Annotated in this window: 54 protein-coding genes (2 of these 54 only partly in view); 27 read left to right on the top strand and 27 right to left on the bottom strand. The window is 32.1% G+C overall.

Annotation, left to right across the window (positions count from 1 at the left end; translation table 11 throughout):
* Window positions 1-317, top strand: the final stretch of a protein-coding gene (locus VRU49_RS05420; protein ID WP_330145768.1) for a hydroxypyruvate isomerase family protein. The gene continues 568 nt to the left of window position 1, outside the view; 317 of the gene's 885 nt are visible here — the last part of the coding sequence; the start codon falls outside the window, past its left edge; it ends in the stop codon at window positions 315-317.
* 4 nt (window positions 318-321) lie between these two features.
* Window positions 322-1188, top strand: coding sequence for a sugar phosphate isomerase/epimerase family protein (locus VRU49_RS05415; protein WP_330145767.1), 867 nt, complete (start codon window positions 322-324; stop codon window positions 1186-1188).
* On the opposite strand, the gene VRU49_RS05410 is transcribed toward VRU49_RS05415, so the two are convergent.
* The 3 genes from VRU49_RS05410 to VRU49_RS05400 all read right to left on the bottom strand — a co-directional run bounded on the left by VRU49_RS05410 (window position 1185) and on the right by VRU49_RS05400 (window position 4640).
* Window positions 1185-2435: a DUF2130 domain-containing protein gene (locus VRU49_RS05410; protein ID WP_330145766.1), complete on the bottom strand. Its 1251-nt coding sequence runs from the start codon at window positions 2433-2435 to the stop codon at window positions 1185-1187. The two genes, VRU49_RS05415 and VRU49_RS05410, sit on opposite strands and share 4 nt — an antisense overlap.
* Before the next feature lie 74 nt (window positions 2436-2509).
* The gene (locus VRU49_RS05405) at window positions 2510-3163 is read right to left on the bottom strand and encodes a PepSY-associated TM helix domain-containing protein (protein WP_330145765.1); all 654 of its coding nucleotides are present in this window, start codon (window positions 3161-3163) and stop codon (window positions 2510-2512) included.
* The gene (locus VRU49_RS05400) at window positions 3138-4640 is read right to left on the bottom strand and encodes a DUF2271 domain-containing protein (RefSeq protein WP_330145764.1); all 1503 of its coding nucleotides are present in this window, start codon (window positions 4638-4640) and stop codon (window positions 3138-3140) included. Before VRU49_RS05400 ends, VRU49_RS05405 begins: the two co-directional genes overlap by 26 nt.
* A 215-nt stretch (window positions 4641-4855) precedes the next feature.
* Between VRU49_RS05400 and VRU49_RS05395 the strand changes: the two genes are divergently transcribed.
* Both VRU49_RS05395 and VRU49_RS05390 read left to right on the top strand, forming a co-directional pair.
* Window positions 4856-5563 carry an SIMPL domain-containing protein gene (locus VRU49_RS05395; protein WP_330145763.1) on the top strand — a complete coding sequence of 236 codons (708 nt, stop codon included), beginning with the start codon at window positions 4856-4858 and terminating at the stop codon, window positions 5561-5563.
* An 80-nt stretch (window positions 5564-5643) separates the two neighbouring features.
* Window positions 5644-5958 (top strand): hypothetical protein, encoded by a 315-nt coding sequence (locus VRU49_RS05390; protein ID WP_330145762.1) that lies wholly within the window; start codon window positions 5644-5646, stop codon window positions 5956-5958.
* A gap of 70 nt (window positions 5959-6028) precedes the next feature.
* Here VRU49_RS05390 and serS read toward each other — a convergent pair whose 3' ends face one another.
* A complete protein-coding gene (gene serS / locus VRU49_RS05385; RefSeq protein WP_330145761.1) occupies window positions 6029-7300 on the bottom strand; it encodes a serine--tRNA ligase in 1272 nt (423 codons plus the stop codon).
* 135 nt (window positions 7301-7435) lie between these two features.
* Between serS and rsmI the strand changes: the two genes are divergently transcribed.
* From rsmI to lnt, 3 genes are read left to right on the top strand one after another with little or no spacing between them, the layout of a single operon-like run.
* Window positions 7436-8152, top strand: coding sequence for a 16S rRNA (cytidine(1402)-2'-O)-methyltransferase (gene rsmI / locus VRU49_RS05380; protein ID WP_330145760.1), 717 nt, complete (start codon window positions 7436-7438; stop codon window positions 8150-8152).
* On the top strand, window positions 8139-8738 hold the full coding sequence (locus tag VRU49_RS05375) for a PH domain-containing protein (protein ID WP_330145759.1): 600 nt from the start codon (window positions 8139-8141) through the stop codon (window positions 8736-8738). Before rsmI ends, VRU49_RS05375 begins: the two co-directional genes overlap by 14 nt.
* Window positions 8738-10375 carry an apolipoprotein N-acyltransferase gene (gene lnt, locus VRU49_RS05370; RefSeq protein WP_330145758.1) on the top strand — a complete coding sequence of 546 codons (1638 nt, stop codon included), beginning with the start codon at window positions 8738-8740 and terminating at the stop codon, window positions 10373-10375. Before VRU49_RS05375 ends, lnt begins: the two co-directional genes overlap by 1 nt.
* A 2-nt stretch (window positions 10376-10377) precedes the next feature.
* On the opposite strand, the gene VRU49_RS05365 is transcribed toward lnt, so the two are convergent.
* Entirely contained in the window at window positions 10378-12015 is a 1638-nt protein-coding gene (locus VRU49_RS05365; RefSeq protein ID WP_330145757.1) for an NAD+ synthase, read from the bottom strand.
* A gap of 155 nt (window positions 12016-12170) precedes the next feature.
* Here VRU49_RS05365 and VRU49_RS05360 point away from each other — a divergent pair, with 155 nt between their 5' ends.
* A complete protein-coding gene (locus VRU49_RS05360) occupies window positions 12171-12977 on the top strand; it encodes a patatin-like phospholipase family protein (RefSeq protein WP_330145756.1) in 807 nt (268 codons plus the stop codon).
* Window positions 12978-12985: 8 nt separating this feature from the next.
* On the opposite strand, the gene VRU49_RS05355 is transcribed toward VRU49_RS05360, so the two are convergent.
* From VRU49_RS05355 to VRU49_RS05335, 5 genes are read right to left on the bottom strand one after another with little or no spacing between them, the layout of a single operon-like run.
* Complete coding sequence (locus VRU49_RS05355; protein WP_330145755.1) at window positions 12986-13699, bottom strand: 2-phosphosulfolactate phosphatase; 714 nt, start codon at window positions 13697-13699, stop codon at window positions 12986-12988.
* A gap of 17 nt (window positions 13700-13716) precedes the next feature.
* Window positions 13717-14793, bottom strand: a complete 1077-nt coding sequence (gene gcvT / locus VRU49_RS05350) for a glycine cleavage system aminomethyltransferase GcvT (RefSeq protein ID WP_330145754.1) — start codon at window positions 14791-14793, stop codon at window positions 13717-13719.
* A gap of 53 nt (window positions 14794-14846) precedes the next feature.
* Entirely contained in the window at window positions 14847-15449 is a 603-nt protein-coding gene (gene rnhB, locus VRU49_RS05345) for a ribonuclease HII (RefSeq protein WP_330145753.1), read from the bottom strand.
* A gap of 24 nt (window positions 15450-15473) precedes the next feature.
* Window positions 15474-16604, bottom strand: a complete 1131-nt coding sequence (locus VRU49_RS05340) for a glycosyltransferase family 2 protein (RefSeq protein WP_330145752.1) — start codon at window positions 16602-16604, stop codon at window positions 15474-15476.
* The gene (locus VRU49_RS05335) at window positions 16585-17562 is read right to left on the bottom strand and encodes a hypothetical protein (RefSeq protein WP_330145751.1); all 978 of its coding nucleotides are present in this window, start codon (window positions 17560-17562) and stop codon (window positions 16585-16587) included. Before VRU49_RS05335 ends, VRU49_RS05340 begins: the two co-directional genes overlap by 20 nt.
* Window positions 17563-17602: 40 nt before the next feature.
* Here VRU49_RS05335 and ruvC point away from each other — a divergent pair, with 40 nt between their 5' ends.
* Window positions 17603-18163 (top strand): crossover junction endodeoxyribonuclease RuvC, encoded by a 561-nt coding sequence (gene ruvC / locus VRU49_RS05330; RefSeq protein WP_330145750.1) that lies wholly within the window; start codon window positions 17603-17605, stop codon window positions 18161-18163.
* A gap of 60 nt (window positions 18164-18223) precedes the next feature.
* Here the strand turns inward: ruvC and VRU49_RS05325 are convergent, their stop codons facing one another.
* Window positions 18224-18445, bottom strand: a complete 222-nt coding sequence (locus VRU49_RS05325) for a hypothetical protein (protein ID WP_330145749.1) — start codon at window positions 18443-18445, stop codon at window positions 18224-18226.
* A 145-nt stretch (window positions 18446-18590) separates the two neighbouring features.
* On the opposite strand from VRU49_RS05325, the gene VRU49_RS05320 reads away from it, so the two are divergent.
* Window positions 18591-19001: an OsmC family protein gene (locus tag VRU49_RS05320; protein ID WP_330145748.1), complete on the top strand. Its 411-nt coding sequence runs from the start codon at window positions 18591-18593 to the stop codon at window positions 18999-19001.
* Window positions 19002-19142: 141 nt separating this feature from the next.
* Here VRU49_RS05320 and atpG read toward each other — a convergent pair whose 3' ends face one another.
* The 7 genes from atpG to VRU49_RS05285 form a co-directional block, all read right to left on the bottom strand.
* Window positions 19143-20024: an ATP synthase F1 subunit gamma gene (gene atpG, locus VRU49_RS05315; RefSeq protein WP_330145747.1), complete on the bottom strand. Its 882-nt coding sequence runs from the start codon at window positions 20022-20024 to the stop codon at window positions 19143-19145.
* Between the two features lie 74 nt (window positions 20025-20098).
* The gene (atpA, locus tag VRU49_RS05310) at window positions 20099-21673 is read right to left on the bottom strand and encodes a F0F1 ATP synthase subunit alpha (protein ID WP_330145746.1); all 1575 of its coding nucleotides are present in this window, start codon (window positions 21671-21673) and stop codon (window positions 20099-20101) included.
* 66 nt (window positions 21674-21739) lie between these two features.
* Window positions 21740-22288 (bottom strand): ATP synthase F1 subunit delta, encoded by a 549-nt coding sequence (atpH, locus tag VRU49_RS05305; RefSeq protein ID WP_330145745.1) that lies wholly within the window; start codon window positions 22286-22288, stop codon window positions 21740-21742.
* Window positions 22289-22317: 29 nt separating this feature from the next.
* Window positions 22318-22812 carry a F0F1 ATP synthase subunit B gene (locus VRU49_RS05300; RefSeq protein ID WP_330145744.1) on the bottom strand — a complete coding sequence of 165 codons (495 nt, stop codon included), beginning with the start codon at window positions 22810-22812 and terminating at the stop codon, window positions 22318-22320.
* 92 nt (window positions 22813-22904) lie between these two features.
* Window positions 22905-23105 (bottom strand): ATP synthase F0 subunit C, encoded by a 201-nt coding sequence (gene atpE, locus VRU49_RS05295; protein WP_055132568.1) that lies wholly within the window; start codon window positions 23103-23105, stop codon window positions 22905-22907.
* A 37-nt stretch (window positions 23106-23142) separates the two neighbouring features.
* Window positions 23143-24252 (bottom strand): F0F1 ATP synthase subunit A, encoded by a 1110-nt coding sequence (gene atpB, locus VRU49_RS05290; protein WP_330145743.1) that lies wholly within the window; start codon window positions 24250-24252, stop codon window positions 23143-23145.
* Between the two features lie 510 nt (window positions 24253-24762).
* Window positions 24763-24990 carry an AtpZ/AtpI family protein gene (locus VRU49_RS05285; RefSeq protein WP_330145742.1) on the bottom strand — a complete coding sequence of 76 codons (228 nt, stop codon included), beginning with the start codon at window positions 24988-24990 and terminating at the stop codon, window positions 24763-24765.
* Window positions 24991-25081: 91 nt separating this feature from the next.
* On the opposite strand from VRU49_RS05285, the gene porW reads away from it, so the two are divergent.
* The 3 genes from porW to uvrC all read left to right on the top strand — a co-directional run bounded on the left by porW (window position 25082) and on the right by uvrC (window position 32553).
* Window positions 25082-27907 (top strand): type IX secretion system periplasmic lipoprotein PorW/SprE, encoded by a 2826-nt coding sequence (gene porW / locus VRU49_RS05280; protein WP_330145741.1) that lies wholly within the window; start codon window positions 25082-25084, stop codon window positions 27905-27907.
* Window positions 27900-30128, top strand: coding sequence for a penicillin-binding protein 1A (locus tag VRU49_RS05275; protein ID WP_330145740.1), 2229 nt, complete (start codon window positions 27900-27902; stop codon window positions 30126-30128). Before porW ends, VRU49_RS05275 begins: the two co-directional genes overlap by 8 nt.
* 616 nt (window positions 30129-30744) lie before the next feature.
* Complete coding sequence (uvrC, locus tag VRU49_RS05270; protein ID WP_330145739.1) at window positions 30745-32553, top strand: excinuclease ABC subunit UvrC; 1809 nt, start codon at window positions 30745-30747, stop codon at window positions 32551-32553.
* A gap of 35 nt (window positions 32554-32588) precedes the next feature.
* Here uvrC and porN read toward each other — a convergent pair whose 3' ends face one another.
* The 6 genes from porN to VRU49_RS05240 form a co-directional block, all read right to left on the bottom strand.
* Window positions 32589-33467, bottom strand: a complete 879-nt coding sequence (gene porN, locus VRU49_RS05265) for a type IX secretion system ring subunit PorN/GldN (RefSeq protein WP_330145738.1) — start codon at window positions 33465-33467, stop codon at window positions 32589-32591.
* A gap of 87 nt (window positions 33468-33554) precedes the next feature.
* Window positions 33555-35093 (bottom strand): type IX secretion system motor protein PorM/GldM, encoded by a 1539-nt coding sequence (gene porM / locus VRU49_RS05260; protein ID WP_330145737.1) that lies wholly within the window; start codon window positions 35091-35093, stop codon window positions 33555-33557.
* A 5-nt stretch (window positions 35094-35098) separates the two neighbouring features.
* Window positions 35099-35626, bottom strand: coding sequence for a GldL-related protein (locus VRU49_RS05255; protein WP_330145736.1), 528 nt, complete (start codon window positions 35624-35626; stop codon window positions 35099-35101).
* A 1-nt stretch (window position 35627) separates the two neighbouring features.
* Entirely contained in the window at window positions 35628-36911 is a 1284-nt protein-coding gene (porK, locus tag VRU49_RS05250) for a T9SS ring complex lipoprotein PorK/GldK (RefSeq protein ID WP_330145735.1), read from the bottom strand.
* A gap of 63 nt (window positions 36912-36974) precedes the next feature.
* Window positions 36975-37745 carry a uroporphyrinogen-III synthase gene (locus VRU49_RS05245; protein ID WP_330145734.1) on the bottom strand — a complete coding sequence of 257 codons (771 nt, stop codon included), beginning with the start codon at window positions 37743-37745 and terminating at the stop codon, window positions 36975-36977.
* 17 nt (window positions 37746-37762) lie between these two features.
* Window positions 37763-38719, bottom strand: a complete 957-nt coding sequence (locus VRU49_RS05240) for a DUF4271 domain-containing protein (protein WP_330145733.1) — start codon at window positions 38717-38719, stop codon at window positions 37763-37765.
* 298 nt (window positions 38720-39017) lie between these two features.
* Between VRU49_RS05240 and VRU49_RS05235 the strand changes: the two genes are divergently transcribed.
* Window positions 39018-40724: a M28 family peptidase gene (locus tag VRU49_RS05235; protein ID WP_330145732.1), complete on the top strand. Its 1707-nt coding sequence runs from the start codon at window positions 39018-39020 to the stop codon at window positions 40722-40724.
* Between the two features lie 70 nt (window positions 40725-40794).
* Here the strand turns inward: VRU49_RS05235 and VRU49_RS05230 are convergent, their stop codons facing one another.
* Window positions 40795-42576 carry a M61 family metallopeptidase gene (locus tag VRU49_RS05230; RefSeq protein ID WP_330145731.1) on the bottom strand — a complete coding sequence of 594 codons (1782 nt, stop codon included), beginning with the start codon at window positions 42574-42576 and terminating at the stop codon, window positions 40795-40797.
* A gap of 286 nt (window positions 42577-42862) precedes the next feature.
* On the opposite strand from VRU49_RS05230, the gene VRU49_RS05225 reads away from it, so the two are divergent.
* The 5 genes from VRU49_RS05225 to VRU49_RS05205 are packed head-to-tail and all read left to right on the top strand — an operon-like array spanning window position 42863 to window position 49456.
* Complete coding sequence (locus tag VRU49_RS05225; RefSeq protein ID WP_330145730.1) at window positions 42863-43948, top strand: efflux RND transporter periplasmic adaptor subunit; 1086 nt, start codon at window positions 42863-42865, stop codon at window positions 43946-43948.
* A gap of 3 nt (window positions 43949-43951) precedes the next feature.
* Complete coding sequence (locus VRU49_RS05220) at window positions 43952-47053, top strand: efflux RND transporter permease subunit (protein WP_330145729.1); 3102 nt, start codon at window positions 43952-43954, stop codon at window positions 47051-47053.
* Window positions 47054-47061: 8 nt separating this feature from the next.
* Entirely contained in the window at window positions 47062-48372 is a 1311-nt protein-coding gene (locus VRU49_RS05215) for a TolC family protein (protein ID WP_330145728.1), read from the top strand.
* Between the two features lies 1 nt (window position 48373).
* Window positions 48374-49243: an N-acetylglucosamine kinase gene (locus tag VRU49_RS05210; protein WP_330145727.1), complete on the top strand. Its 870-nt coding sequence runs from the start codon at window positions 48374-48376 to the stop codon at window positions 49241-49243.
* 6 nt (window positions 49244-49249) lie between these two features.
* On the top strand, window positions 49250-49456 hold the full coding sequence (locus tag VRU49_RS05205) for a hypothetical protein (RefSeq protein WP_330145726.1): 207 nt from the start codon (window positions 49250-49252) through the stop codon (window positions 49454-49456).
* On the opposite strand, the gene VRU49_RS05200 is transcribed toward VRU49_RS05205, so the two are convergent.
* Window positions 49446-49718, bottom strand: coding sequence for a helix-turn-helix domain-containing protein (locus VRU49_RS05200; RefSeq protein ID WP_330145725.1), 273 nt, complete (start codon window positions 49716-49718; stop codon window positions 49446-49448). The two genes, VRU49_RS05205 and VRU49_RS05200, sit on opposite strands and share 11 nt — an antisense overlap.
* Before the next feature lie 247 nt (window positions 49719-49965).
* Here VRU49_RS05200 and VRU49_RS05195 point away from each other — a divergent pair, with 247 nt between their 5' ends.
* The 6 genes from VRU49_RS05195 to VRU49_RS05170 all read left to right on the top strand — a co-directional run bounded on the left by VRU49_RS05195 (window position 49966) and on the right by VRU49_RS05170 (window position 56286).
* The gene (locus VRU49_RS05195; protein ID WP_330145724.1) at window positions 49966-51630 is read left to right on the top strand and encodes a M1 family metallopeptidase; all 1665 of its coding nucleotides are present in this window, start codon (window positions 49966-49968) and stop codon (window positions 51628-51630) included.
* 117 nt (window positions 51631-51747) lie between these two features.
* A complete protein-coding gene (locus VRU49_RS05190; RefSeq protein WP_330145723.1) occupies window positions 51748-52977 on the top strand; it encodes a PDZ domain-containing protein in 1230 nt (409 codons plus the stop codon).
* 103 nt (window positions 52978-53080) lie between these two features.
* Window positions 53081-53965: a hypothetical protein gene (locus VRU49_RS05185; protein ID WP_330145722.1), complete on the top strand. Its 885-nt coding sequence runs from the start codon at window positions 53081-53083 to the stop codon at window positions 53963-53965.
* Between the two features lies 1 nt (window position 53966).
* Entirely contained in the window at window positions 53967-54404 is a 438-nt protein-coding gene (locus tag VRU49_RS05180) for a hypothetical protein (protein WP_330145721.1), read from the top strand.
* 5 nt (window positions 54405-54409) lie between these two features.
* A complete protein-coding gene (locus tag VRU49_RS05175) occupies window positions 54410-55261 on the top strand; it encodes a hypothetical protein (protein WP_330145720.1) in 852 nt (283 codons plus the stop codon).
* 338 nt (window positions 55262-55599) lie between these two features.
* Window positions 55600-56286 carry an MCP four helix bundle domain-containing protein gene (locus tag VRU49_RS05170; protein ID WP_330145719.1) on the top strand — a complete coding sequence of 229 codons (687 nt, stop codon included), beginning with the start codon at window positions 55600-55602 and terminating at the stop codon, window positions 56284-56286.
* A gap of 36 nt (window positions 56287-56322) precedes the next feature.
* Here VRU49_RS05170 and VRU49_RS05165 read toward each other — a convergent pair whose 3' ends face one another.
* Entirely contained in the window at window positions 56323-56697 is a 375-nt protein-coding gene (locus VRU49_RS05165; protein WP_330145718.1) for a LytR/AlgR family response regulator transcription factor, read from the bottom strand.
* Window positions 56698-56943: 246 nt separating this feature from the next.
* Between VRU49_RS05165 and VRU49_RS05160 the strand changes: the two genes are divergently transcribed.
* Both VRU49_RS05160 and VRU49_RS05155 read left to right on the top strand, forming a co-directional pair.
* Window positions 56944-57570, top strand: coding sequence for an HAD family hydrolase (locus tag VRU49_RS05160; RefSeq protein WP_330145717.1), 627 nt, complete (start codon window positions 56944-56946; stop codon window positions 57568-57570).
* A 53-nt stretch (window positions 57571-57623) separates the two neighbouring features.
* Window positions 57624-57671, top strand: partial view of a dienelactone hydrolase family protein gene (locus VRU49_RS05155; RefSeq protein ID WP_330145716.1) — the beginning only. It continues 804 nt past the right edge of the window; 48 of the gene's 852 nt are visible here — the first part of the coding sequence; it begins with the start codon at window positions 57624-57626; its stop codon lies off the right edge, out of view.

Below are 57671 nucleotides of genomic sequence, written 5' to 3'. Positions count from 1 at the left end.
CTGCTTGGGGAGTAGAATTGTGCAAACGTGTGGGTTCGGAAAACTTTAAGCTATTATATGACATTTATCATATGCAAATAGATGAAGGAAATGTAATCGCTAATATTAGAAAACACCATATGTATTTTGCCCATTACCATACAGCTGGAGTTCCTGGAAGAAATGAAATTGGAGACCAACAAGAACTTTATTATCCAGCCATTATGCGTGCCATTTTTGCAACAGGATTTAAAGGATATGTTGCCCAAGAATTTATTCCAAAAGAGGCAAACAAAATTGCTTCTTTAAAGAAGGCAATAGAAATATGTGACATCTAAGATTATGCACAGAAGAAGTTTCATAAAAAATGTATCGCTTTTAAGTGCCGGAATGGTATCATTACCCTTTTGGGCTAAAGCTGCTCCAAAAAACATGGTTGGCTTACAATTATACACCGTAAGGGATGTAATTGGAAAGGATATTAAAAATATTATTGCCAAAGCAAGCCAAATTGGATATAGAGTTGTTGAAACTTTTGATTATAGTCCAAACAATAAGTTTTTCGGACTAACTGCAAAAGAATTTTCTACACTTTTAAAGGATTATGGCATGATTGCCCCAAGTAATCATTTAGGTGTAGATACACTTTTTAAAAATGGTTCATTAACAGAAATAGAACGCTTTATTGAAGCTAGTGCTGATCTAAAAAGCACCTATATCACTATCCCTTATTTAGATTATAGGTATAGAAAGACAGCTGATGATTATAAACGACATGCCAATACTTTTAACAAAGCTGGCGAACTTTGTAATAAAGCTGGAATGAAGTTGGCCTACCATAACCATGAATTTGAATTCAAAAAGTTTGGCGACTTATCTGGTTTAGAAATTTTACTTTCAGAAACAGACCCCAACTTAATGCATTTTGAACTAGATATTTATTGGGCAGCAAGATCTAATGTAAATCCAATTGGTTTTATCAGAAAACATAAAGGAAGATTTCCACTTTGGCATGTTAAAGATATGTCTAAAACCAACATAGACCACAACACCGAAATTGGTAATGGAACTATAGATTTTGTTTCACTTTTTAAAGAAGCGAAAAATTCTGGATTAAAACATGCCTTTGTAGAACAAGAAACCAATTATGTTCCTGACCCAATGGGTTCTATAAAAACTAGCTTAGATTATTTAAAAAAGATAGTTTAGTCCAGAAACATAGTATCATCCTCGTCAGTTAGGCTTAACTGAATACTATCTGAGCCAGCAATTCCTTCTACTGAACCTCTAATATGAGCGGCATTTAACAATACCTTTTCAAGTTGCTTTTCTCTCGATTTCCATAACCTTTCCATAGCATCTCGCTCTTTTTGGATGGACAATTTCATACTCATAAATCCTTCACGAATTGCTTTCCATTGTTCAGAAAACTCATTACTTGTAAGGTAATCATAAAGCATGTGCATTTTATCGCCTTTATTTTCTTGAGATTTTGTAGCATTATAAAGTTTAATAATCCCTTCTCTAAGCATATAAGAAACTGCTTTTACCTCTTCAAATGAACAAATCCAAACACCATCCTTTTCCCCAAAACAATCCATCCCTTTCGGATAACATTTAGAAACTATAACGGCAACATCAGCTCCACGAGCGCGCATATCTTTTTTTAACTTTTCTATCCACTCATTAGAAAATTCCTTGGTACGCTTACTCTCATATATAATTACCCCGCAATCTACCCCAAATTGGTTTCTAACATGGTGTGTACAATCTGCCCCCCTAACGCCCTTTTCAACCTCCGAAATCTGATCGTACGGAAATGTATTTCTCAATAAATCTTCCAAAATTAACTCCTGAACTTCACCCTGCAATTGCATAGAACCCTGTTCAGCCTTGCGTCTCATTTCATCAGCTAACTTCTTTTGATCTTCTAATTGCTTTTTTAATTCAGCTAATTGTAATTGGTGAACCGTCTCCTTTTGATTATTTTTCTCGGCTTCTTGCTTTAAAATTTGCTCCTTTATTTGCTCCGATTGCTCTAATAATTTTCGTTGCAACTGAAGTTCTAATTCAGACTCTTTATTTTTAAGTTCTTGTTCTTTCTTTAAAAACTCAATTTCCTTCTCTCGAGCCAATTTTAACTTTTCCTGATTATCCGAATTGTTTTGTTCAAGCAGTTTTAATTTTTGCTCATAATCTAAAGCAATATTCTTTCTAATATTCTCTTCAATGGTTTTCTGTAATGCCTCCTTTTCGGCAGCCAATTTCACATTAAACTCTGTTTCCTGCTGCTTTCTAATTAAATCAAACTGCGCTTCTTTTTGTTTAAACTCTTCTTCCTTTTTTTTGGTAAACTCTACCATTTTATCGCGAAGTTCTCGTTTATAATCTTCGGCCATAACTTCCTCAATAGGAAATACATGATTGCAATTTGGGCACTTAATTTCTGTAGACATCAATTTTATTTTAAACCTTCGTTAGAGGGTATTAAAGTTAATGATTATAAAGGAGACCTAAAAATGGTTAGTATTTAAGGAACAAATAGCTTATAAATGATATAGCACAAAATTGCGCCAACAACAGCTATTAATAATCCGTTGGTTCTTTTTTTCTTGATAAATAATATTAAGATTAATCCTGAAAGCGACACCAAAGTCATCATGATAGCCGAAATATCTATTAAAACTGCCCAGTTCTTCCCACTGTCTCTACCTTTGTGGAGATCGTTCAAAACTGCAACAAATCCACTTTTAATTTCTGTTATAGAATAAACCCCATCTTCCCTACTGATATAAGCATCAGCAGAATAGCCTGGTCCCTTAAATGAAACTGAACATTCATATTCAGTTATTCTAAATTCACTTAAAGCGCCTTTTATTTTCTCCTTGTTTCTTAAATGTTCTACTATTTCAAGTTTAGAAATTTTGCTGGTATCAATATTATTTACCCAGTTTACATTTAAGTTGCCTTTAATTTCGTTAGTTGATTGCTGATCAGCAAACCAATCTGGATGATTTAAGGTTAATCCAGTAACTGCAAAAAATAGTAGCACTGCGAAACTTATCATCGACAAATAAATGTGTAACCATCTAGATGATGTTGCAGTAATTCGCCTTAGCTTAGATTTCTCCTTACTCTTATTTTGAAGGTTTCCTCTATTATTTGGTTTTCTTTCTGTATTCAATTGATGCTGAAGCTACCTCCTCATTTGGTGAGAAAGTATAGGTTTGAGGTTTATTATTTAATGTGATTTTTTTTGAAATTATTTGATAAGTACCATGCTCTCTAACAACTTCAATATTTATGGTATAGGTACCGTTTTTAACTGGCTTTTTCTGATCGTCAGTTCCATCCCATTTTAAGGTATATTTCCCAGGTGCTCTAGTTGCACTTGTTGTACTTTGAACCGGACCTCCAGGTAGTTTATACTCTGCTCCATAAGCTCTATACCAATTTTTTAAATCTGCCAACCATTTATCTTTATTGTACCAAACGGCGATATTTTTTACAGGATGCTTATCTTCATCCTCAACCCAGACCGCAACAAATGGTCGATAAACACGTTGCGCTTTTATTAATGCCAACTCAAAATTAATAATTGTCTCAAAATTTGAGTTATTTAATTCCCTTTCCATCCCACTTTTAGAAATTTCCAATTTATTCATTTCTAAATCCTTCCAACCATTACTAAAGCTATATTTTCCGAATTTATCTACAATTAAATACTCCACATTTGGAAAATTCTTTGCTAACGCCATAGATTCATTTACATCCAACACATTAAAAGCAGTGGCTAATGCCCCAGCTGTTGTTGCATCATCTGCAATTACGGTAGCACTTGCAACAGAACTTGCAGGTTGTGCTGTTCTTGGGTCAATTATATGTGAATACCAATTATTTTGAATCTTAAATCCCCTTCTATAATTTCCACTTGTTGCAATGGCTTTATCCTTAATTCTCAATACAGTTAATGCATCATCATTTTCAGCATCTGCAAAAGGATTGCTAATACCTATTAACTCGTTCATATTCCCCCTTACAACTATATCCCCTCCAATATTAATAATTACTCCATCAACCCCTTCAACTTTTAATGCAGCTTGTGCAGCTTTGTTAATTATATAACTTTTCACAAATGAATTAAGTGCAATGGGTGTCGTAGTTAAATGAGTAGCAGATTGATTAGCTTTATTTAAAGACCAATGTAATGCAGTAACTTTATTTACAGCCTCTTTTAATTCAGAAGTTTGCGGTAACTGATTTGAAATTGATGCCGCTTTCCAAATTTTAGAAATAGTTTCTGCAGCTGGATTTAAAGCCCCATTAGTGGTATTTTGCCATTTATTGAATAGCTCTAATACTTCAAATAATTCTGTAGATATATTTACAGGAGTTTTAAATGTTTGCTCAAATAATTTAAACTCACTTGTCTGATCGTAACTACTTAGAATTTTATTTAATCTGTCAATTTCTATTAATGCCGCCTTTTCAGATTTTTCTGCAATCTTATCATTTATTGACTGAATCTTTATTTCTAAAGAAGTTCCTAAAACATTTTCATAATTGCTTGTATAAATTTTTGTCTTTCTTGCTGATCCAAAAGATGAAAGAGTAAGAATTATAAGGAAAAAACAAGCTCCTTGAGCAATATAGTTTTTCATAGCTTTAATTATTTAGTACAAATAGACAACTTATTTAGAATTAATCCAAATAATTTTTTAAAACAAATTAAAAAGAAATATGTTACCTCAGCAATTAATAATTAGTTTTCTAACTTTAACTTGAATTTAAAATTCAATTCCATAAAATTATAAATACAATTTATGGAATATTAAAATTAAGAACATCTATTTATTAAACACATTAACTACAAAGTATGAAAAAAATATTTTTAATATTACTAACTGCATTTATTAGCGTGCAGGGTATGGCACAGCAACAAGCAGATTTAAGAAGAAAAATTTCAGTAAGTGGAAGTTCAGAATTAGAACTAACGCCGAACATAATATATGTTAATATTTCTTTAAGAGAATACTTTAAAGACAATAACAACAAGAAGAAAGTTGAGATTACTGAGCTAGAGACACAACTTTACAACGCCATATTAAAAGCTGGAATTCCAAAAGAAAATCTAACCATTAGCAATTTAAGTAGCTGGAATTATTTTAATAACAACAAGACTAAAAACCCAGATTTTTTAGCGAGTAAACAATATAGATTAAAGCTAAATGACCTATATAAATACAATGAAATCTTAGATGGTATTGATGCAAAAGGAATTCAAAACACTTATATAGAAAGTTATGACCATAGCAACATTCAAGAAATTAAAAAGGACTTACAGATAAAGGCTCTAAAAGATGCACAAGCTAAAGCGAAAGCATTATTAGAGGCTATTGGAAGTAAATTAGGTGATCCATTAGATATTCAGGAACAGGTAAACTATTATGGCAACGACTTTAAAACAATGGCTGTAGCTTCAACTGCAAGAGCTTCCGAGGCCGTAACTTTAGAAGCGCCAGAAATTGAAGTAAAAAAAATAACCTTGAAATTTACGATGAATGTGATTTTCGAAATCAAATAAAGAAATTAAAAAACAAGAAAATGCCCTTGGGAAAAACAATCTCAAGGGCATTGTTGTTATAGGCTTATAAATTAAACATTATGAGAAAATTCATTTACGCATTCACATTGGTTTCAGCATTAATTTTCAGTATAACACCTGCAATAGCTAGTGATAAGAAAGCAAACAAACCTACTGAACTTACTGCAGAACAAAAGGTAAAATTAGATAAGATAGTTAATAGAGTTGAAGAAATCCGAAACATGGATAAATCTAATTTAACTAAGGAAGAAAGAAAAGCCTTAAGATCTGAACTAAAAGATTTAAAGGAACAAGCAAGAGATATTAGCGATGGTATTTATCTATCTTTTGCTGCAATTATCATTATAATATTATTGCTAATTCTGATATTATAGCCATCCAAAAAAATAGAACTTAAATACTATAAAAAAGGCCTCTTAACAATAAAAGGCCTTTTTCATTTTCCTAATTTATAATATCGAAACCTGTATAAGGTCTAAGCACTTCAGGAATTACAATTCCTTCTGGCGTTTGATAATTTTCTAATAACGAAGCTACAATTCTTGGTAGCGCTAATGCACTTCCGTTTAAAGTATGGGCCAATTGTGCCTTACCTTCTTTACCCTTAAATCGAAGTTTTAATCTATTACTTTGAAAAGTTTCGAAGTTCGAAACTGAAGATACTTCCAACCAACGTTGTTGAGCTCCACTCCATACTTCCATATCATAGGTCATAGCAGAAGTAAATCCCATATCACCACCACATAAACGTAATACTCTAAAATGCAGACCTAAATTTTCTAACAAACCCTGCACATAATTACTCATATCTTCTAAAACCTCATAAGATTTTTCAGGATGTACTATTTGTACCAATTCTACTTTATCAAACTGATGCAATCTATTTAATCCTCTAACATGAGCTCCATAAGACCCGGCTTCTCTTCTAAAGCATGGCGTATAAGCTGTGTTTTTTACAGGCAAATTTTCTTCTTTAATTATCTCATCTCTATATAAATTGGTAACTGGTACTTCGGCAGTAGGAATTAAATATAAATTATCTACTTGAGCATGATACATCTGTCCTTCTTTATCAGGTAACTGTCCAGTTCCAAAACCAGAAGCTTCGTTTACCATATGAGGAACTTGCATTTCTTTATATCCCGCAGCAGTTGCTTGATCTAAGAAATAATTAATTAAAGCTCTTTGTAACCTAGCGCCTTTTCCTTTGTAAACCGGGAAACCCGCTCCAGTAATTTTTACACCAAGTTCAAAATCTATAAGATCATATTTTGCAGCCAATTCCCAATGTGGTAATGCTTCAGCAGCCAAATTACTTGGCGAACCCACCACTTTTACAATCTCATTATCCTCAGCACTCGTTCCCGCTTTCACCAAGTGATGAGGTAAATTGGGTAACTGTACAACTAAGTCAAATAATTCTTTCTCTAATTTTTCAAGTTCTAAACCTAATTCTTGAATAGATTGTTTGTTGCGTGTAGTTTCTGCTTTCTTAACTTCTGCAGCTTCCTTTTGCCCTGTACGCATTAAATCTCCAATCTCCTTAGCTGATGCATTGGCAATTGCAGCTAAAGCATCTAAATCCGTTTGAACTTTTCTCCTCGACGAATCAATGGAAATTATAAGGTCAATAAGTTCGGGCTTATCAAAATTACGAATAGCCAAACGCTCTAAAACTTTCTCTTTGTTTTCGCGGATATAGTTAACTTGCAACATATAATTAAATTTTCACAAAGATACCTTAGTTATATGAAAAGAAAAAATGCTTAAATATTTAAAATTGATAAATTTTTAAGCTTTTTTAAGAATTTAATATGCAGTTTTAACCTAGAAATATTTGTAAAATTTAAAATGTCAGGAAAATTATATTTGATTCCTACTCCAATTGGGAATTTAGAAGATATTACTTTACGTGCAATTAGAATATTAAAAGAGGTTGATATTTTACTAGCTGAAGATACACGCACAAGTGGCTCTCTTCTAAAGCATTTAGAGATTGATAAAAAAGCATTTTCTCATCATCAACATAACGAACATAAAGCTACCCAGGAAATTATTAAATTTTTATTAGCTGGTAAATCCGTAGGCTTAATATCAGACGCTGGAACCCCAGCCATTTCAGACCCAGGTTTTTTCTTAGTAAGAGCAGCCATAAAAGAAGGTATTGATGTAGAATGTTTACCTGGTCCAACCGCCTTTGTTCCTGCCTTAGTAAATTCAGGATTACCTTCCGAAAGTTTTACTTTTGAAGGATTCTTACCTGTTAAAAAAGGGCGACAAACCTTATTAAAAAAATTAGCGACAGAAGAAAGAACAATGATCTTTTATGAAAGTCCACATCGGTTACTGAAAACTTTAGAAGATTTTGCTCAATATTTTGGTGAAGACCGACAAGGATCAGTTAGTAGAGAACTAACTAAACTTTTTGAAGAAACTGTTAGAGGAACAGTTGTTGAATTAAAATCACATTTCGAAAACAATACTTTAAAAGGAGAATTCGTAATTTGCATTGCTGGATTTATTCCTACTAAGGACAAAAAAAATAAAACATATAATGACATCGATTGATAATTTTTTATTGGACGACCAAGATCCAAAAACTGTTGAAAAAGTAATTCACAAATTAATGGATTTAATTACTACTGGTGAAGAAATCCAATATTTAGCGGTACAAAAAAAGCCTGCAGTAACTTTATTGCCAGACAGTATTGCAATAACTAATAAGAGAATATTTTATTGCAGTCCGGGTAATTTAGGGCTTACCATGAATTTCAAAGATATTAGCTGGAAAAATATTAAAGAAGTTTCTTTTAAAGAAGAGTTCTTTGGTTCAAAATTTATCTGCGTACCTACTCATGGTGAAAATATCGTCACAGAATATATTCCAAAAGTACAAGCTAGAAAGCTTCACCAGGCAGTAAATGAGCAATTAGAAAGATATAAAGAAGCACAAGACGCTTTAAAAAACCCAATTGTACAAGTAAATACGCAAGTAGAAGAGCCTATTCCTGTGGTAGAAGTTTCAATTGATTCTGTAATTGAAGAAGATGAAACAACAATAAAATTAAGAAAACTAAAAACTTTATTCGATAAGGGTTTAATAACTATTGATGAATATGAAGCTAAAAAAGCTGATATTTTAGATTCTTTATAATGTCTACAAAAAAACGTTATAGCTATGCTGGTTTAAGTTCCATCCTATTATTTCTAGCATGGCCTCCTTTTAATTGGTTATCTCCATTATTACTAGTAGCATTGGTCCCACTATTTATTGCATTAGACGATGTCGCAAAATCTAATGAACCTAAACCTACAAAGAGTATTTTTAGATTAACTTTTTTTACGTTCTTCGTATTTAATGTTTTAAGTGTTTATTGGATTTATAATGCTATAAATGCCTACAATACAGGTTTTGGAGGTTCTATTATTTCTTTATTTGTTTCTCTTATTCCTTATGCCCTAGGTCCTTTTCTCATTGCATCAGCATATTGGGTGAGTTATAAACTAAAACAATATTTCGTTAGGATTATAAGAGTTGGGATTTTTATAAGTTTAGTTATTTCTGCCGAATATTTACAACAGAGTTGGGATTTAGCCTTTCCTTGGATGACTTTAGGAAATGGATTTGCAGGATTCCATCAACTTGCACAATGGTACGAATACACAGGCGTTTACGGTGGAACAGTTTGGATTTTATTAAGTAATTTATTTCTTTGTTGGCTAATTATTACCATCAAAACTAAACAACAGCTTAATTATAAAAAATTAATCGGAGGTATTGCTTTCATAATTTTGCCAATTATATTTTCGTTAATAAAATATACAAACTATAAAGAATCCATTAATCCCTCTAATGTTGTAGTGGTACAACCAAATATAGATCCTTATGAAAAATTTGGTTCTTTAACAGCTTATGACCAATTAGAAACCTTAATAAAACTTTCGGACAGTGTAGCTCACAGCAATACTGAATATTTTATTTGGCCAGAAACTGCATTACCCAATTACGCCGATGAAGATCAAATAAGAAACAATCGAGAATTTATTAGGGCCCAAAATTTCTTATCAAAATATAAGAATGGAACACTTATTACAGGCGCCGAAACAATTAAATGGTACCCAAATGAGGCCACTCCTTCTGCAAAATATATTAAAGATATGGGCATGTATGTCGATAATTTTAATTCCGCAGTTCAGATTGAAAATTCTGCTGAGGTAGATATATATCATAAATCTAAATTAGTTCCTGGAGTAGAAAAACTACCATTCCCTACATTATTTGCATTTTTAAAACCCGTATTTGCTAAATTGGGAGGCTCAGTTGGTGGATGGGGCTGGCAAAATGAACCTTCCGTTTTTTATGCACAAAGTGGTATAGGTACTGTACCTGTAATTTGTTATGAGAGTTTATGGGGAAATTGGATTGGACAATCCGTTAGAAATGGAGCACAATTTATCACCATAATTACAAACGATGGATGGTGGGGGAATACTTCTGGTAAGGATCAACACCTTCTTTATGCTAAACTTAGGGCAATAGAAATGCGTAGAGCTGTAGTAAGATCTGCTAATACAGGTATTTCAGCAATTATTGACCAGCGAGGAGATATAACCCATCATACAGAATGGTGGAAAAGAGAGGCTATTAATGCTGATATAAACCTCAATAATGAAATTACATTTTACGCTAAAAATGGCGATATAATCCCTGGAATTGGAATACTATTTACATTTTTAGGCTTAATTATTGGAATATTTAAACATTTTAAACGCAAATATTCTACTCATTAATTCTAAATGTACTTACTTACAATAGGTACCCTTCTACCCATACCATAGGCTTTAGGGGAAACTCTTAAAATTGGTGGCGCTTGAAATCTTTTGAATTCAGCAATGTTCACCAATTTTAAGATTCTAGCTACCAAATCTTTATCAAAACCCATTTCAATAAGCTGCTTTCTATCCTTTTTATGCTCAATATGAGCCATCAATAGTTTATCTAACAAATCGTATTCTGGGAGGGAATCAGAATCTTTTTGATCAGGTCTAAGTTCAGCAGATGGTGGTTTAACGATTGTATTTATTGGAATAATTTCACGATCCCTATTGATGTACTTTGCTAATTCAAACACCTGGGTTTTATATACATCTCCAATTACACCCATCGCACCGCACATATCTCCATACAATGTTCCATAACCAACAGAAACTTCACTTTTATTAGAGGTATTTAAGAGAATATATCCAAACTTATTGGACAAGGCCATCAATATAATTCCTCTACATCGAGCTTGAATATTTTCTTCTGTTAAATTAGGCGCTAAACCTCTGAAACTATCAGCTAACGATATTTCAAATGCCTCAGAGGCTTTCTCAATTGGAATAATTTGATGTAAACAACCCAAATTCTGAACTAAATCTATAGCATCTTTAATTGAATGATCAGAAGAATATTTAGAAGGCATTAAAATGGCATGTACATGCTCAGGCCCTAGAGCTTCTGCTGCTAATGCACAGACTATAGCTGAGTCTATTCCACCAGACAACCCTAAAACTGCCTTTTTAAAACCAGATTTACTAAAATAATCCTGAATACCTACAATTAATGCTTTATGAATTTGCGAAATATCTGATTCAGCAATAATTTGCGGAGGAAATGTAGCTGAAATTTCTAATTCTTCTACATCAAAAACACCCAAAGCTTCTTTAAAATACGGCATCTCAGCCATTATTGCTCCATCATTATTAAACACTAATGAGCCTCCATCAAATACTATTTCGGTTTGGGCACCTACTGCATTCACATAGAATAAAGGTAAATTATACTTTTTACAGTTATCACTTAATATTGATTTACGTTCTTCATCATGGCAGTAGGAAAAAGGAGAAGCAGCTATATTTATCATTAAGTCTGGAGATTCCTTAATTAAGGTATCCATCGGACAAGATACATACATCGGATTATCATTAATATTCCATAAATCCTCGCAAATAGTAAGTGCAATTTTTTTGCCTTTAAACTCAATACATTTAAAAGTTTCTCCAGGTTCAAAATAACGATACTCGTCGAAAACATCATAAGTAGGCAATAATGCCTTTTTTACGGTCGCTTTTATTTTTTTATTCTCAATAAAATGGGCAACATTATAGAAATCCTTCCCATCTAATACTTCGTTTTTTATGGGCATACCAATAATGCAAGCAATTGAATCGCAATGCTCAGCTATTGTTGATAAAGCATGCTCACATGCTTCCATAAATGAACTATAATCTAGTAAATCTTGTGGCGAATATCCACAAATAGAAAGCTCACTAAAAACTACTAAATCAGCTCCTTCAGCTTTTGCTTGCTGCAAATAAGAAATATTTTTTTGTGTATTTAATTCGAAGTTACCAATGTGATAGTTTAATTGGGCTAGTGCTATTTTCATACCTAATAGATTAAAATTCTCTAAAAACTTAATATAATCAAAACAAATATCTTTCTAAAACATGAAGGATTAACCTATTTTATTTAACTTTCCAATATGTATTAAGTTTATAAATTATGCTGCAAACTTAATTTTTTTTAATTGGATTTACTTAAATGGAGATTAAAGAACAAAAGAAAATAAAAATTGGAATTGTTTTATCTGGCGGGGGAATACGTGGGGTGGCTCATTTAGGTGTATTAAAAGCTTTCAATAATGCAGGTATATTTTTCGATTATGTAAGCGGTGCAAGTGCAGGATCTATTGCAGGTGCCTTTTATGCAGGTGGTATTGACCCTGAAGATGGATTAAAAATATTTGCAAAAACTAAACTTTGGAAATTTATTAGGCCAGCATTAGGATCGCTTGGTTTAATAAATATAGAAAGAACAGCAAATATTTTTAAAGATTATTTCCCTGAAGATCGAATTGAAAAACTAAAAATCCCATTAATTATAACCGCTGTGAATTTTAGTGCGGGCAAAATTGTTTATTTTGAAAAGGGACCTTTAATACAATCAGTTTTAGCTTCTAGCTGTATTCCTGGGATATTTAAACCAATAAATATCAATAATGAAATGTATGTAGATGGGGGTGTACTAAATAACTTCCCTGTTGAACCATTGATTAATAAATGTGATTTCATTATAGGTTCTAGCTGTAATCACTTAAACGCCGTTGAAAAAATATCAGGTATCACCAATTTATTGATTAGAGCTGCAACCATGTCGATTAATCATGATATGGAACAAAAAGCAACTTTGTGTGATGTACTTATTGAACCTAAAGGATTAGGCGAAATCCACACGTTTGATCTGAAAAAGGCAGAAACTGTTTATTGGTTAGCTTATGAAGAAACACTAAAGACCATTCAGCAGAATGAAAAACTTCAGGATTTGATAAAAAAACTAAAAGCTGAATAAATCAGCTTTTAGTTTTCTAAAGGGACCAATTCACTGTTTATTAAGACAGGAATTACAGTACAAATATTTGATTGTAAACAAAATTGTACATCCTTTTCAATATTTAATTGCTCTAATCTAGAGCTATGAGACGATTTATGAAGATAACCTCTTAAATCCTGCTTAGCTGTTAAATATAAATCTTCAGCAGCTACAGAAGCATCATCAAAATGAGAAAAATCATTTTTTAATCTATTCACTACTGCTCCTGCAAATAACGAATCTTCAAGATTAAATTTATCCTTCCATCCAGCACAAAGTAACAATACATTCTTTTGCTGAAGTATTAGCCACTGACTTAAGCTCTCTAAATTTAAAAACGAACCAACTACTACTTTAAAAGCTCTTTCTTGGGCAAGCATTAAAGCTTTAGTACCATTAGTAGTTGTTAATACAATTGTTTTTCCATTAACTTTTTCTGTCGTATAAGAAAAAGGTGAATTACCGAAATCAAAACCCTCTACTACTTCACCATTACGTTCTGCAGCCAATAAATAATCTGAGTTTTTATAATCATTGCAATCCTCCACATCCATAACAGGGATTATAGCTTTAGCTCCATTCTGCAAACCGTATGTCATTGAAGATGTAGCTCTTAGAATATCTATAACCACTACAATACTATCCTCAATTGCATACAAATCCAACAAAGCAGGCGTAAAACAAACTTCAATTTTTTGCATAAAAGAGTTTATTTAACCTATTTAAATGGAAATTTTACGACGCTAGCTTTAATTTTCGAATCTCTAATTAGAATGAATATTTCATTTCCTTCCTTTGCAAAAGAAGATTCAACATAACCCATACCAATCGCTTTTTGTAGAGATGGAGACTGAGTTCCAGAAGTAACGACACCTATTTCAACTCCATTTTGATCCACAATTTTATAACCGTGACGAGGAATACCTCTCTCAATCATTTCGAAACCAATTAACTTACGTTTCACACCAGCTTCCTTTTCGGCTAATAAAGCTTCAGAATTAGTAAATTTCTTAGTGAATTTAGTAATCCAACCTAAACCTGCTTCCAATGGCGAAGTTGTATCATCAATATCATTTCCGTATAAACAAAATCCCATTTCTAAGCGCAAAGTATCTCTTGCACCTAATCCAATAGGTTTAATACCAAATTCTTTTCCTGCTTCAAAAACAGCATTCCAAATAGTTTCTGCATGTCCGTTCTCGAAATAAATTTCAAAACCACCTGCTCCTGTATATCCTGTAGCCGAGATTAAAACATTATCTATGCCAGCAAATTTTCCTTTTTTAAAGCTATAATATTCCATATTAGCCAAATCAATATCGGTTAAACTTTGTAAAGCTTTAGTCGAATTTGGCCCCTGAATAGCTAATAAACTAGTTTGATCAGAAATATTTTTCATTTCAACCCCTTCTGTGTTGAATTTAGAAATCCAATTCCAATCTTTTTCAATATTACTTGCATTTACAACCAACATATATGTTAGTTCATCTATACGATAGATTAATAAATCATCAACAATACCACCATTTTCATTTGGCAAGCAAGAGTATTGAATTTTACCATCATAAAGCTTAGAAGCATCATTACTACAAACACGTTGTATTAAATCTAAAGCTTTAGGCCCCTTCAAAATAAACTCACCCATGTGGCTTACGTCGAAAACCCCGACACTGTTTCTAACCGTAGCGTGTTCAGCGTTAATTCCTTCGTATTGTACTGGCATATTATAACCAGCAAAAGGCACCATTTTCGCGCCTAATTCTATATGTTTAGATGTTAATGCAGTATTCTTCATTGATATTAATTTAATGGGTAAAAGTAATAAAAATACCACCAATATTGATGGTGTTATTTGCTAAATAAATCCAGTTGTGGATCTATTACTCTAAATGTTCTTCTATGATGAGGTGTAAATCCAAATTTTAAGGTTGCAGTTCTATGTTTAGCTGTGGCATACCCCTTATTTTTATCCCAAGCATAATCGGGATATTCTAGAGATAGTTTTTCCATATAATCATCTCTATAGGTTTTAGCTAGAATTGAAGCTGCCGCTATATTTAGAAACTTCCCATCTCCTTTAACTATACAAGTATGAGGAACATCCTGATAAGGTTTAAATCTATTACCATCTATTACTAAATATTTCGGTCTAATATTTAATTCATTGATGGCCTTATGCATAGCTAAGTAAGATGCATTTAAAATATTTATCCTGTCTATTTCCTCGTTGTCTACTGAGGCTACAGCCCATGAAATAGCTTCCTGCTCTATTTTCTCCCTTAAATAATTCCGTTGTTTTATAGAAACTTGTTTTGAATCATTTAAAATATCACAAGTAAAATTTTTAGGTAAAATAACTGCTGCTGCGAAAACCGGACCTACCAAACAACCTCTTCCTGCTTCATCACATCCAGCTTCTATAAGTTCTTGTTGATAACAATTTAAAAGCATGCTCAAATTTAAAAATTATAAACCTTAATTAACCGTTCTCCCTTTCCATTCATATTTACCTATATTACCTGCAATACCAATAAAAATTAAATAAAACACATGTAAAATACTTAATAAAGGGGTTAAAATTAAAAGCTTAGTCCTATTTGCAAACATGGCTAATTGCGTATAAAAGTATAATTCAGCGGCTATTTTAAGGCCAATTTGAGCCAAAAAGAGACTCAGGAAATTACCATATAAAAGCGTTATTATAAATAACAATAAGAGACTCAAATTAAACAACCACATCCATACCCCTAAAAAAATTATGCGTTTATCTTTATAACTAGTGCTCTTTGAAGCCCAACGTTTCCTTTGAGCTATAAAACCTAATAAAGTTGGAACGGGATTCGTATAAACAATGGCATCAATTGATTTTAAAAATCCTATACCATTTGGATATCTTTTCGCTACTTTATGTAATAACAACTCATCATCTCCAGATGCTTTATTGTCGATACCTGCAAAACCACCAACCTCATTAAAAGTAGCTTTATTGTACAATAAATTTGCACCATTACAAGTTATTGGTCGTTTATTTCCAATTCTACTTGCTCCCATACCAATTAAAAACAAAAACTCTAAAGATTGTAAACGCTCAAAAAGTGTTCTTTCTTGATGATAAACTACTGGCCCTGAAATCATCTTAAATGAATTTTGTTCATAATAATCAACCATAGTTCTAAGCCAATCTGCTTTCATTACACAATCGGCGTCGGTTGTAATAATCACCTCTCCTTTAGCATTTTTAATTGCCTGGGCTATTGCAGATTTCTTATAGGAATTAATAGTAGTAGGGTCCAAAAAATTTATTAAAGTAATAAACGGAAAATATTGTTCTACAATTTTTGCTGTATTATCTTCAGAATGATCATTTATCACAATCACTTCCATTAAATTTTTGGGGTAATTTTGATTTATAATAGCATCCAAAGTTTTTCCAATATTATTTTCTTCATTACGGGCAGCAATTACGATAGTAACATGAGTATATGGTGTAGAATTAGAAGATTTATAAATAGGTAAACGATCCCATCCTTTTTTAAAATCTAATAAGAAATAGACATACCCAATTGTTAAAATCCAAAAAAGTATATTAAGCGTTTCGATAACCAAATATTTTTAATTTAAAAACAAAATATACACCCAAAATAGCTGGAAGAATAATATTTACCAACCATATACACGCTGTAGATGCAACTACTGCTGTTTGCTGATCGGTAATGTAACCAAAAAAATGAGTTGCTGTCAAGCTTCTAATTCCAATATCAAAAATTGCTAACGAGGGTAATGAACTTTGTACAAAGAATAAAATACAAACCATCATTAATACATCAAAGCTATTTAATTCAGGAATCAGCCATTTAATGATAATTAAATATTGCGTACTGAATACCGCATATCTTGCTACTGCAAAAGCAAAAAGTTTAATGAGCTCTAATTGAGAATATCTACCTAAAATATTATAAAATTTATGATATTTCGCTGTCCATTTAAAAGAGAGCAATAAGCCTTTTATCCATCTAATATTTAAATAAAACACCAATAGCAAACCGCAAAAAGAAGCGCCAACAATTACAATACAGTAATAAATCCAATAATCTATTTCAATAAACCTAAATAAAAACCAAAGACCGGCCAGAACGCCGAAAATATTGGTTACAACCAACTGTCCTATATTTCCTACGGCCATAACCACTACCCCTACTACTCTCCGTTTAGGGGATAAGAAGAATATTCTTCCACCATATTCACCAATTCTATTGGGTGTGAAAATTGCTAAAGTTAAGCCGCAAAAAACAGATTGAACAGCTTTCCAATAAGAAATTCTTTCTACAGGTTTTATTAGTCGTTTCCATTTTATTACTTCTATTCCCCAGTTTAATAACATTAAACCCACCAATAAAAAAGTTAAAATGAAAATTTCTAAACCCGACATATTAATTAAAAATTGTCTGAAATTTTCTAAGTCTTTGTTATTGATAACCTTTTTTACAATAAACCAAAAGGCCAAAATAACTAAGGCTAGTTTTACTCCAAAAGAAAGATATATGCGTTGCTGTTTTGTCAACATTTAATTACTTACTATCTACAAATATGCTTAATATTGTTGTATGTTGGCAGAGAAAAAGGAAAGGATAATTTTAGGAATAGATCCAGGCACCTCCATAATGGGTTATGGTATTATTTTAGAGCGGGGATCTAAATTAGAATTAATCACAATGGGCATTGTTAGAATGGACCATTTAGATGACCCTTATTTAAAGCTTCAGCGTGTTTTCGAAAAAACATTGCATTTAATTGAGGATTATAACCCAGATGCGTTGGCAATTGAATCGCCATTTTTTGGCAAAAACATCCAAGTAGTTTTAAAATTAGGCAGAGCACAAGGTGTAGCTATGGCAGCAGCATTAACAAAAAATATACCTGTAACTGAATATGCGCCCCGTAAAATAAAGCAAAGTATTACAGGAAATGGCAATGCTAGTAAAGAACAAGTTGCTGCTATGCTTCAAAAATTATTAAAATTTAAAGAGACACCTGAGTTTTTAGATGCTACAGATGGTTTAGCAATCGCAGTATGCCATGCATTTCAGCGAATGCCTACCGGATCAACAAAAAGCTATTCGGGTTGGGAAGCCTTTGTTGCTGGGAATAAAAAAAGAGTTAAATAAAAAAGAGTTAATTTAAGCCGATTGACTCAAATTAACTCTTAAATATTTTATATCGAAAAATTACTTAGAAGAATCTAATATTTTGAAAACTGCTTTGCAGCAAATTATTGCTCCAATAAATAAAATAATCCACGTGATTAAAGAAACAGCGAACGAATCATAAGCAAAACGGCCAAAAGTACCGATCATACATAAAATTAATCCGATAACAATTGTTTTGTAAATAGCCGGATCATTTGCTTTTTGAATGCTTTCTGAATTTTGAACTTTATTATTTTCCATTTTCATATACTTATAATACAAATGTATGATTAATTTTAACGAGTTTAAAATCATTCCTATAAAAATTAAATTAAAAAAATAGAAACAGGGATTAGAAACTATTATTCCATAAGTTTGTTACCCATTATAAACAAAGAATTGCATTATGAATAGAAAAGCAACTGCCGTATGGCAAGGAAGTGGTAAAGAAGGTTCGGGCCATTTATCTACCCAAAGTACTGTTTTAAATAAAACTCAATATTCTTTTAACACAAGATTTGAAGATGGAATTGGTACAAACCCTGAAGAATTAATAGCTGCAGCACATGCTGGATGTTTTACCATGAAACTAAGTTTTGTTTTAAATGAAAAAGGCTTTACAGCTGATGAATTAAACACAGATTGTATAATTACTTTCCAAGATGGAAAAGTAGCCAAATCTCATTTAGTTGTAGAGGCAAAGATTCCTTCAATTGACGAAAGTACTTTCCAAGCGGCTGTTAAAGAAGCTGAAGAAAATTGCCCAATTTCTTTATTATTAAATACAGAAATTAGCTCAGAAGCGAAACTGGTATAAAAACATCGCTTAATAGTTTCTAGCTTTACTACTGTTTCTTTTAAAATAGGTAAGTAATCTGGAAACAAGGATTAAAACTTTTGATCAACAAAAAAGCCTCAACAAATTGCTGAGGCTTTCTTTAAAAAGAAAATTTTATTACTATCCATTTAATGCTGCTGCACCACTCACAATCTCTGTAAGCTCAGTAGTAATAGCAGCCTGACGAGCTTGGTTATAAGAAAGCTTAAGTGCTTTTAATAACTCACCAGCATTATCTGTAGCTTTATCCATAGCCGTCATTCTTGCGCCATGCTCAGATGCATGAGAATCTAAAACAGCTTTGTACAATTGTGTTTTTATTGATTTAGGAATCAATTGAGTTACAATTTCCTCTTTTGAAGGTTCTAAGATATAATCAACAGCATTACCTAATGTACTTTCTTCAACTTCAGACTTTGTTAAAGGCAATAATTGTTCAGTAGTAATAATTTGAACTGCTGCATTTTTAAATCTATTGTAAACAATCTCCACTCTATCAAATTCACCTTTTTCGAAACTTTCCATAATAGAAGTAGAAATTTTAGAAACGTTTTCAAAACTCAAATCTGAAAACACTTCATTGTTATTTCCTATTACGTTAAACTTACGTTTTTCGAAAAAGTCTTGACTCTTTTTACCGATAGAAATAATACTTACATTTCCTTTATGCATTTGATTGCTATATTTTTCAGCGATCAATTGATTAGCTGCTTTAATAACATTCATATTGAATGCGCCAGCCAATCCTCTGTTAGAGGAAACCACAACAATTAAAACTTTATTTGGCTCTCTTTCTACCACAAAAGGAGAAGAACCTCCTTCTAGACTTGAAGATAGATTTCCCAAAATATCTTTTAATTGAGTTGCATAAGGACGCAAAGCAAGAATAGCATTGGTTGCTCTTTTCAACTTCGCAGCTGAGACCATTTTCATAGCCTTAGTAATCTGCTGAGTAGATTGAACAGATGTTATTCTATTTCTTACTTCTTTTAAATTAGCCATATTTTGTTAATCTGGTATATTAAGTTCAAAGTCTTAAGCTTGTAATTACTTACTTAAGACTTTAAACTATTTTTCTAATATTTTGCTGAAAGTTCTTTTGCTACTGTCTCTAAAACACCAGTAATCTCGTCATCAAATTTACCAGCTTTTAATGCTGCTAAAGTTTCAGGATGACGCATTTCTAATTGTTGTAAGTATTCAGTTTCAAATTCACTTACTTTATTTACAGGCACATTACGCATTAAGTTTTTAGTACCTACATAAACCATAGCAACTTGTTTCTCTACAGTCATAGGAGAAAACTGCCCTTGCTTAAGCATCTCTACGTTACGACTACCTTTATCTAATACAGATTTTGTAGCTGCATCTAAATCAGATCCGAATTTCGAGAAAGCTTCTAACTCTCTGTACTGAGCTTGATCTAACTTTAATGTACCAGCAACTTTCTTCATAGATTTAATTTGAGCGTTACCACCCACTCTAGATACAGAGATACCTACGTTAATTGCTGGACGAATACCTGCGTTAAACAAGTTAGATTCTAAGAATATCTGTCCGTCAGTAATCGAAATTACGTTTGTAGGAATATATGCAGAAACGTCACCCGCTTGTGTTTCGATAATTGGAAGTGCTGTTAATGAACCACCACCTTTAACAATACCTTTTAAAGATTCTGGTAAATCGTTCATGTTTTTAGCAATCTCATCGTTTGCATTAATCTTTGCAGCACGCTCTAATAAACGACTGTGAAGATAGAATACGTCTCCTGGATAAGCCTCACGACCTGGAGGACGACGTAATAATAATGAAACCTCACGATAAGCCACAGCTTGTTTAGATAAATCATCATAAACAATTAAAGCTGGTCTTCCTGTATCACGGAAGAACTCACCAATAGCAGCACCTGAGAAAGGTGCGTAGAATTGAAGTGGAGCTGGCTCAGCAGCAGAAGCAGCTACAACAACAGTATATGCCATTGCACCATTTTCTTCTAAAGTACGAACAATATTTGCTACTGTACTTGCTTTCTGACCACAAGCTACATATATACAGAATACAGGATTTCCTGCTTCATAAAATTCTTTTTGGTTGATAATAGTATCGATACAAACCGCAGTTTTACCAATCTGACGATCTCCAATAACCAACTCACGCTGACCACGACCAATAGGAATCATCGCATCAATAGCTTTGATACCTGTTTGTAAAGGCTCGTTTACTGGTTGACGATAGATTACCCCTGGCGCTTTACGCTCAATTGGCATCTCATAAGTCTCACCTAAGATTGGTCCTTTACCATCAATTGGTTCACCTAACGTGTTTACAACACGACCAAGCATTCCTTCACCTACTTTAATAGAGGCAATTTTCTTAGTACGTTTAATTGTATCACCTTCTTTAATCTCATCTGATGGACCTAACAATACAACACCCACGTTGTCTTCCTCAAGGTTTAATACAATACCTTGAAGACCATTGCTAAATTCTACCAACTCACCTGATTGAACTTTAGTTAATCCATAAACACGGGCAATACCATCACCCACTTGTAATACGGTACCAACTTCTTCCAGCTCAGTTTCTGATTTAAAGCCCGACAATTGTTGTCTGATGATTGCCGATACTTCGTCTGGTCTTACCTCTACCATAATATAATTTTCTTTTAAAAATTTTAATGTCTCTAGTTATAAACTAATGCTTACAACAAATTTTAATTAATTTACTGATACAGCAAATTGCTTTTTAAGTTTACTTAAACCGCCTGATATACTAGCGTCAAATTGTTTGTCTCCAACTTTTATAATAAAACCGCCAATTAATGATGGATTTATTTTTTCTTCAATTATTACCTCATTTGCTCCCAGCTCGCGCTTAACCGTCTCAATAATTGTTTTCTTATTTTCGTCTGTTAATGCAGTAGCCGTTTGAACAGAAGCGGTCATAATTCCTTTAAGTGCATTGTATTGTTTAACAAATTGTTTCGACACTTCAAATAATATTGAAGATCTACCCTTGTTTACAATTAACTTGAAGAACGACTTGGTAATCTCGTGAACATGACTATCGAAAGTTCCACTAAGTATACCACGTTTCTTATCTAAAGGCACGATAGGGTTTTGTAATATCGCTTCTAATTGCGGATTTTCGTCCACAACATTCCTAAAAAGCACCATGTCATTTTTAAGATCTTCTAATGCATTTTGTTCCATTGAAAGATCAACTAATGACTTTGCGTATCTAGAAGCTGCTTTAGTATTTACCATTATCCCTTTTTATAATAAATTATACTTTATTAATTTAATTTAACTTCTTTAAGAAGATCACCAACTAATTCTTCTTGCTTAGCTTTATCAGCTAATTGATTACGAAGTACACGTTCAGCAATTTCTAATGATAAATTAGAAACTTGACCTTTTAATTCTGCTAATGCTGCTTTCTTCTGATTTTCAATTTCAGTTTTAGCTTTCTCAATTAATTTAGCTCCTTCTACTTGAGCTTGAGATTTAGCCTCATTAACAATATTATCTTTCAAAATCTTAGCTTCTTTTAAAATCTCATCACGCTCGTTACGTGCTTGTTGCATTAACGCTTCATTTTGAGATGTTAAACGTGCCATTTCTTGTTTTGCTAATTCAGCTTTATTTAAAGCTTCATCAATAGAATGTTCTCGCTCTTTTATTGCAGCTAAAACAGGTTTCCATGCAAACTTCGACAATAGAAACAATAAAATTAAAAATGCAATTGTTTGAAAAACAACTAAACCAACTTCAGGTATTAATAAATCCATGTTGATGTATTATATATATTTTATATTTAATTTCTTTTAAAAAGTTGTGTTGTGAAACAACCTTTCACAACACAACTAATTTCTGGGTGTTATTACATTAATGCAACAACAACTGCGAATAACGCAACCGCCTCAACGAAAGCAGCAGCAATTAACATTGCAGTTTGAATTTTCGAAGCAGCTTCAGGTTGACGAGCAATACCGTCCATAGCTGAACCACCAATACGTCCAATACCTAGACCTGCACCAATCGCAGCTAAACCTGCACCTACTGCAGCAATACTTCCTGTAATCATGATTTTATATATTAATTGTTAAAAATTATGCTAATTAATGGTGATCCTCAACTGCCATTCCAATGAATAAAGCAGAAAGAATCGTAAAAATAAATGCTTGAATAAATGCTACCATCAACTCAATTCCACCAATAAAAATTGCAAATGGAATAGAAGCCGCAGCAACTGCTAAATTATCAAACACAAATATCAAACTAATTAATGAAATGATTAATATGTGACCAGCTGTAATATTCGCGAATAAACGAATCATTAAAGCAATTGGCTTAGTAAACACTCCAATTAATTCAATTGGCATTAAGAAAATCTTCATCGGAACCGGCACCCCTGGCATCCAGAAAATATGCTTCCAATAATTCTTATTACCATTAAACACAGTCATAAATAATGTAGCACAAGCTAACACTACTGTAACTGCAATATTTCCCGTTAAGTTTGCTCCACCTGGTAAAAATGGAACTAATCCCAACATGTTATTAAACCAAATGAAAAAGAATACGGTTAGTAAATATGGCATGAAACGCTCATATTTATGACCCAAATTTGGCTTCGCAATATCATCACGAACAAATAAGATAATTGGCTCTAACCAAGATTGTAAACCTTTTGGAGATTTACCTTGACGCTTTTTATATCCATTAGCTACACTGATAAATATTACCAATAGCACAACTACAGATAAAAGTAACGTACATACGTTTTTAGTAATAGAAAAATCTAATGGACGAGAATTTAATGAATGATGCTTGTCATCGAAAGAAACATACTGACCATGCTCATTCGCCACATCAGATGCATGATAAATTTTTTCGTGATATTTAACAAAACGTTGACCACCTTTTTCAACAACAACAGTTGCGTTGTCGTCTTTCATAAAGTCGTTACTGTTGAAAGTTATCCATTGTCCTTCTGAATAAAGGATAACTGGCAATCCGATATAAGTATCGCCAATTACATTCCAACTGTGCGAATCCGCAACGTGGTGTAAGGCAAATTTACCTATCTCAAACTTTTTCTTTTCGCCAGATTCTACAGGTTCAGATGCCGCATTTGCTCCAAACGACTGCAACAAAAACGCTGAAAAAAGCGTAAAAACGAAAACTATCCTCTTAAACTTAAACTCTAAAACACGTGTACAATCCATTTACTCGGAGATTTTTACTATTTATTTTGGTGGCGCAAGTTACGCAACAAACCGTATATTTCAAAGAAGGTAAACAATAAATATAAAGAAAAAAAATTGAAGACAAAAACCAAGTCCTTTCCTTTATTGTTTAGACTATAAATTAGCACAAATGCCATCGAAAAAATTAGCTTTAAAACGATCGACCCCATTATTGCCATTACCCCAGTTTCAGGACTTTTTTTAATCCCTAAAAACGCCACAACGAAAGCAATAAATGTTAACCCACTTAAAAAACCAAATATTAACCAAAACTTATCTGTTAATAGTTTAATGTTAGGGAAAATTAACGGCAATGAATAGGCTATTCCTCCCAAAAGCAATGTGTACAATAAATAATAGACAATATATTTCTTGAGGCTCAAAATGTTATTTTTTATGCAAAGCTAGGATTAGTTTTTAATATTAAAGCATGTATAAGATGTAGGTGGATTTTTTTACAATATTCAGATTGAAGTACACCCTAATTCTCTACTTCTCTTTGCTCAATGATCTAACTACTTGATATAATGAAACTACAGCCCCTATAACGCCCAAAACAGCCATAAATATAGGCTTCTCACTGCCTCGCTTCTCGTCTATTTTATAACCTATAAATGCAAATACACCAATTGTAGCTAACATCTGGAAGCCCGTAGCTGAATATTTTATGAAAGTAGTTAGTCTTTTTTCTTCTGGTTTATTCTCGTTATTAAGCATAAAAACAATAGATTTGAGTATTGAATACAAACTTACATTAACTTAACGTTAATTATCCTAAAGAAGGTAAAATCTAAATTCAACATTACTCTTGAAAGCAATATTAAATACATATATAACAATTCTATTGTTAATTGTTTTCAGTTTTATTGCAGGTTGCTCAACCAGAATTGATACGCCATCTAACCGAAAGCTTCAAAATCTATCAGCAAGATTTAATTACATCTATAATTCCAATGTTATTCTTAAAGCTTATGAGGATAAGTTGTCGCAAAATTATGGGGCTACTTTTGATGATATTTTACCTGTTTATTTAATTCCGGAAGAAAATTTAACGGACAATGCTCAGTTAAAGGAAATTATCACAAAAGCTCAGGCGGTTATTTCCGAAAAAACATTTAGCAATTATCTAGATGAAGCCTATTTACTTTTAGGAAAGGTATATTATTATCAAAATTTTCAGTTTAGTGCGGCAGAGTATTTTAATTATGTTTACAAGGCATTCCCCGATGTAAAAGGCAGAAAATTAAATGGCTTAAATTGGAAAGCAAGAAGTGAAATGCAATTGGGAAAGGATGTTTCGCCAATTATTAAAGAAATTGAAACGCTAATTAAGTTAGATAAGAAAATAGATGCTGCATCTCATGCAACTATTGCACAATGGTATATTAATAATCTAAAATACGAGGAAGCAATTGTTCACCTATCTGTAGCTTTAAAAGGGAAAACTTTAAAACAGGAAAAAGAAAGATGGACTTACATTTTAGCTCAACTTTACGAAAAGACCGATGATTTTAAAAAGAGCGTAAAATTTTATAATAAAGTTGCTCGATCTAATGCTCCTTTCAATTTGTATTTCAATGCACACTTAAATCGAGTTAAACTACAAGCGCAATTATCTCCAGATTCCATTGATAAGCAAAGTTTAATTTTAGCATTGTTAAAAGATGATAAAAACGACGATTATGTAGATCAAATTTTTTATAAAACAGCAGAAATATATGCGGAAAATGGCGATTTAATAAATGCTGAGAAGTATTATAAATTATCAGCACAACGCATTATTAATAATAAATATCAACAAGGATTAGCGTATTTAAGATTAGCAGAATTAAATTTCACTTCCAAAAAAGATTATTTAGCGTCTAAGCTTTATTATGATAGTGCATTAACTACCCTACCCAAAACATATATAGGCTATTCTGGAATTGAAAAAAAATCTAATAGTTTAGGTTTCCTTTCCGTTAGATTTGAACGCATTACTTGGCAAGATAATCTTCAATTATTAGCTGATCTTCCTGAAAACGAAAGGTTAAAAAAAATAGAAGAATGGATTGGCCCTGAAGAAAAGAAAATTGATGTTTCTGAGAATAAAGGAACTGATAACAAGTCTGAAACAGCTATTTCATCTACTTCTACTTTCTATTTCAGCAATCCAACTGCCATGGCAATTGGATTTTCAGACTTCAAAAAAAAATGGGGTAATAGAATTTTAGAAGATAATTGGCGTCAATCAACAAAATCTAGCATCAATCAAAATAATAATGTAGTTGACAATAAGACTGAAACTATAAATCCAGCTGTTAATTTAGATAGGGAAGTGCGCATTAAAAATTATTTAGAGAATATCCCCTCAAGTGAATCTGATTTTCAAAAATCAAATGAAATAATTAAAAATTCATTATTTGAAATTGCAGGATTTTATTTCCAGGAATTAAATGAACCAAAGGAGGCTATTAAATATTATGAAGAGCTTTTAAGAAGATTTCCAAATTTTCCAAAAACAGATGCAGTTTACTATAGTTTATATAGATCCTACGAGGAATTAGATAGTGCTAAAGTGGATTTTTTTAAGTCTAAGTTATTATCAGAATTTCCAAGTTCAGCCTATACTAAAGCTGTTTTAGATCCATTAGCCAATTTTAAAGAATCGCAAGTAGAACTTAAAGTTCAGGAATTATACAATTCTGTTTACTTAAATTTTGAAGAAAAAGAATACTTAGACGTTATTAAAAAAGCTGATAGTATTGCTGTAGAGTTCCCTAATAATCAACTAAAGGCACAATACGATTATTTAAAGGCTATTGCAATTGGTCGTACAAATAAAATTGACACCTTAATTGAAGTTTTTAATACTATTATAAAAACGCATCCACGCGATAGTATTGTTACTCCCCTAGTTAAAGAACATTTAGAATATATAAATAAAAATATTGTCGACTTTAAGAATCGAGCTTTTGCACTTAACGACTTTAATCTTAATGATCCAAGATTTTTGGCTCAAAACACAGTAATTCCAATTCAAAATCCTCAAAACGTTAATCAAAACACTTTAGAACCTTCAGTTGTTAATGTTGTTAAGCCAGATTCAATAAATGCAAAAATTGAAAATCTAGCAAAAAAAGATACGGTAAAATTAAACCCATTGAAAGTAGAATCGGTTATAATTGATACAAAAACTGAAAAACAAATTTTATCAGGACAAATTACAAATACACCTAATATTCCTTTAAAATTAGAAGAAAAAGAAGCGCCAATTGTTAATGATGGAACATTTAATAATTCGACATCCAACACATACTATTTTGTTATCCGCATAGATGACCCTAACATAACCTTAAGTTCTTCACGATTTGGAATTGGGCAATTTAATAGAAGTAATTACCCAAATGAAAATTTAAGACATCAATTAGTGGAATTAGAAGCGGATCAATTGATTTTTGTAGGTAACTTTGCAGACTTAGAACATTTAAAGAAATATCAATTAAAAATACAGCCCTTAATGAGTTCGATTATGAAAATCCCTGCCAATAGCTATCAAACTTTTATTATTAGCAAGGAAAATTTCGATAAATTAGATTCTAGAGCTAGGATATTACAGTACATTAAATTTTTTTCAAAGAATATAAATGAGTAAGCCATTAACTAACGATCAAATAAAGAAATACAATAAAACCCTTTGGAAAGTTTTATTGTGGGGAATAGGGATATTTTCAATTTTCATTCTATCCATTGGATTAGGTTTATTTGGGAAACTGCCTACTTCAGAAAGTATAGAAAATCCTAAAAGCAATCAGGCTACAGAAGTACTAGCAGAAGATGGTAGAATATTAGGTACTTATTTTGCAAAAAATAGATCGAATATAACTTATAAAGAAATCTCACCAAATGTAATTAATGCGTTAATTGCGACCGAAGATATTCGTTTCATGTCGCATAGTGGTATAGATTTTAAGCGAACTTTCACTATTTTCTTTTATAATTTAGTTGGTAAGCGTCAAGGCGCGAGTACCATTACTCAACAGTTAGCCTTAAATCTATTCTCTGAAGAAGGTCGTCAAAAAAACTTTTTCAAAAGAGTAATTCAAAAATTTCAAGAATGGATTGTTGCGGTTAAACTAGAACGTAATTACACCAAGGAGGAAATAATCACGATGTACTTAAATACAGTTGATTTTGGAAACCAAGCTTATGGTATTAAATCGGCAGCTAGAGTATATTTTAATACAACCCCCGACAAATTAACGGTTACTGAAGCAGCAACATTAGTTGGTTTACAAAGAGGAATAACGCGTTATTCTCCTACTAGAAATCCAGAACGTTCATTACTGAGAAGAAATACAGTAATGTCGTTAATGGTTCAAGAAGATTATTTAACAGAACAACAATACGAACAAGAAAAGGTTAAACCATTAGGATTAAGATTTAATGCAGCTACTGTTAATGAAGGAATTGCTCCTTATTTTAGAGCAGTTGTAAAAAATGAAGTTAAAGCAATTTTAGCTGAAAGATCTATTCTTAAAGCAGACGGGACGCCTTATAATTTAGATACAGATGGATTAAAAATTGTTACCACCCTTAACTACGATATGCAACAATATGCTGAAGAAGCACAACGAGAGTACATGAAAACGTTGCAAGATCAGTTTACTAATAGTTGGAAAGGTAGAAATCCTTTTAAGGGGATGGAATTACAGATAAATCAAGGGATAAAACGATCCGACAGATATAAAGCATTAACCTTGGAAGGAAAAACGGAAGAGGAAATTATGGCTGATTTTAATACGCCTACTAATCTTAATATTTTTACCTGGAAGGGCGATATTGATACAGTTATGAAACCTATAGATTCTGTAAAATATTATAAAATGTTATTGAGAAATGCCATGATGGCCATGGATCCTCAAACTGGCCATGTAAAAGCATGGGTTGGTGGAATAAACTATGAGCATTTTAAATACGATCAGGTTAAAATGGGAACTCGTCAGGTAGGTTCTACTGCAAAACCATTTACTTATGCAGTAGCTATAGAAAACGGATATTCTCCTTGCTATACAGTAAAAAATGAACCTATAACTATCTCAAATCCTGGCAGTGAAGATTGGACTCCACGTTCTACAGGCACCATTCCAGGCACTATTACATTGAAAACAGCCCTAGCAGCATCGCAAAATTATGTAACTGCTTTTCTAATGAATTTAGTTGGTCCAACTGCTGTTGCAACTCAAATTAAGAATATGGGTATTACTTCAGATGTTCCTGTAGTACCATCTATTTGTTTAGGATCTTTTGATGCTTCAGTGTACGATATGGTTGGTGCTTATGGTGTATTTGCGAATAAAGGATACTGGACAAAACCTTTTTACATTCAAAGAATAGAAGATAAAAACGGCATTGTGCTTTATGAAGATAAAGCTATTCCAAAAGCTGTTATGAATGAGGAAGTTGCCTATGTTATGACCCGTATGTTACAAGGTGTAGTAAAAGAAGGAACTGGTAGAAGATTAGGTTGGAAATACGGATTAAACACACCGATAGGTGGCAAAACCGGAACAACCAATAATAATTCTGACGGTTGGTTTATGGCCATTACACCAGATTTAGTTGCTGGAGTTTGGACTGGATGTGAGGATAGAGCTTTTAGATTTATAAACACAAGTATGGGGGAAGGGGCAAATACCGCACTTCCAATATTTGGGCTATTCATGCAAAAAGTATATGCTAACCCAAAAATTAAAATAAGTAAAGGAGATTTTGAACCACCTAGAAATGGGGTAAGTATTGTTACCGATTGTGCGCAATACCAACAACAACAAGAAGCACCTACTTCTGAACTTGATCAAAAACTCGGATTTTAGATATTAATAAGCTATTATAAAATAATATAGGGCTGTATTAAGAATTAGAAAGTTTTTTCAATCCCATAAAAAAAACCTTACTACATTCGTTAACCAGCCCATATTAATAAATTCATTAACTTATATTAGTCAAATTACATACTTTACTTACTATAAAAAAAACTATAGGATGAAAAGGCAAATAACCGATACCAACAAGATGCTTTTCTATATTAAAGTAAATTGAAACCTGCCATAATATTAATTGTTAATTATCTATTAAATCAATAATAGATGATTAACAATCTCGATAAATTCGCAAGAGCGCTAAGTCTGTCCTTTTTTAAATTTTCTATTAATTAATTGCTCATAAGGCTCGCATTTTATTGATTATAGAAATATTGAGTAGTTTTTTTCTACTATTAATATAATGTAGGTTAATAATTACACATAGACATTTGTACTATTCTTTATTATTAAAGACATTATAAAATCTTTGCTGAGCCATTCGTCTCTATGCTACGAAAGAGCGGAAGATTCGAGGTGTAAAGTAAGGATACTTTACAATAAGGCATCCAAACTTTCAATCATCTGGTCTTTCTGTCTTCCCCTCCTATTTTGTATCTTTACACCAACGATGGCAACATTCGACTATAAAAAAGCATTAGCTGAAATCCCCCATAAACCTGGAGTCTACCAATATTACGATGCTGATGATCAACTCATCTACATTGGTAAGGCTAAAGACTTACGAAATAGGGTAAGTTCCTACTTTAACCAGGATAAGCAGATGTATGGTAAAACAAAAGTCTTGGTTTCTAAAATCAGACGAATAAGTTTTACAATAGTTGATACAGAAATTGACGCTTGGTTACTTGAAAACAGCTTAATTAAAAAGCATCAACCCCGCTATAACATTATGCTTAAAGATGATAAAACCTATCCATGGATTATCATCAAGAAAGAACACTTTCCAAGGGTGTTTTGGACAAGAAATGTAGTGAAAGATGGATCAACTTATCTTGGGCCATATGGATCTGTAGGTATGATGCATACCATTTTAGACCTCATAAAGGAAACCTATCAGCTTAGAAGTTGCAACCTACCTCTAACTCCTAAAAACATTGCAGAAGGCAAGTTTAAAGTTTGCTTAGAATACCAAATTGGGAATTGTAAGGGTCCATGTCAGGCTTTTCAACTCGAAGAAGATTACAACCATAATATTAGTGAGATAAAGGAAATTCTGAATGGGAAAATTGGAAATGTAATTAAAGACGTAAAACAAATCATTAAAAAAGCAGCTGATGAACTAAATTTTGAACTAGCACATCAATATCAGCGTAAGCTTACAATTTTAGAAAAATACCAAAGTAAATCTACCGTTGTAAGTACCGCTATAAATAATGTAGATGTGGTGAGTATTGCTAGTGATGAAAAATATGCTTTCGTGAATTTTTTAAAAATTGCAAATGGAAGTATCATTCAAACGCAGACTATAGAAATAAAAAAACAATTGAATGAAAGTGATGAAGAGATTCTAACACTTGCATTAGCCGAATTTAGAACCAAGTTTAATAGTAATTCTAAAGAAGTTGTAGTTCCATTTCCAATAGAATTGCGAGACTCGAACATTAAATTTACTGTTCCTAAGTTGGGAGAAAAGAAAAGTCTATTAGAACTCTCACAAAAGAATGTATTGTTCTTTAAAAAGGAAAAACTCAATCAATATGAAAAGCTGAATCCAGATTTGCGAACAGATAGAATTCTTACGCAAATGCAAAAAGACCTTCGACTTACACAGCTTCCTAAACATATTGAATGTTTCGATAATTCTAACTTTCAAGGAAAGTATCCGGTTTCAGCGATTGTAGTTTTTAAAGATGCTAAACCTTCGAAAAAAGATTATAGGCACTTTAATGTTAAGACTGTTGAAGGTCCCAACGATTTTGCCACTATGGAAGAAGCGGTATATCGACGCTATAAACGTATGTTAGAAGAAGATCAATCATTACCCCAACTTATTATCATTGACGGTGGAAAAGGTCAACTTTCTTCTGCACTTAAAAGTTTGAAGCTTCTTGGAATAGATAAAAAAGTAACGGTAATTGGTATTGCAAAAAGATTAGAAGAGCTTTATTATCCTGGAGATAGTTTACCGCTTTATTTAGATAAGAAGTCGGAGACACTAAAAGTTATACAACAACTAAGAGATGAAGCACATAGATTTGGCATCACTTTCCACCGTAAAAAACGCGATCAGGGAACGCTAAAAACAGAATTATCAGATATTCCTGGCGTTGGAAAAGTTTCGTCAGAAAAGCTACTTCGCACTTTTAAATCGGTTAAACGTATAAAAGAAGCCAGTGAAGAGGAACTTCTTAAAGTGATAAACCTAAAACAAGTAAAGGCTTTAAAAACCTATTTTGGGGGAGAAGATTTAGAATAACAAAGTAATCGAGATAAACAATCCCAAAATTTAAATTACTTCCCTCTATTTTTTCTCTTTCGTTCTTTTTCCTTAGCCTTTATACTATAATCTTTTGTCAAGGTTTCTAACTTTTTAAACAACTCATCATCAATACGTTTCTGCTCCTTTATAAGCGCATCACCCTGAAAAAATGAACTTAGTGGCAAATCTAATGGATTAGAAATTTTATATACTTTTCCATCGAACATTCGTCTTGTAAACCAATCGTCGTAACTAAAATTTGTTGCATCATTATCAAACAGCGCAACTTTTTGAGTAGCCAAAATATATCTGAATTCAGGAAAATAAACCCAAAACGGAACAAAATCGTCTACCACAGCACCTTCAACTTTTAAATCAACAACTGGAGCAATTCCCCAAATTCTTACTTCAAAAGTCCCTGTTTGCTGATTAAAAATCCAATCTTCCATAATCATAAATTTCTTTACAGACTTTGGATCAAAATCTTGAGGCAACATATTTCCACCAACTTGATTACCATCTCTATCAAAAACCGGAACAAATGTACTGTCAGCTAAACGCTTAGAAACTTCAGCTACTTTTAATGGTTTCGAGAAGAAATCAATTTCTTTGTTATCTGGGTTTTCATAAGCCGTTAATTCGCCATTTATTATAGATGAAAACATAATATTGGCTAACATAGATTTTGGAGCCATCATAGTCCAATTAGTTGTATCTTTTGAATCTAGTTCTCTCCAAATACGTTTTGAAAACAACACATCAGATTCATTAACAAACTTATAATCTATAACATTACCCCCTAAAACACGAGAACCATAATACCCAAATCCTTGTTGTTGAACCTTATTATTTTGCGAAAAACCAGTGGTAACGCTTAATATAGCAATCACCAATAAAACAACTTTTTTCATTCTACTTTATTAAATCTGAAAAACAGAATTTCTATTTTCCATGAGTAAACGTCAATTAAGCCTTCTCCAAATTAAGGCGAAAATTTTTTAATTTATATTAATTAAGATGGAATTCAACAATCGTTCCTTCCCATCAGGGCCTTTTGCCACTATGTTATCAAAAATAATTCTATTCCCTGAACTTGCTCCATCTAAAACCACTTTAACTTCTGCATTAAAGTCGGCACCATTATTCCTAACCGTTTGTATTTCTCTATTACCGCTAATTTTAATCAAATTAAAACGTACAATATTAAATTTAATGTCGAATTCAAAATCATCGAGATTCGCATAAATAAAAGATTGATTTCTTAGCGCTACAGCCGTCATACTACCCGAACTTTTGCCAGCAACTTTCGCAATAGGATCTTTAATTCTTTTAATTCTAAATTCTTGGCTTCCAACTGAAATAGATTTTCCATTAATTTTAGCCATTACATTAAAAACAACCTTCTTCCCTATCGCATCTCCTCCTACTGTATATTCATAACCTTTGCCTACCTTTTTTAAACTACCAGCTCCATTAACAACTACAGAAATCTGATCATCAGGTATACCTGCAGATGCAATCTCAATTGGATTTTCTATACCTGCATATACCACATTCATTCGAGTTGCTGCAACCGTAGCGGCGGGTTTTGCTACCTGATAAGTTTGAACAGGTGTTGTATAAGTTTTATATTTTCCATCTGTTTGTTTAACGGTAATAACTCCTCTCCAAGTATAAATTCCGGGTGTGCTTGTATTCGCTTTATAATTACCAATTCCTTCTACCACTTGTAAAGGTTGATTGTTTACACGCATACTTGCGGATTGTTGAGAATTGTAAGAACTTAAATAAACTGAAGCTGTATAAGGTTCTCCAGCAAGCACATACGATGAAGGAGCCGCAGCAACCGCCACATAATTATCAAACCTTAATTCAGTTTCATCTAATCGACCTAACAACTTCTTAATTACATCATTTTCTGTATTTGCTGCATCTGAATGAAACATAGACAAGATTGCAATTGCAGCTGTAGCAGGCGTTTCTGGTCCAAAATTATGTTCTTCCCAACTTAATTTTTTGGTATTTCCTAAACCATCCGATATTTCAGGTTTCAAACTTAAATTCCCTCTTTCGTTTAAAGGGAAAAGTTCCATTAACTGATTATGAGCTGCCTTTATCTTTTCTTTTAATAAAGTTGCGTTTTTCTCCTTTTGGAAAAATCGATTGGTTATATCTGTATTTTCAGGGCTTTTTAATAATTGTGTTTCTTCGTCTAATCCCCCTGCTCTATTAATAAACTCCAATTTTAAGGAATCAATAGATTTTTCTAGATTCGAAATTATTGATTTCGCTGCTATAGCTTTTTTATAATAAGGCATATGCTTTGCCGTATCATTTTTTAGTCGATTTTGCTCAAAATAGGCAATATAATTGTTGGTTTCCTTCTTAGTTCTAGAAGTTCCGCTTTCTAAATTGTCGCTAATATTATTAAAAGCATTTAATACCGTATCAGGAATACTTAAAGCAAGCATCGCCAGTAAGACTAAATACATTAGACTTATAAATCGTTGGCGTGGATTTACTTTAACCTTCGACATACCAATTAAGCGTTAGGCATATGCATAGCATTCAGCATATTTTTATAAACTGCATTAAGGGCTGTTAAATTTTTCGCTAATTTTTCACTTTCTTCAGTTACGCGAACCGTATGTTCTGCCATTGGCCCCATTTTATTTAAATCTTCGCTTATTTTCTGGTAAGCTGCATTTAAATTTTTTAAGTTTTGAGCTAAATTCTCCATTTCAGTATGATACTGAGATAAGTCTGGTGAACCAGATTCAAAAGATTTTGCGATTGGTAATTGCACTGGAGAAATATTATTTTGATTGGATTGGGCAACAGCATGAGAAGCAACAACTAATTCGTCTTCATCTTCTTTTACGACTTTAATTTCATCACTTTGAAAACCTAAAATGAAAAATAAAAGTGCTTCGGTTAACATCCCTACGATAATTAATGTATCGGCAGTATGCCAACGCAATAATTTAGCCATCACCCCAATAATTACCACCGATGCGCCCCATGATGTTAGCGTATGGATGGTGATTCTAAATTTTCTTTTGTTTGCCATCTTACTTTTTTATTGATTGCTCTAACGAGGCCGACATAACAGTTCTAAAACCGATATAAGACCTTGCTACATTTTCATCTTCAAAAGTTCTGGATGCATTTCTAATAAAATAAGAAGCATCTCGCCAAGATCCGCCTTTAACTACACGTTTGCTCGCTTGTAATCCACTTCCATTTGCACTAACTATTCTCGGATTTAAGTCAATCGCAGTTGCCTGGGGTGAAGATGAATAGACGTTTTCTGTCCACTCTGCCACATTCCCTGCCATATTATAAAGACCATAATTATTAGCACCGTATGATTTTGAAGGCTTTGTAAATAAACCACCGTCTGCCACATAATTTCCAGGAGCTAACTTATAATTTGCCATTACACAATCTTTAGGTCCATGCAATTCATTTCCCCAAGGATAATTTTTACCTTCCAATCCGCCTCTAGCTGCATATTCCCATTCAGCTTCTGTAGGCAACCTTATCTCGATTGGCTTTCTTTTAGTCCCTTTATACTCTCTATTAATTTTTTCAGTTTTCCAAATTGTATAAGCCTTCGCTTGTTTCCAGCTAACACCTACAACGGGGTAGTTTCCAAATTTAGGGTTAGAAAAATAATCTTTAACCATTAAATCGTTTCCTAAATTTTCGAAATCTTTAATCCAAACTGTAGTATCTGGATAAACATTTATGGTATCTCTAACAATAAAATCTTCCCTAGTTTTTGCTAAATTATCTCTATTTTTATAAGCCTCATTATAATCGAAAACCCCATAAGAAAAGTTTAGAATCCTCGTATCTAAATCTCCCTTCTTATTAAATAAATGATCTTGTTTAAAGAACATCTCGTCTAGCTTTGGATTTTTCTTTCTCGAAGATTTAGACCACAATAATTTTCCGGTAGTCACTAATTTCCAATCTATAGATTTTAAATCATTAGTGGATGACACTTTAGATTTTGATTTTACTAAAAATTGGTCCTTATTAGAAACAAAATTGGTAATTGCGATAGAATCACGAACCCAGTTTACAAACTCTCTGTATTCGTTATTTGTAACTTCATTTGCATCAATAAAAAATGAGGCAACACTAACTTTTCTATTTTGAGAAAATTGGTCAAATACAACGGGATCTTCACCTGCTCCTAAATCAAAAGTACCAGCAGGAATAAAAACCTGACCTGGAACAGGAGGCGTTACAGAACGATAATTTTGGGATGGGTTTACCCCAACCATACTTGCACATGAAGAAAATAAAACCGTTGCCAAGGCAAGGTAAATGACGTGTTTTTTCAAATTCCCTATTTTGTTATATCGTTAAAAATAGTAAAAGAAATTTAGCCACAAGAATAAATTTCTTTATTTATTAGATTTCTTGATATAATTTTCAAGCGCCATAATCATAGAAGGAGCTTGCGGATTTGGTGCCGCAATATCTACAATTAACCCTGCGTCTTCAACAGTCTTAGCTGTATTAGCTCCAAACGTTGCAATGCGTGTATTATTTTGCTTAAAGTCTGGAAAATTTTCAAAAAGTGAATGAATACTAGATGGACTAAAAAATGCAATCACATCATAAAACACCTCAGCTAAATCAGATAAATCACTAATTACAGTTTTAAACAAAACAGCTTTTGTGAAATCATAGCCGTTACTTTCTAAGAAACGCATAGTATCTTCAGTAGCCACATCCGAACATGGATATAAAAACTTTTCTGTGCTATGCTTTTTTAAAACTTCAGCTAAATCTGCAGCAGTTTGTTTACCAAAAAATATTTTACGTTTTCTATATTGAATATATTTTTGAAGATAAAGCGCGGTTGATTCAGAAATACAGAAATATTTCAAATCTACTGGCACTTCATAACGCATTTCTTCACAAATTCTAAAGAAATGATCCGCAGCATTTCTACTGGTAAATACTACTGCTGTAAAATCTCCCAAATTGATCTTATCCTTACGGAAATCGCGAGCCGGCACACCTTCAACATGAATGAAAGATCTGAAATCAATTTTTAAGTTGTATTTCTTTGCTAAGTCAAAATAGGGTGACTTCTCTGTTTCTGGTTTAGGCAATGTAACGAGTATACTCTTTACTTTACGCAGTCTGTCATCTTTATTCTCTTGCATTCTACTTAGTTATTTCCTTAATAGTCTATCGCCTTGATTAATATAAATATAGGGCAGATTTCGAGCGCACAAAAGTACAAAAATAAATACAATAAAGGAAACCGATTGGTAGATAAAATATTAACCCCCGCCCTTATAAATTGTATTAAACCAATCAATATCAATATGATGTAGGAAGCAATTATATAATAAACACCATATTTTAAAGGAGAAAGAACAAATGCAACCACTAATGGAAGAAACATTAATCCCGCAATAAAATAACATAAAAATAATATGGTTACATATTCATGTATCACCTTTCCTATATTTAATAGGAATCCCATAAATTTAAGCAAAACAATCTTTCCAAAATACAGAACTATAATTCCAATGCTTATAGTTAAGAAATATTGAAATCCACCCGCTAATTGATAATACTGGGAAACTAAATAGTAAAACATCCCGATTATAAATCCAAACACTATGAAAAGCATTATAAAAGGCCAAGAAGTAAATAAATTTTCTTCTTTATTTAGATTACCCAATACTCTATTGTTAAAAAATGCCTGAACAATCGTGTATAATTGTCGAGATACAGACAACCTCAACAACGAAAACAATACCAATAACCCTCCAATTAAACCTAATCCCCACGCCTGACCCTTGGGCAAATAAGCCCCTTGCTTTTTCATTAAAGCATCTGTATTAAATTTAAAATATTTTTGAAAATTATTGATATTTAAACCTGGTCGTTTATTTGCATGAATTATACTATCTAAAAGTGGGCTTGAATTAGATTGCATCTTTTTTAAAACCAACATAGAATTATAGACAGAATCTTGCAACCTGGCCCGTTCAGCTAAATAAGCTGAATCCCTAAAAAAATAACGCTTTTGTTGTATAACAGGCGTAGTATCTACAGGCAATTGAATACTAAAACCCGAGAGCCCTGCTAATAGTAATAAAGAAAACAACAAATACTTTAAGTTCATTTAGATATAAAATCTTTACAAATTTAACCTTTAAATAGATTTACCCTAATAAAGTATTTATTAATTTTTAACGAACAAGCCAATAAATGATCGAAATTTATTAGCTAATAAACTCTTTCTAATAAAAATTATGAATTTTTAACCCAACTAAACAATCCATTAAATTAATTATTACTATAAATATATGAATAATAATTAAAACAAACAAATAAATTACACGAAATTAATCCATTCGTTACCTTAAAAAGAATTTGAAATATAAATCTAATCTATAACTTGCAATCAAAATTTTAATCAAATGAAGCAATTCTTCCTATCACTTGTGTTGATTAGCTGCTCAGTATATGCATCAGCTCAAAATACAACAGAAAATTATTTCAAACTCACTAGAGAGGGGTTTAACAAAACTAATGCATATAACACTACAGCATTTGTAGAAAAGTACTTCAGACTACCCGGAAATTCAGGTTTCGATGCAAGTATCAGAAAAGTAGAATCTATTTTAAAAGAAGTTGGATTTGTTGAACAAAAAAACAATGAAAAGGAAAGCGTTTTAACCTACAGGATAGAAAAAAGACCCATGAGAAGAAATGCATGGGAGCCCGTAGATGCAAGTTTAAAATTAGTTGGTGAAAATACTCCACTTATGGAGTTTAAATCCAACAGAAATATGATTGCCATAAATTCTTCATCAACTCCAGAAAACGGAATAGAAACTGAAGTAGTATGGCTACAACCCAATACAAAAATCGAAGATTTAAATGTAGCTGGTAAAATAGTCTTCTCTGCTGATGTTTCTTCAGGAAGAATTTTTAGTTCAGCAATTAAGGCAGGTGCAGTTGGGGTAATTGGTTATAGTTTACCTAATTACAATCAACCTACAAAGCACCAAACGTCTGTATCTTTCTCTTCTATCCAAAACCCAGATAATAAAGGTTTTGCTATAAATGCTTCGTACGCTGTTAAGGAAAAACTGAAATCAGCTTTTTCAAAAGGACCTGTAAAAATGCAAGCAATGGTTAAGACCAAGTCTTATGCGGCGGAAGAATTAACAATCGTTGCAAATGTTCAAGGAAGTGAAAATCCTGATGAACGTTTTGTTTATAGCGCCCATGTTCAAGAACCTGGAGCTAATGATAATGCTTCTGGAGTTGGCGCGTTAGCAGAAATGGCACGACTTACCGCTTCTCTTTATAAATCAGGTAAAATTAAACCCAAAAGAACAATTACATTTTTATGGGGCGACGAAATAACTTCAACCGGCCGATATATTCAAGAAGATACAGTTAGAGCGAAAGGTATTCTTTGGGGCATGAGCTTAGATATGGTTGGAGAAAATACTGCAGTTACAGGTGGTACATTTTTATTAGAAAAAATGCCTGATCCTTCGGCAATATGGACAAGAGGTGAGGATAAACACAGCGAATGGGGCGCGGGTAATGTTACTGAAAAAGACTTATTCCCTCATTATTACAACGATTTTATTTACAACATATTAAAAGCACAAAGTAAACACGCCAATTGGGTCGTAAACTTTAATCCTTTTGAAGGTGGTAGTGACCATACACCATTTTTAAGAAATAAAATACCTGGCCTATTGATGTGGCATTTCACGGATGTTTTTTACCATACGGATAACGATAGAATAGATAAAGTTTCGGCAACAACGCTTCAAAATGTTGGTATTTCTGCACTTACAGCAGCCTTAGTTCTGACTAGCGCAGATGAAAATACAGCAATAACAATGGTAAAAGATGTTTTAGAAGCAGCTAAAGTTAGATTAAAAACAGAATTTGAATTAAGTTCGAAAAATATTGAAAATGGTGCAGCAGCTGATAAAGAAAAAAGAATTGTTGAAGTTTGGGGCAAATATTATGCAGATGCTTTAGCTACAATTAATAAAGTTCCTGTTAAGCAAGAATCTACTAAACTTGGATCCGCAATTAAGGTGGCGGTTTTAGATATCGAAAGAATAACGGCTGATTATTTATTGAAATTAAAATAATTGCCATTTACCAAAAAGCCCCAATTATAATTATAATTATAATTGGGGCTTTTTTTTTATTTCCTCTCCACTATTCGGTCCATTTTTTCAATACAGCCTTCTGTGCGGCACTAGCATTTGGATCTATCGTAATACTCAGTTTTAAAGGTCTATTTTGAGTAAGCTTTAAATTGATTTCCTTTTCTAATCCAGCTCTTAAAACCTTAAACTTCACTAAATCGCCTGGCTTTTTATTTGCCTTTAACATCATCGATTCTAGGTTCAGCTCTGGCTTATTACCATCCACTGATAATACTTCATCATTAACGTTTAAACCACCGTCCCATGCAGCAGAACCTCTAGCCACAATTGAAATAACCACAGCACCACAATTATCTTTTGCAGTTGCACCCAACCAAGTGCTCATTTCTCCTGTATTTTCGACTTTCAACCCAGCATAACCTAAATATTTTGCATATTCTATTGGATCAGTTCCATCAACATATTTTTTCCAGAACTCTGTAAAGTTTTTACCACTTACATCTTCCACCATTTTTTTAAACTCAGCATCAGTAAAGCCTTTATTTTCGCGCATGTTTTTTGCATACATGGCACGCATAACATCGTCTAAACTTTTCTGTCCTTTTGTAGCATTGATGATTTCTAAATCCATTAATATACCTATAACATCCCCTTTACTGTAATACGATACAGAATTATTTGTAGAGTTTTCATTCGGTCTATATTGAATAATCCAGGTATCGAAACTAGATGAAGATGCCGATTGTTGTTTTGCGCCAATTGTATTTTCAATTCCTGCAATAGAAGCCCCAACTGTATTTAGAAAATTCTGTTGAGTAGAAAATCCAGCTTTTAACATAGATTTAGTACTGTAATAAGTAGTAAATCCTTCGGATATCCATAAGTTCGTTGTATAATTCTCATTATTGTAATCAAACGGACCTAATGCAACTGGTCTCATTCTTTTCACATTCCATAAATGAAAATATTCATGAGCAACTAATCTTAGAAAGTTATTATAAATACCTGGCTGATTGTATCCATTTCGAGTTGCACCTAAAGTAGTAGAATTTAAATGCTCTAATCCACCTCTCCCATTTTCAAAATTATGAACGATAAAAACATAATGCTTATTTGGGTTCTCGCCATAAATTTTAGTTTGATACTCAACAATTTTTGCCATATCCTTTTTCAATATTGCTGGATCATAATTTCCTCCTCCATACATGGCTACTTCATGTTTTACGCCTGAAGCCATAAATTCAAAAACATCATGGTTTCCAATTTCAATTGGGCTATCAAATAATATATCGAAATCTGAAGCACGATAAGTAAATGGTTCATTCAATTTTTCTAATCCAGTTGAAACTTTTGACCAAATTTTTGGTAATTTTATTTTCACTGTACTCGGTTTGTTTAAATATCCATCAGGATACATAAAAACTCCAGTTGGAGATAGAAAGGCATGAGATTCATCAACAAATGAGGTTCTAACGCTTATTTCGAAAGCATAAACCTTATAACTTACTTGTATAGAATTTGCATTATTAGTGAATATTCGCCATGTATTTTTATTAATCTTCTGAACAGGCACTTCCTTTCCAGAAACGGAAGCTTTAAAAAACTCAACATTTTTTGGGAACTCCCTTATTAAATAAGATCCAGGTTGCCATACTGGCATTTTTAAATCGATATAAGATTTTTTTACCCCTTGGATATTCATCTCTACATCAGCATAATGTGCTTGAGGTTCAGTAAAACTTACTTTAAACTCAAATTTTTCCTGGGCTTTGACCGCAAACGATAATAAAGACAGCATTAAAATACTAAGAATTGTTGTTTTTTGTTTCATGTATAATTGTTCAGACTTAAAAAATTGACAAAGTATAAAGTTATAAATTTCTATATTTTTATTATCTAATATCCAATTTCAATACAACATTTAGAATTTGACATTAATCTTATAAAACGGTGTAACATACTTAATACATCCTAATGTCAACATGTATATTTGAATATTTTTGTCAACTAATTTAGAATAAATACAATTAAATTTTTTGTACTTTAAGTCGAGTAGTAGATTTAAATTCCCATTAATTAATACATACTTTAAACCATTTCATTTCCACTAATTAACCATGAAAAAAAGATACATTTTTTATATTGTTTTGGCCCTTGGACTAGCTTGGCTTGTTTATTATAGAATAGGGGAAAATAAAAAAATTCAAGGCGGTGGTGGTGCAGGAAAAGGACCTGGCGGACCAGGTGGTGGATCTGCGATGAGTGTAAATGGAATTATTGTTGATTATTCAGATTTCAATAACGCCTTAGAAGTTACAGGTAATATTGAAGCTAATGAATCGGTTTCACTTCATGGAGAAGTATCAGGACTGGTAACTGGAATTTATTTTCAGGAAGGTTCTTATGTTCAAAAAGGAAAATTATTAGTTAAGATTAACGACAGAGATATTCAAGCTCAACTTCAGCAAGCTAAAACGAAGGAAGCACTTTCTGCTACCAGCGAAAACAGAGCAAAGCAATTATTGGCAAAAGGAGCCATTAGTCAGGAAGAGTATGATATCGCGTTGGCTGATTTAAACACTTTAAAAGCTCAAACCGCATTAATTCAATCGCAATTAGCTAAAACTTCAATTGTAGCTCCATTTAGCGGGAAAATTGGTTTAAGATCCATATCGGTTGGTGAATATTTAACGCCTGCAACTTCTATTGCTAATCTTCTAAGTATAGATCAGGTTAAGGTGAGTTTTTCAATACCAGAAAAATATATGTCGCAAATTAAGACTGGATCTGAAATTAAATTCTATACCGACGGAAGTAGTGTAGAACACATTGGAAAAGTTTATGCTATTGAACCAGGCGTAAATACAGAAACCAGAACCTTACAGATAAAAGCTTTGGCTAATAATCAAAAAAATCTTCTTTTGCCAGGGTCATTTGCTAAAATTAAGTTGACATTAAACACATTAAAAGATGCTATTTTGGTGCCTAATGAATCTGTAATTCCTGTTTTAAAAGGGAAAATTGTTTACATCAGTAAAAACGGTTTAGCAACGCAAGTTCCGGTAGAAGCAGGAACTAGAACAGCTGATAAAATATTAATTACGCAAGGATTATCGAAAGGCGACACGGTATTAACCACTGGAGCATTAACAATTAAAGATGGCGCTCCTGTAAAAGTTAACATTGTAAAAATTGAGAAATAAAAGATGAGTATAGCAACCCTTAGTATTAAGAGGCCTGTACTGGCCATCGTAATGAACTTAATGATAGTCCTTTTCGGGATTATCGGTTTTACCTTCCTTGGTGTTAGAGAGTACCCTTCTATAGACCCAACTACCGTATCTGTTAGAACATCTTATCCTGGTGCTAACTCAGATATTATTGAATCTCAAATTACCGAACCTTTAGAAAAAGCAATCAATAGTATAGATGGAATTAGAAATATATCATCTTCAAGTAATCAAGGTTCAAGTAATATTACAATTGAGTTTAACTTAGGTAAGAATATTGAAGAAGCAGCAAACGATGTTAGAGATAAGGTTTCGCAGGCTGCCAGAAGTTTACCAAAAGATATAGACGGCTTACCAGTTGTAAGTAAAGCCGATGCCAATTCTGATGCAATTATCTCAATGACTATTCAGAGCGATAAACGTAATCAATTAGAATTAAGTGATTATGCTGAAAATGTTATCGCAGAAAGAATTCAAACCATCCCTGGAGTAAGTGGGGTTCAAATTTGGGGGCAAAAAAGATATGCCATGCGAATTTGGATTGATCCAAATAAATTAGCGGCATACGGACTTACCTCAAGAGATGTTGTTAATGCATTAGATAGGGAGAACGTAGAATTACCTTCTGGAAAAATTACCGGTGCTACAACAGAATTAACTGTAAAAACTCTAGGAAAATTAACTAATGAGGAGCAATTTAACAACCTTATTATTGTAAATGACGGCACAAATGTTATAAAACTTCAAGATATTGGAAGGGCAGTTTTAGGTCCTGAAAACGAAGAAACAATTGCCCGAGAATCTGGCAAACCAATGGTAGCGGTGGCTATTCAGCCTCAACCAGGAGCCAATTATTTAGAAATTTCTGCAGAGTTTTATAGAAGATTAGAAATTCTTAAAAAAGATTTACCAGAAGATATAAAAGTTAATATTGCTTTAGATAATACCATTTTTATTAAGAGATCGGTTACAGAGGTTGCCGAAACTATTATCCTTTCCTTAATCCTAGTAATTTTAATTATCTACCTATTCTTTAGAGATTGGGCAATTGCAATAAGACCTTTAATTGATATTCCAGTTTCCTTAGTATTTACATTCTTTATAATGTATATATGCGGGTTTTCTATTAACGTGCTTACATTACTCGCCATAGTTTTGGCTACTGGTTTGGTAGTGGATGATGGAATTGTTGTAACTGAGAATATTTTCAAAAAATTAGAAGAAGGTTATTCTCCTTTTGAAGCCGCAATAAAAGGTTCTAATGAAATTATTTTTGCCGTTATATCTATATCTATAACCTTGGCGGCAGTATTCCTACCAGTTGTATTCCTAGAAGGGTTTGTTGGTAGATTATTTAGAGAGTTTGGAATTGTAATTGGTGGTGCCGTTTTAATTTCTGCCTTCGTTTCATTAACATTAACACCGATGTTAAATGCGTACTTAATGAAGAGTACAGGGCATAACAAATCGAAGTTCTATAATTTTACGGAACCTTATTTTGTGAAATTAAATGAAGGATACGCATCTAACTTAAACGCATTTTTAAATAAGCGCTGGTTGGCTTTACCTATCTTATTAGTGTGTTTTGGATTAATTGTGTTATTCTGGAATTTACTTCCAAAAGAAACAGCGCCGTATGATGATAGAAGTGCCATTACTGTAAACGTTTCTACACCAGAAGGTGCTTCGTTTGAATATACAGATAGATTTATCATGAATCTAACGAAGATGGTGAATGATTCTATTCCTGAAAAGAAAGTTATGATTACGCTTACATCGCCAGGGTTTGGTGGTGCTGGTGCAGCAAACAACGGATTTTTAAGAATGGGGTTAACCGATCCTTCGGAGAGAGATTTAACTCAGAAACAAGTTGCAGATAAGCTTACTAAAATCACTAAAACTTATAGCGAAGGTAGAGTAGTTGTTTCTCAACAACCTACCATTTCTGTAGGTCGTCGTGGAGGATTACCTGTAAGTTATATTATTCAGGCTCAAAATTTTGAGCAATTGAGAGAAAAAATACCTGTATTTATGGAGGAAGTAAGTAAAAACCCAACTTTCTCTGTTTCGGACGTCAATTTAAAGTTTAATAAACCTGAAATAAATCTTACTATTGATAGAGATAAAGCAAAAAACTTAGGTGTTAGTATTGTTGATATTGCACAAAGTTTGCAGTTAGGACTCTCTGGACAGCGCTTTTCTTATTTCTTTATGAACGGGAAGCAATATCAAGTTATTGGACAATTTGAGAAAAGTGATCGTTCAGATCCTTTAGATTTAAGTACTATTTATGTACGTAATGATAAAGGAATATTAATTCAATTAGACAATTTAGTAAATGCACGAGAAGAAAGTAGTCCGCCTCAATTATACAGAAACAATCGTTTTATCTCTGCAACAGTATCTGCTGGTTTAGCTCCAGGTAAAAGTATTGGAGATGGTATTGATGCAATGGATGAAATTGCTGCTAAAGTGCTAGATGAACGTTTTTCTACAGATTTAAGTGGCGAGTCAAGAGATTTTAAAGAAAGTTCTTCGAATACTTTATACGCATTTGGATTAGCTTTATTATTGGTTTACTTAATATTATCAGCCCAATTCGAAAGCTTTAAAGATCCTGCTATTATTATCTTAACCGTCCCATTAGCTGTTGCTGGAGCATTTTTATCGCTTTGGTTAACAGGTCAAAGTTGGAATATATTTAGTCAGATTGGAACCATCATGCTAATTGGTTTGGTTACCAAGAACGGTATTTTAATTGTAGAATTTGCTAACCAACTTAAAGAAGAAGGTAAATCAGTTGCAGAAGCTATTCGTGAAGCTTCTGTTAGTCGACTTAGACCTATCTTAATGACCAGTTTAGCTATCGCATTAGGTGCACTTCCAATTGCTATGGCCTTAGGCGCTGCAGCAAAAAGTAGAATGAGTATGGGTATTGTAATTATTGGAGGTACATTATTTTCATTAATTTTGACATTGTTTGTTATCCCTGCTATATATTCTTATTGGAGTAAGGAACATGTTGCGAATAAGGATTTAGAGAAATCATTACAAAACGAAGGGGATTCAAAAAATTAATACGCACTATGTCGTTAAAAAAAAATATTCTATTTATTGCGCTTTTCCTTGGAGCATTTTATTCAAAAGCACAAGAAAAGTTAACTTTAAATGAAGCAATTCAACAAGCTTTAAAAAACAATTACGATATAAAAATCGTAAATAATAACGCTGAAATTTCTAAGAACAATGTTAATCTAGGAAATGCTGGAATGTTACCTCGATTAACGGGTGACGCATCAACTGGCGGAGGAATTTCGAATTCTGTTTTAACCAACTCAAGTGGTGTAGAAAGAACGGTAAACGGCGCAAAAAACACTAATTTTTCTTATGGAGTTAATTTAGGCTGGACGTTATTTGATGGATTCCAAATGTTCACCAATTACGAAAGATTAAAAGAGCTACAGAAATTAGGTGAAATAGGAATTAGAACGGCCGTTTTAAATACAGTTTCTGATGTAATTATTGGATATTATGATTTAGCACGTCAACAAAAATTAATTATTGCGAGAGACACAGCTATAGATATTTCGAACTTCAGATTAAAATTAGCACAAAACAAACTTGATATTGGAAGAGGGTCTAAATTGGATGTTCTAACTGCAGAGGTTGATTATAACGCCGATACAGCTTTATACCTTCAACTAAAAAATAATGCTAAACAATCTATGATTAATCTTAACCGATTAATGGCTAGAGATCCAAATATAATTTTTGAAGTAGACCAGCAATTGGATAGTGATTTGAATTTAAATTTAACTGATTTAATGAATCAAGCAGCTACTTTAAATCCTATAATCCAAAATTCAGTAATAAATAATAGAATTGCCGAATTAAATTTAAAAGCAACAAAAGGTCAAAAATTACCTGTTGTACAATTAAATTCTGGTTATAATTTTAATAGAAGTATGACCCCTACCGGCTTTAATCAGCAAATGAGGAGTAATGGTTTTACTTATGGATTTTCTGCCAGCATCAATATTTTTAATGGAAATTTGCAAAAGCAAAATGAACGAAATGCTAAAATTGAAATTAAAAACACTGAACTAAGCTTATCTCAAGCTAAAGAATCTGTTAATGCTCAAATTTTAACTGCATATAGAACTTACGATACTGGGAAAGAATTATTAAATTTAGAAAATAAAAATGTTGAAATTGCACGTCAATATTTAGACATTACATTAGAAAAATACAGATTGGGAAGTATAAGTCCATTAGATGTTAGAGATGCTCAAATTGCATATTTAGCAGCTCTAACCAGACATGTAGAAGCTCAATTTCAAGTTAAATTAAATGAAATTACCCTTAAGGAAATAAGCGGTACATTAAATATCCAGTAATATGATTCTTGTAGCAGATAGTGGCTCGTCGAAAACAGATTGGCGAGGTTATTACAAGGGGGAGATTTTTGAATTTAATACTCCTGGAATAAATCCTTACTTTTTAAATGCCAACGATATAGCAAAAGTAATTGCGAAGGATAAAAATTTATTAAGTATTGCCAATAAAGTAAGAGAGATATATTTTTTTGGGGCAGGAAGCTCTTCTCCAGATAAACATGAGATAATTTCTAATGGATTATCTTCAGTTTTTACAAAATCATTTATTAGTGTCGACAACGATTTAATAGGTTCAGCATATGCAACTTGTGGTGAGCAACCTGGTTTTACTTGCATCTTAGGAACAGGCTCTAATGTTTCATTTTATGATGGTAAAGAATTATATCATGGCACACATGGATTAGGCTATATTTTAGGTGATGAAGGCTCTGGCACATGGTTCGGCAAAAAATTATTGGTATCATGGCTTTATGATTTAATGCCTGATGAATTGGCTAAAGATTTCGCAGAAACTTATGAAGTAGATAAAAATACTATCATTACCAATGTCTATATGAAGCCATTTCCTAACATTTACCTAGCGAGCTTCACAAGATTCATGAGTAAACATAAAGATCATCCTTTTATTCAAAATATACTTTGTGTAGGTTTCCAAGAATTTGTTGACACCAATTTAAAAGACCAAAAAAATCCAGATAACTTACCTTTTAATTTTGTAGGTTCTATTGCATATCATTTTCAAGATAAATTAAAGCAAATCTGTAATAAAAACGGTATTAATGTAGGTAACATTATACAAAAACCAATTGATTCGCTCTTCAAATTTGTTTTAAATAGAGAGGGCTTATTACAACCTGAAATAAGCGCTTAAATTAAAATGAGTAAGCAAAAAACTACTTCAAACGATAAAATAAATTATATAGCTGAAAGTTTATTAGAGCGTTTTATCCCCAAAGATAAAGAAGTAAATTCCTTAAAATTTTGCTTCACCTTACCCCCATCAGAAAGTTATGAAGCGCACTTCATAAAAAAAAATAACATTTGGGAATTGATAAGTGTTGAACGTCAATTCCCTAACCTTTAGAATCTTCTTTCTTAGAAATAGTTTCTATTAATTGCTTTAAATCTAAACTTATCAAATAACTCGGCTCTACTTGCAATATCTGAGAAATACTAAACAATCTTTCTAAATTAATATTGCTATATCCTAACTCTATTTTGCTATAGGCATTTTGAGATATTCCAATTTTAGCAGCTAAGTAATCTTGAGTATAATTTCGAAATTCACGAACACCTCTAATATTCGAAGCAACGAATTTTGTTTTTGTTTTCGGCAATGTAGTCATATATAGTAATGGTTCAACAATACTTCTGCACTAGGATAGATATCTAAATCTTATAATTTTAAAACATTAGATCATTTGATTTGTTCTAAAATTTTTCAATTATCGAAATTTAGAAGGAAAACATAACCGATTGACAATTAAAATCTTAAACCATCACCTGAAATAATCAAAAATATTAATCTAATTACTTCGTCAAAAAATTGAATTTATTACTACCAAAAACAGATTCTCTTATGTATTTTAAGTTATGCAATTCAATAAAATATCCATAATTACACTTTCATTATTGTTTTTCTTTTTGAATGGAGCGTTCTCACAAAACTATACAAGAGACAAAAGAAATAAAGGAGAAATTAATTCATCAAGAAATTGGTGGGATGTTTTAAAATATGATATAGAATTTGAACCCTTTATTCAAAGTAAAAGTTTAATTGGTATATCAAACATTACTTATAAAGTTCTGGAAAGTAATCATGATAAATTAATGCAAATTGATTTAAATTCACCACTCAAAATAGATAGTGTTTTTTTAGGTTCTGAAAAAATTGAAGTAACAAATGATTCTGGTGTTTACTACTTAAAACTTCCAATACAATCAAAAAATAGTATTCATAAAATAAGCATTTATTACAGTGGAAATTTAACAGAATCTACAAATCCCCCATGGGAAGGCGGATGGGTTTTTGGCAAAGATGCTCAAAATAGACCCTTAGTAACCGTAATTAGTCACGGGAAATCTGGAACATCTGCTTGGTTTCCTGGAAAAGATCACCCAAGTGATGAACCTGAACAAGGTGCTTCTGTAAAAATAACTGTACCCGACTCATTAGTAGGAGTTTCAAACGGAAGATTAGTAGAAATAAAAGAATTTAAGAATAAAAAAACCTTCCATTGGGAAGTTAAAAACAGCATCAATCCACAGCTTATTGTCCCTTATATCGGAAAATATGTGAATTTCGGTCAGCAATACCCTGGTTTAAAAGGTAATTTAGATTTAAGTTATTGGGTACTTGATTATAATTTAGAAAAGGCAAAAATTCACTTTACTAAGGAAGTTTTTCCGATGTTAGAAGCTTATGAATATTGGATGGGCCCCTACCCTTTTTATGAAGACAGCTATAAGTTAATTGAGGTTCCTTATGTTGGTATGGAACACCAAAGTGCTATAGCATACGGAAATAATTACAAAGGAGGGTATAATGGCGTTGATATTTCGGGCGTTGGACTACATACAAAATGGGATTTTATTATCGTGCATGAATCTGCCCATGAATGGTTTGGAAATAATATATCAACTCGAGATTTAGCGGACAATTGGGTACATGAGGGGCTTTCTAGTTATGCAGAAACACTATATGTTGAATATAATTATGGTAGTGAAATTGCCCATGAATATAATTTTGGTACGCGAAAAAACATAAAAAATGATAAACCAATAATTTCTGAATATAATACCTACTCTTTAGGTAGTGAAGATATGTATGCCAAAGCAGCAAACATGATGCACTCAATTAGAAATAGTATAAACAATGATGTGAAGTTTAGAAATATATTACATGGCCTAAATACAAAATTTCAGAAACAAGTAGTAACCAGTTTAGATATAGAATACTTTATTTCAACTCAAGCTGGTTTTGATTATAAACCAGTATTTAATCAATATTTAAGAAATACAGAAATTCCTGTTTTAGAATATTATTTAGACTCATCAAAAGGTGTTATTAAATACAGATATACAAACTGCATCCCTAACTTTAGTTTGCCTTTGGTGCTTACCTCTAAAAATGCTATTTTAAGAATCCAACCAACTACCACATGGAAAAATACACAATTAAGTGAAAATCAAATTAAATTAATTGTTGAAAAAGCTATAGAAAAAAAATACTACATAAAAGTTAACAGACTGCTTTAGATTAAATTATTCTTTATTTCATCATTTTTATTTTCTTCTATTTAATTTTTATTTAGTAACTTTCTTGTTAGTAAAGCACATAACTAAGTTTTTAGTCTTGCATTAATACTAACACCTATGAAAGTTTTAAAACTTTTGTTATTTAATTTAATTCTACTTTCATGTCTGCTTTTTGCAAAAAAAAGTAGAGCTCAGTATTTTGAGTTAAACAAAGATTTAAAATCCTACAACATACCCTTTAAATTAATCAAAAACATGATTGTTGTTGAATTAAACATAAATGGTAAAGGTCCTTATAATTTCATAGTAGATTCTGGTTCCCCATTAGTTTTAATTATGGATCCCAATTTAATAGACACAACAAATCTATTAAACAAGAGAACACTTTTATTATCTGGGATTTCGGAAGGCGAAATTTTTGAAGCATTAATCCCAGGCCCACAGAATTTCGATTTTGGTGAATCATTAAAGAGTGTAAACCTAACACCTGCTATTTTAAAATCAGACTACTTCGGAGTTTCTAATTTTATGGGGATTAAAGTTCACGGTTTATTAGGATATGAATTCTTTACACATCTCAAACTTAGATTCGATTTTACAAATTCATTGATTACCGTTTTTTCAGAAAATGCAAAAATATCTTATCGAAAATTTCAAAAAATTCCAATTACCATTGAAAATAAAAAACCTTACTTAGTTAGTAATATTACTTTTTATGATAATTCTCAATGCAATTGCAAATTAGTATTAGATATTGGAGCAGGCCATGGATTATCATTAGAACATACCAATTTAAAAAACTGGCCAGTTACCAACACAATTAAAGCAAATTTAGGAAGAGGCTTAACAGGTTTAATTACAGGCGAAATTGGTAGAGTAAAACAATTAAAAATTGGCAAATTAAAAATAAACAACCCTATATCTGCTTTCCCCTTAAACCTCCATAGGTCTACTTTAAATAATAATAGAGATGGCAATTTAGGAACAGAATTATTAAAAAGGTATACTTTAATTGTAGATTTTAAAAACGAATTACTTTATTTAAAGCCTAGATTTGTTTATTTTCCAAATCAAGAGCACGATATGAGTGGCATAGAACTATATGCAACGGGAAAAGATTTAAATGATATTTATATCAGTAGAATTGAACCAGGATCGCCGTCAGATGAAATTGGATTAAAAGAAAATGATCAAATTTATAAGGTAAACTTAATTCCAGCGGAAGAAATTGGAGTTGAAGCACTAGGCGAATTATTTAAATCTGAAAATGGAAAAAGTATCTTTATTGAAATATTAAGAGAAGGAAAAAGGTTAAATTTTATTATTACACTAAAAAGACGAGTATAAATCAACCCTTTGTTATTTTTAATTAATGTAAATTTGTAAAAATTTAAACTTATACCCTATTAAAAAAATTGTATATTGTATTTAATATGCATTTCTGACAAGAATGAATAGTACTATAAACGGAAAATCAATATTTAAGTTTCTATCTACCATCTATATCATTGCACAGTTTAGTAATATAAGTTTTGCGCAAAATCCATTTGAAACAGCTTTAAAATTAAAAATGGATTCACTAGTTTCATCTCCCGGAACAGAATACGCGCAACCTACTTTTATGCCAAACAACAGTATTCAAAGCATAATGACTCCATCTGGATGGGGTGGCAATGGGGCTTATTTTTTCGCAGTAATTGGTGGTGTTTATCCTGCACTGTACACACAAAAAGCAGATATGATTGGAGCAGTAGGTGCAAGTATTGGAAGTTCAGAAAAACATGTTAATTTTTCCGCAAGTATAAATATTGCACGACTTTCTGAATTTAAAGATTTTTCGGCAAATTTTATTTTAAGTAGACAAATTGGAGGAGGAAGTAGTCTTTCTTTAGGTGCACTTCAGTTATTTTCAGACCCTAAAGTTTCTGACTCTCCGGATGGAAGTTATTATATAGCATTTAGTCACTCTTCTCAAAAAATGGCGCCTAAAACTCAAGGATACTCTCCACTAACCTATACTATTGGTGTAGGAAATGGAAGATTTTTACTAAAAAGTCCTTATGATGTACTTGCTGGAAAAGGTAAATATGGAACTGCTATTTTTGGAAACGTTTCATATGAAGTATTTAAAGATATTAATGTAAATTTAGAATGGTCAGGAACCAACCTTGGAATATCAACTGGTTTTAGACCTTTTCCCAATAATATAACAGTAGGTTTAGGTATTTATAACCTTACAGGATATTCTGGAGACAAACCGAGTATGATTGGAAGTATTGGCTTCCCATATTCACTAAAAAAATTAAAAAATTCAACAAATAATAATATTTTCTAAAATGAACAAAATATTAATAAAGCTTTTTCTTTTTGTTGGCTTATTATTCGGTGGTTCTGCTGTTGCTCAATCCGGGCTTAACAATAATTCTAATTGGAAAACGCCTATTCCAAATACAGTTTTACCTAGCTCACCTACAAGTCCTAATAATTTAACAGGAAATGTAACCGTAAACCCTTTCAGTATTCAGGCGCCACCGGTTCCTTCAATACCATCATTAGCAGGTTTAAATTTACCTACTAACATTCCGAATATTAATTTAAACAATTTAATTCCAGCAATGCCGGTAAGTCCACCTGCCCCTGCAGTGCCATCTCCTGCATTTGTTGCTTCTATGGCTCCTACGGCACCTATGATTTCATTACCCGTTTTACCTACATTACCACCCGTTGCTCCCATCACACCTGTTCCAGAATTAAGATTGGTAGTTCGACCATAAATATTATGAAGACGAAAAATATTTTAAAACTAATATTTCTTTTTTGTTTTATTTCCCAAGTTTCGGCAACTTATGCTCAAAACTTAAATAGAGCATTTGATTTTAAAGTTGGTGATGAGTATGTAAAAAACACTAAAGTAATCTCAACCGGCGTAGTTGAAAGAGGTGAACAAAATGTTAGCGTAAATACCGAATCTCAAATAAAAAAATCTATAAAAGTAACAGATTCTACATCCAATGGATATGGTTTTAAAATTACCATTGAAGAAATGGACAATAAAATCGAATCCTTAAATAATGTACTTCATTTTAACTCTAATAAACCCGTAGACCCAAGTTCTAAAATAGAAAAAGCATTAAGGTATATGCTAGATAAGCCTGTTGAACTTAAAACGGATAAATATGGCATTGTTCTCTCTACTGAAGATCCTTCGAAACTACTGGCTAATGATACGCTCCTTGCTTTTGCAGGAATACAGCCTGAATTTTTTGAACGTGGAGATCTTTTTTCATTAGTAGGTGATTTTCAATACGACCCTTCATTAAAAAAAGGATATAGCTGGACAGACTCTCTGGTTATTGATGAGCAAAAGATGGTTACTGAATACTTAATCGAAGAAGTAACTAAAGAAAGTACAGTAATTAAACTTACTACCTCATCTTTTGGAAGATTAATAAACAGTAACATAAATGCAACTTATATTGTCGACAATAAATCGGGTGTTATTCTTGAAAAAATAATCTATACCATCTCTACCGGATTTAGAGTGTCTAATAAAGTCTTATTTGCAATTTCTCGAAGTACGAGTATAGTGGAAACTATTACTAAACGAACACCCACATTAACATCAAAGTAGATAATAATTTATCTATTTTAATTCCTTTAATCAAAGGTAATTAGACCTAAAATTACAAGTTGTTTCTTTTTACAATAACCTTACATATTTTAAGTTGATTTAAGCTTGATTTTTTAGAATTTTAGGATTGTATAAATTACCCTGAAGTTTATATAACTTTTAGATCATTTATAATAGAACTTATTTAATGATTTAATTTCATTATGATGAGTTTATTATTATGAATTGACCTCAAGTAAGGAAGAAAAATTCTTAAGAATTAAAGAAGGATTGTTTCAAAATTTTTAATGAACTAAACAAATTTGTTAACTTGGTATAACACAAATAGAAATTAATTCATGAAATTTTCATTTTACATTCAGCAAAAGCTAAAAATAGCTGTTCTCCTTTTTCTTGTAATGGGGTGCACTATTTTAATTAGAACTCTGGAAGACAAAAGTGTTAACGACATGAACACTTCATTTAAATCGTTATATAATGACCGGTTAATTCCTTCAGTATTACTACATGATATAAATTTATTATTAACAGAAAAAAACTGGACCTTAGAAAAATACATACAAGGTTCTGCAGAAATTCAGCCAGATTATATTTCTAGTGTCATAGCCGTAAACAATAAAAAAATTGATTCGCTATTATTAATTTACGATAAAACTTATATCGTCGAGACAGAAGCATCTCAATTAAAAAATCTAAAAACAGCGATTAAAGAATATAAAATTCAGGAAAACCAAGTAATAACCTATATTCTAAATAATCAACGTGGACTTGCGAATAATTTATATGAAATAAATGCAAAAAAGACTTATCTAAAAATTTCACAAAATATTAACTACCTATTAACCACCCAAATTAATGTAGGTTCCGAATTAATTAATGATGTTGATGATATAGTATCTGGAACAAAACTTTATTCAGCCATCCAAATAGGATTAGCTATAATAATAGGTTTATTAATTATGGGAATATTATTTGCTGTAAAATCAACAAAAACGGCACCGCAGAAAGACTTTCACCTAAACTAACCCAAATTAAGTTATTTTATACTGGCTTAAATCTATTTATGCCATCTTAAGAATTAAAGAATCTAGTAAATTTTTAAACTTTTGGTAGGAAACTGGTTTTGGTAAAAATCCATTTGCAGATACACCAAAAGCATCTATAGCATATTTGGGATATGCACTAATAAAAATTAAGTTATTAATATTATTTCGGATAATTTTTGCTAACCTAATTCCGTCTAATGAAGGCATTTCTATATCCAAAAACAAAAAATCTATTTCTGGTAACTCTTCTAGTGATTCTACAACATCAGTTGAGTTTGTAAAAGTTTTAACAACTTCTAAATTTCCATACTCTTGTATGTACTCAACTATTTGCTCAATAAAATCTGATTGATCATCTACGATAACACAGCTATAAGACGGTTTCGGCATAAATAAAAAAGGAACGTTTGGTTTAAACTATAAAGATAAAATATAAATTTTGTCTATTCTTAAATTTAAGTAATAATTTTAACAATTCTGATACATTTTAAGTGAAAATTGAGATATTCTTTCTTTTACGAAATTATAAGTCACAAGATTTTCAGTAGTATTAATTTATATTAATCCATAAAATAGAATAATAAAATGATCGTTTTATTAATCATTATTACGACCATTTATTGATAAATTTACCAAATGAATACAAAAAAAGCGCTGTTTATAGACTTAGATAACACAATATATCCAGCGGCATCTATAGGTAATGAACTTTTCAAAGATCTTTTCTCATTAATCGCTGAAGATGAAGATCATTTGGCTGATTTAGAAAACATAAAAAAGTCTATTTTGAGAAAGCCTTTTCATCATGTTGCCAAAGAGTTTAACATGAGTGAATCTCTATATGAAAAATCTATAAATCACCTTGTAGAACTTGAATATGAGGGTAAAATACCATTTTTTGAAGATTATGTGCATTTAAAGAAATTGCCACAAACGAAATTCCTAATCACCGCTGGATTCACAAAATTGCAAACCAGCAAAATAAAACAGCTCAACCTTCAGGAAGATTTTGAAGCATTTTACATTATGGATTTTACAAAAACAGATGAGACAAAAATCCACGCATTTCAAAAAATCATAAAAGAATATAATTTCAAAGCATCTGAAATCTTAATTATTGGCGACGATCCTGATTCAGAAATTAAAGCAGGTAAAGAATTGGGAATTGATTGTGTACTATACGATAGTCTTAACCTATTTGAGCATAAAACAGACCTAATAAGAATAACAAATTTTAGCGCTTTAGCAGAATTTTTAAGTTAAAGCAGTTCCAATTTCCATAATTTATTAACTATATTGCATCAAATCAATTAGCTATGAACCAGGAAATTATCAACCTTTACGACTCTTATACACATAGTGAA

Origin of the sequence: Pedobacter flavus, assembly GCF_036324285.1 — a bacterium.
Taxonomy (GTDB): domain Bacteria; phylum Bacteroidota; class Bacteroidia; order Sphingobacteriales; family Sphingobacteriaceae; genus Pedobacter; species Pedobacter flavus.
This window is presented reverse-complemented; position numbering and strand designations above follow the sequence as displayed.

Excerpts from the sequence above, each read along its gene's own strand:
- uvrC (WP_330145739.1), top strand. The coding sequence starts at position 30,745 with ATGGCAACATTCGACTATAAAAAAGCATTAGCTGAAATCCCCCATAAA.
- serS (WP_330145761.1), bottom strand. The coding sequence starts at position 7,300 with ATGTTGCAAGTTAACTATATCCGCGAAAACAAAGAGAAAGTTTTAGAG.
- VRU49_RS05230 (WP_330145731.1), bottom strand. The coding sequence starts at position 42,576 with ATGAAACAAAAAACAACAATTCTTAGTATTTTAATGCTGTCTTTATTA.
- VRU49_RS05225 (WP_330145730.1), top strand. The coding sequence starts at position 42,863 with ATGAAAAAAAGATACATTTTTTATATTGTTTTGGCCCTTGGACTAGCT.
- VRU49_RS05175 (WP_330145720.1), top strand. The coding sequence starts at position 54,410 with ATGAAGACGAAAAATATTTTAAAACTAATATTTCTTTTTTGTTTTATT.
- atpG (WP_330145747.1), bottom strand. The coding sequence starts at position 20,024 with ATGGCTAATTTAAAAGAAGTAAGAAATAGAATAACATCTGTTCAATCT.
- VRU49_RS05220 (WP_330145729.1), top strand. The coding sequence starts at position 43,952 with ATGAGTATAGCAACCCTTAGTATTAAGAGGCCTGTACTGGCCATCGTA.
- VRU49_RS05300 (WP_330145744.1), bottom strand. The coding sequence starts at position 22,812 with ATGGATTTATTAATACCTGAAGTTGGTTTAGTTGTTTTTCAAACAATT.
- VRU49_RS05200 (WP_330145725.1), bottom strand. The coding sequence starts at position 49,718 with ATGACTACATTGCCGAAAACAAAAACAAAATTCGTTGCTTCGAATATT.
- VRU49_RS05320 (WP_330145748.1), top strand. The coding sequence starts at position 18,591 with ATGAATAGAAAAGCAACTGCCGTATGGCAAGGAAGTGGTAAAGAAGGT.
- VRU49_RS05160 (WP_330145717.1), top strand. The coding sequence starts at position 56,944 with ATGAATACAAAAAAAGCGCTGTTTATAGACTTAGATAACACAATATAT.
- VRU49_RS05400 (WP_330145764.1), bottom strand. The coding sequence starts at position 4,640 with ATGAAAAACTATATTGCTCAAGGAGCTTGTTTTTTCCTTATAATTCTT.
- ruvC (WP_330145750.1), top strand. The coding sequence starts at position 17,603 with ATGTTGGCAGAGAAAAAGGAAAGGATAATTTTAGGAATAGATCCAGGC.
- VRU49_RS05325 (WP_330145749.1), bottom strand. The coding sequence starts at position 18,445 with ATGGAAAATAATAAAGTTCAAAATTCAGAAAGCATTCAAAAAGCAAAT.
- VRU49_RS05410 (WP_330145766.1), bottom strand. The coding sequence starts at position 2,435 with ATGTCTACAGAAATTAAGTGCCCAAATTGCAATCATGTATTTCCTATT.
- VRU49_RS05215 (WP_330145728.1), top strand. The coding sequence starts at position 47,062 with ATGTCGTTAAAAAAAAATATTCTATTTATTGCGCTTTTCCTTGGAGCA.
- lnt (WP_330145758.1), top strand. The coding sequence starts at position 8,738 with ATGTCTACAAAAAAACGTTATAGCTATGCTGGTTTAAGTTCCATCCTA.
- porN (WP_330145738.1), bottom strand. The coding sequence starts at position 33,467 with ATGAAAAAAGTTGTTTTATTGGTGATTGCTATATTAAGCGTTACCACT.
- VRU49_RS05365 (WP_330145757.1), bottom strand. The coding sequence starts at position 12,015 with ATGAAAATAGCACTAGCCCAATTAAACTATCACATTGGTAACTTCGAA.
- atpA (WP_330145746.1), bottom strand. The coding sequence starts at position 21,673 with ATGGTAGAGGTAAGACCAGACGAAGTATCGGCAATCATCAGACAACAA.
- VRU49_RS05355 (WP_330145755.1), bottom strand. The coding sequence starts at position 13,699 with ATGCAAAAAATTGAAGTTTGTTTTACGCCTGCTTTGTTGGATTTGTAT.
- VRU49_RS05375 (WP_330145759.1), top strand. The coding sequence starts at position 8,139 with ATGACATCGATTGATAATTTTTTATTGGACGACCAAGATCCAAAAACT.
- atpH (WP_330145745.1), bottom strand. The coding sequence starts at position 22,288 with ATGGTAAATACTAAAGCAGCTTCTAGATACGCAAAGTCATTAGTTGAT.
- VRU49_RS05185 (WP_330145722.1), top strand. The coding sequence starts at position 53,081 with ATGAATAGTACTATAAACGGAAAATCAATATTTAAGTTTCTATCTACC.
- VRU49_RS05170 (WP_330145719.1), top strand. The coding sequence starts at position 55,600 with ATGAAATTTTCATTTTACATTCAGCAAAAGCTAAAAATAGCTGTTCTC.
- atpB (WP_330145743.1), bottom strand. The coding sequence starts at position 24,252 with ATGGATTGTACACGTGTTTTAGAGTTTAAGTTTAAGAGGATAGTTTTC.
- VRU49_RS05210 (WP_330145727.1), top strand. The coding sequence starts at position 48,374 with ATGATTCTTGTAGCAGATAGTGGCTCGTCGAAAACAGATTGGCGAGGT.
- rnhB (WP_330145753.1), bottom strand. The coding sequence starts at position 15,449 with ATGCTTTTAAATTGTTATCAACAAGAACTTATAGAAGCTGGATGTGAT.
- VRU49_RS05285 (WP_330145742.1), bottom strand. The coding sequence starts at position 24,990 with ATGCTTAATAACGAGAATAAACCAGAAGAAAAAAGACTAACTACTTTC.
- VRU49_RS05180 (WP_330145721.1), top strand. The coding sequence starts at position 53,967 with ATGAACAAAATATTAATAAAGCTTTTTCTTTTTGTTGGCTTATTATTC.
- VRU49_RS05360 (WP_330145756.1), top strand. The coding sequence starts at position 12,171 with ATGGAGATTAAAGAACAAAAGAAAATAAAAATTGGAATTGTTTTATCT.
- VRU49_RS05395 (WP_330145763.1), top strand. The coding sequence starts at position 4,856 with ATGAAAAAAATATTTTTAATATTACTAACTGCATTTATTAGCGTGCAG.
- VRU49_RS05205 (WP_330145726.1), top strand. The coding sequence starts at position 49,250 with ATGAGTAAGCAAAAAACTACTTCAAACGATAAAATAAATTATATAGCT.
- VRU49_RS05245 (WP_330145734.1), bottom strand. The coding sequence starts at position 37,745 with ATGCAAGAGAATAAAGATGACAGACTGCGTAAAGTAAAGAGTATACTC.
- VRU49_RS05190 (WP_330145723.1), top strand. The coding sequence starts at position 51,748 with ATGAAAGTTTTAAAACTTTTGTTATTTAATTTAATTCTACTTTCATGT.
- VRU49_RS05275 (WP_330145740.1), top strand. The coding sequence starts at position 27,900 with ATGAGTAAGCCATTAACTAACGATCAAATAAAGAAATACAATAAAACC.
- VRU49_RS05235 (WP_330145732.1), top strand. The coding sequence starts at position 39,018 with ATGAAGCAATTCTTCCTATCACTTGTGTTGATTAGCTGCTCAGTATAT.
- VRU49_RS05165 (WP_330145718.1), bottom strand. The coding sequence starts at position 56,697 with ATGCCGAAACCGTCTTATAGCTGTGTTATCGTAGATGATCAATCAGAT.
- VRU49_RS05415 (WP_330145767.1), top strand. The coding sequence starts at position 322 with ATGCACAGAAGAAGTTTCATAAAAAATGTATCGCTTTTAAGTGCCGGA.
- gcvT (WP_330145754.1), bottom strand. The coding sequence starts at position 14,793 with ATGAAGAATACTGCATTAACATCTAAACATATAGAATTAGGCGCGAAA.
- VRU49_RS05255 (WP_330145736.1), bottom strand. The coding sequence starts at position 35,626 with ATGGCAAACAAAAGAAAATTTAGAATCACCATCCATACGCTAACATCA.
- rsmI (WP_330145760.1), top strand. The coding sequence starts at position 7,436 with ATGTCAGGAAAATTATATTTGATTCCTACTCCAATTGGGAATTTAGAA.
- VRU49_RS05240 (WP_330145733.1), bottom strand. The coding sequence starts at position 38,719 with ATGAACTTAAAGTATTTGTTGTTTTCTTTATTACTATTAGCAGGGCTC.
- VRU49_RS05390 (WP_330145762.1), top strand. The coding sequence starts at position 5,644 with ATGAGAAAATTCATTTACGCATTCACATTGGTTTCAGCATTAATTTTC.
- porM (WP_330145737.1), bottom strand. The coding sequence starts at position 35,093 with ATGTCGAAGGTTAAAGTAAATCCACGCCAACGATTTATAAGTCTAATG.
- VRU49_RS05335 (WP_330145751.1), bottom strand. The coding sequence starts at position 17,562 with ATGTTGACAAAACAGCAACGCATATATCTTTCTTTTGGAGTAAAACTA.
- VRU49_RS05195 (WP_330145724.1), top strand. The coding sequence starts at position 49,966 with ATGCAATTCAATAAAATATCCATAATTACACTTTCATTATTGTTTTTC.